Genomic DNA, 57,671 nt, shown 5'->3' with positions numbered 1-57,671 from the left:
ACGGTGCCGTCACTGGCGCTGACCAGTACCACTTCGTAGACGCCGGACAGCGAGGCGCTGACCTGGGACACGCTGGGATCGGCAGCCCGGGCCACCCGGTCGGCCAGCTTGAGCATGGCGACCTTGTCTTCGGCCGACAGCCCGGACAGCGGGTCGATGCCCGCGTAGCGCGGCTCGGCACTGACCTGGATGCGTGGCGCCTGAGTCAGGGTGGCGCCGCTGCGCACGATGCCCGAAGCGGTGCGGCCCGTCTCGGCCAGGGCATCGGCGTTGATCTGGTTGGAGTAGGCGAAGCCGGTCTTCTCGCCGGCCATGGCGCGCACCCCGACGCCACCGTCGATGTTGTAGCTGGCTTCCTTGACCTCGCCGTCCTCCAGCACCCAGCCCTCTTGCCAGGTCCGCTGAAAGTACAGATCGGCGTAGTCGATGCCAGGGCCCAGAGCGTGCCGAAGACCCGTGTCGAGACCGCCGAGATCGAGGCCTCCCGGGGTCAACAGGGTGGCCACGGCCTCATCGAAGGATGCAGCTTGAGATGTCATTGAGCACTTTCCAGAGTGATCCGGGGCGAGGTCCAGGGACCCTGCACCAGATAGTGAATTCGCGTCACCCGGTCGATGACGTCGCCGAACAGCTTGTCGGCCACAAACAGGGCACCGCCCACAACGGGCGCCCCTACGGCCACGGCTGCCAGCGGCAGGTTGTTGCTGACAGGCACGGTCACGCCAAGCATCAGGTCGAGCTGACGTCGCGCCAGGTCGGCGGAGCCGTCCAGGGTAAAGTCGGTGGCGGGGCCATCGATACGAATCGGCCCTTCGGTTTCCAACACTCCACCATACAGGGTCGCGGCACCACTGACACGGTCGAAGGCGGTACCCTCACCGGTGACGTCCGAGAAATCCAGACGCAGGCGCCGCAGCAGGTTGTCGACGTTGAGCAGTCCCACCACCTTGGCCGAGGGCGAGCTGATATTGGCAAAGGTCCCGTCGACCATATCGACGTTCAGGCTACCGCGTGATCGGGCCAGCGCAAACTGCCAGGGGGCCCCCGGCCAGGCCAGCTGACTGTCCACATCGAGTCTTTCGGCGCGTACCGCCACGTCCTGCCCGAGCGCCGCCAGCGCGGTCCCGGGATCGCCCCCGGTGAGCGCCAGTCGCGAGCGCGTCAGGCTGGCCTGACTACCGGAGGCTTCCCATACCAGCGACCCCTCTGCCGTGACCTCGCCCAGGGTGAGGGATACCGGCTCGACCGACAGCCGATCACTGCTGGAACGCCATGCGCCGTTGAAGGGCCCGACCCGATTGCCCTGGTACACGATATCGTCGATGGTGAGACGTCCGTCGGGCAGCTCGCGCACTCGCTGCGGGAAGGCCGCAGGCGCGCTGGCGACCTCAAGCTCACCGAACAGCGAGCCGGACTCGGCACCCTGAACCGCCGTTTGCCCGCTCTCGGGAATCAAGTTGTCCAGCACCAGTCGATCGAGATCGAGCACCAATGGCTGGGTAGTACCCGGGCGGTAGGTCACCTGGCCGTCGACCAGGCTTCCGCCGAGCGCCGCCTGCCACTGCCTGGCGCCTCGGCTGAAGCGGGGACTGGCGTCGATGGTCAGCGTGCCGAGACAACGATCGCCGTCGCTCAGGCAGTCGGTTCGGGCCTCCAGGCGTGACAGTCCCGCCCCGCCGCCGCCACTGGAGCCGCCCTCCGGCATGGCGCCGGCCAGTGGTTTCAGGGCGTCGGCCCAGGCGCCCAGATCGAGTCGCTGCAGATAGGCCAGCACCGACCAGCCCGGCTCACCGGGCCAAGCGCCAGGTGCCGCCCGACCGACCCACAGCTGACCCTGGCTGCCGCCGGGCCCGGCGGCGCGCCAACGGGCGCCGACATCGCGCCCGTACTGGCCGCTCAACACCGGAGAATCGCCGAGGCTCAGGTCCAGCTTGAGCGGTACCGTCTGGGTGGCACGCTTGCCCAGCGGTGCCGGTAGTTCGATCGACAGCCCCTCCAGGGTGCTTTCCAGCGACAGACGCTGGGCATCGAGCTCAAGCCGGCCTTGCCAGGGGAAGGAGCCCGACAGCAGTACCCCAGGCTCGAGCCCCGCCCAGTCCAGCAGCGCCGGCGCATCGGCCCGTCCGGACAGCGCCACGCTATCGTTGCGGCCCTGAAGGTCGGCCGCCACGCTACCACCGAGCACCTGGCCCTCAAGACGACCGGACAATCCACCTTCTTCGCCCTGCTGGGACCAGGTCAGGGGGCCGCTGACGTTCTCGAACTCGAGCTCGGTGCCCTGATGCACGACCCTCGACGCCCGGGCGTCGGCCTCGACCTTCAGGTCCAGGGCATCCGGGTCGGCCATCGGCAGCGACAGCGACAACTGGCCAGTCACACTACCCTCGCCGCGCCAGTTACTGGCGGCCTCGGCGCCCTCCACCGGCATCTCTTCGAGAAATGCCAGCAACTGCGTCAGCGACGCCGACAGCGGCCCTTCGACGCTGAGGACCTCGTCGGCCAGTTTGACGCTGGCGCCTTCGGTCTTCACGCCCTGGCTCTCGGCGTGGTCGACCCGCGCCTCAAGGCTATCATCCTCGACGGACAGGTGGCCGCTGACGTTGGTAAGCGCCGGCCAGCCTTCGGCGTAGGGCACCCGCCCCTCGACGATATCCAGATCCAGGCTGAGACTGCTGTCGAGCTTCTCGCTGTCGAGATCGTCCTGCTCACGCAGCGGCACGTGCAGGCGCAGCTGCCCCTGGGGCACCCGCCCGGCCAGACCACTGGCCAGCCAGTCCGCGAGTTCGGCGTCCACATCGTTGCGCAACAGCGGCATCGGCAACCACTCGCTCAAGGCGATATCCCGGGCGTTGACGTCGCGCATGTCCAGCTCGAGACCGAAGCCCCCGCGACGATCGGTGGCGATGGCCAGACCAAAGCCCCCTTCCACCTGGGCGTCGCGCCAGCCGACCTTGAGGTCGCGTCCACTGACGAAGCTGCGCGGCCCGTCGTAGGACCAGATCACCTCGCCGGTGGCGTAGTCGAGCTGCATGGGGGCGGCAAACAACTCAGGGAAATGCATCGATGCCTGGCCAGCGTCGACGAAGTCCACTCGACCACGGGTGCCGTCGGCTTCCACCCAGACATCCAGCGGGCCGCCGCCGGGCGCACTCTCCCAGGGGTCGACCTCGACCCCCAGCGCGCTGACCCGGGCACGCCACTCGTCATCGAGCCTGCCAAAGCCCAGCCCGGTCACCTGACCGCGGGGCTTCAAGGCGTCCACCGCCCGAGCCAGGCCCTCAGGCAGGCGCAGACGCTCACGCCACTGCGCCAGTGCACCCAGCTCGAAGCCGCTGGCGTTGGCCCACCAGCCGTTTTCGCGGCTTGCCACGTGCCAGTACTGGGGCAAGGCGCCACCTTCCGGCGCGGTTTCGCCGTCGTCTCCGGTCCAGCTCACGTCTTCGGCGTCACCCTCGAACCAGGCCTCCCAGTCATCGACGTCGCGTCTCAGCCACTGACCGCGCAATTCGGCCCCATTGAGCACGATGCCACCAGGCGAGCCCTCGCCCATCTCCTGGGCGACCGCTGTCGCCATCTCGTCGCGCTGATTGAGCGCCAGGCGCGGCGCCAGTACATCGAGGCGCACATCCGCCAGGCGCCCATTGTCCCAGCGCGCCCAGACGGTGGCGTCCCCGCTGGCCTCGTCGAAACGCAGCACGTCCTCGATGCCGATCAGTCGTGACAAGCCGGTCAGGCTGTCGAGCTGCATGGTGCCCTGCAGGGCGGCGCTGAAATTGCTCGCCTCACGACTGCCCGGCGTCAAGGCCATGACGATCTCCATGGCCTCGGCGTCACGATCCTCGATGAATACCTCACCCTCGATATGGGTGCGCATCTCATCGCCGGTCATCAACAGCCGCGGCGCATGCAGGGTGGTGACCTCGCGGCGCCCGTGAAGCACCACGCGCAGGTCATCGACCCAGGCACGTTGGCGCAGCATGACGCCGACCCAGAAGTCCAGACGCTCGAGGTCAAACTGCCCTTCGGGCATCAATTCGGGGGGGATGCGCGCCGGCTGTGGCCACAGCCAGCGACGTTCGCGGTCCTGATAAAGGTGGAGGGTGACGCCCTGGAAGTGGGCCTTGTCGACCACCGGCAGCCCCTCGTCGAGGCTCGCCAGGGTGTCCAGGCGCACTTCACCGCGCTCGACCTGCAACAACGGATAGCTGCCCGTGGCGTCTTCGGCCTCGAGTCGCAGCCCGTCCAGGGTCAAGCCGGGGTCGAGGCCGTGCAGACTGCCTTCGAGACTCACCAGATGGGTCTCCGCCTCGAAACGCGACGCTATCATCTCGACCAGTCGATCCTCGAGGCGATCGACCTGGCCCAACGACACGCGCAGCACCAGCGACAGCAGCGCGGCCATCGCCAGCACTACCGCCACCAGCGTCAACAACCAGCGAGTCAGCAGGCGGATCGGCCTCATCGGATCACATCAGCACGATGTCGTACTGCTCCTGGGAATAGTGGGTCTCGACCTGAAAACGAATGGTCTTGCCGATAAATTCCTCGAGATCGGCGACCGCTGCCGACTCCTCGTCGAGCAGTCGATCCACCACCGCCTGGGAGGCCAGCACCGCGTAGGTTTCGGCGTTGTAGGCGCGCTCTTCACGCAGGATCTCGCGAAAGATCTCGTAGCACACCGATTCCGGCGTCTTGAGGGTGCCCCTGCCCTGGCAGGAAGGACACGGCTCGCACAGGGTCTGCTCGAGGCTTTCACGGGTGCGCTTGCGGGTCAGCTGTACCAGCCCGAGCTCGGTGACGCCGGTGCATTTGGTCTTGGCGTGATCCCGTTCCAGCGACTTCTCGAGCATCCTCAGCACCTGGCGCTGGTGCTCGGTGTCCACCATGTCGATGAAGTCGATGATGATGATGCCGCCGAGATTGCGCAGACGCAGTTGACGGGCGATGGCGGTGGCCGCCTCGAGGTTGGTCTTGAAGATGGTTTCTTCGAGGTTGCGGTGACCGACGTAGGCGCCGGTGTTGACGTCGATGGTGGTCATCGCCTCGGTGGGGTCGATCACCAGATAGCCGCCGGACTTGAGCTGGACCTTGCGCGCCAGCGCCTTCTGGATCTCGTCCTCGACGCTGTACAGATCGAAGATCGGTCGCTCGCCGGCGTAATGTTCGATGCGTCCCACCGCCGAGGGCATGAACTCTTCGGCGAACTCGACCAGCTTGACGTGGTTTTCGCGGGAGTCGATGCGCACCTTCTCGATATCGTCGCGCATGACGTCGCGCAGGGTGCGCATGAACAAGGGCAGATCGTCGTAGATGACGCTGGGTGCCGGCGCGGTCAGCCGACGTTCGCTGACCTTGCGCCACAGCCGCAGCAGGAAGTGCATGTCGGCGACCATCTCCTCGAGCGTCACGCCCTCGGCGGCGGTGCGCACGATAAAGCCACCGGAGACCTCGATCTGCTGCTCGGCCGCGGCTTCCTCGACCAGACCGCGCAGGCGCTCGCGCTCGGTCTCGTCCTCGATGCGTTGGGACACGCCGTTATGAGGCGAGTCCGGCATGTACACCAGGTAGCGCGACGGTACCGACAAGTGGGTGGTCAGGCGAGCGCCCTTGGAGCCGATGGGGTCCTTGGTGACCTGAACCACCAGCGACTGGCCTTCATGCAAGAGCTGCGAGATGGACGGCTGATCATCACCGTTGGCGCTGTGCTCACCGACATCGTGGGCGTGAATGAAGGCTGCACGAGACAGGCCAATATCGACAAAGGCCGCCTGCATGCCGGGCAGTACCCTCACCACCTTGCCTTGGTAGATATTGCCGACGATGCCACGACGCCTGGCCCTCTCGATGAAGGCCTCCTGCAGCACGCCGTTCTCCACCACGGCCACGCGGGTTTCCATGGGCGTCAGGTTGATGAGTACTTCACCACTCATTCGGCAGTCCTTGTCCTTTGATGTCTCGCGCCATTATGACATAGCCGCCGGCGGTTGCGATGGCGCTGGCGCCGGACCTCCCGTCCGGCTCGACCGAAGCAGCACACGCCTGCGGGTGGCCCAGCGGGCGGCTCGCCCTCTCGTCGAGCGGCGGCGCCACTACACCCTCACGACACCGTCACGACAGCCTCACGACACCGTCAAAATAAAGCGCCGTTCCACACAGGCACGCGCTGTCGGCGCAGCAGGCTCGCCGTCTCGTAGAGCGGCAGCCCCACCACCGCGGAATAGCTGCCTTCGACGCGCTCGACGAAGATCGAGGCGAGCCCCTGGATGGCGTAACCGCCTGCCTTGTCGGCAGGCTCACCGGTGCGCCAGTAGGCGCGAATCTCGTCGTCCTGGAGCTCACGCATCAGCACATCGCTGACGACCGTTGCCTCGAGCACCCCGGCGGGTCCGCTGATCGCCACCGAGGTCATCACCTGATGCCAGCGCCCGGACAGCGAGCGCAGCATGACAAAGGCGTCCTCGGCGTCGACAGGCTTGCCGAGAATCTCGCCGTCGCGCACCACCGATGTGTCGGAGCCCAGCACCGGCAAGTCGAGTCCCGTCTCACGCCTGGACCCAGACCCAGTCTCGGCTTCTGCCCCAGTCACGGCCTTGGCCCGGGCCAGGCGGGCGACGTAATCCCGGGCCGCCTCACCAGGATGCGGCGTCTCGTCGATATCCACCGGCGCGATCTCCACCGCCACACCGATGCTCGCCAGCAGCTCACGCCGCCGGGGCGAGGCCGAGGCCAGGCGCAGCACCGGGGAATTCACATCAGCATCGAGGGGCTCACTCATCGCTTGCGTCTCCAACGCTTTCGTGGGGGCTCAGGTCATGAGGGATTCAGGTCTTGGCGGAACGCCGGCCGATGGCCTTGAACAGGGTCGCCAGCCAAGGCCACAGCGCCGCCCCGATCAACGATGGCATCAGAAACGACAGGTGCATGGAAAACGGGCCGAACAGGGTACGCAGCCACTGTTCCACCAATTGCACCAGTCCCAGCAGGACGAAGATCAGTACCGCCTGCTGGAGCAGCGAGTAGGTCCTGAAGCGGGGATATACCAGCGCCGAGAGGAAGGCCAGCAACGACAGCGTCAGCGCGCTCTGCCCGAGCGGCGCCCCTTCGATGAGGTCCAGCAGCAGGCCCAGCACGAAGCCATGGAAGACGCCGACCCGGTCGGGCTGTGCCATGCACCAGTACAACAGTATCAGGCCCAGCCAGTCGGGCCGCCAGACCTGCCAGCCGTCGGCCATGGGCATGACCTGCAGACACAGCGCAAGAGACAGGGTCAACCATACCCATACCAGGCTGACGCGAGGGGTAGCGGCCATCAGTCGTCCTCCTCGTCTTGCTCGGGGGGCGTCAACAGCTCACCCAGGCGGCGAGCTGCCTCGACGGCTTCGGGGTCCAGCTCCGGGTGCCAGCGTCCTCGCGAGACGTCGAGCGCAGGCTCCGGCGGAAACAGCAGAAGGAAGTGACGCGAGCGCTGCAACTGGGCGACGGGAGCGGCGCTGACCGTGGCGAAGGGCTCGCCAGGATCGTGACTGACGTCGCTGACCCTGGCCACCGGATAACCCGCAGGAAAGCGTCCGGCCAGGCCGGAGCTCATCAACAGGTCACCGACGCGAATGTCGGCGGTATCCGGCACGTGCAGCACCTTCAGCGCGTCGTAGCTGCCGGTGCCCTGGATGATGAAGCGAAGCCCGTTGCGATTGACCTGGATCGGCAAGGCGTGACTGGCATCGGTAAGCATCAGCACGCGACTCGAGTAGGCGGAAAGCTCGCTGACCTGACCGGCGATACCGGAGGAGTCCATCACCGGCTGACCGACATAGACGCCATCGCGGCGGCCACGATCGATCACCATCTGGTGGGTGAAGGGGTCGGGATCCAGCGACAGCAGTTCGGCGGTGAGGTAAGGCACCTCGTGATCCCGGGCGGCGTCGAGCAGCTCGCGCAGGCGCACGTTCTCGGCGGTCAGGCTGGCCATGCGCTGTACCCGATGGGACAGGGTCAGCAGCTGCTCGCGCAGTCGCGCGTTCTCTTCCACCAGCGAGCGTTGCTCGGACAGCGCCAGGGCGCCCCAGTTGAGCACGTCACTGGGCAGACTGACGGCCCACTGGATCGGCGCCACCAGCGTCGACAACTGGGCACGCACCGATTCCATTCGGGTGAAGTGGGTATCGACAAACATCAGCCCGCCCGCGAGCACCGCACACAACAGCATGCGGTACCCGGGCACGGAGCCATGCGAGAACAGCGGTTTGATAGGCCGACTCCCTGGAGGTCCTGGGCCAGACGTCGTCAGTCGCTGGAGAGCAGCTCGAAGGTGTGCTGATCGATCATCTCCAGCGCCTTGCCGCCACCACGTGCCACGCAAGTGAGCGGGTCATCGGCGACCACCACCGGCAGGCCGGTCTCCTCGGCGATCAGCTTGTCCAGATCACGCAGCAGCGCGCCACCACCGGTCAGCACCAGTCCGCGCTCGGCGATGTCTGATGCAAGCTCGGGCGGTGACTGTTCCAGGGCGCTCTTGACCGCCGACACGATGGAGCCCAGCGGCTCCTGCAGGGCGTCGAGGATCTCGTGGGAATTGAGGGTGAAGCTGCGCGGAATGCCCTCGGCCAGGTTGCGACCGCGCACGTCGATTTCGCGCAGCTCGCCGCCCGGATAGGCACAGCCGATCTCTTCCTTGATGCGCTCGGCGGTGGCTTCGCCGATCAGGCTGCCATAGTGGCGCCGTACATAGGAACTGATGGCCTCGTCGAAACGATCGCCGCCGATGCGGATGGACTCGGAATAGACCACGCCATTGAGCGAGATGATGGCGATCTCGGAGGTACCACCACCGATGTCGACAACCATCGAACCCTGCGCCTCTTCCACCGGCAGCCCGGCCCCGATGGCCGCGGCCATGGGTTCCTCGATCAGGAAGACTTCACGGGCACCGGCGCCCTCGGCGGATTCCTTGATGGCGCGACGCTCTACCTGCGTGGACATGCAGGGAACGCACACCAGGACCCGGGGGCTCGGCGTCAGGAAGGTGCTCTGATGCACCTTGCGGATAAAGTACTGGAGCATCTGCTCGGTCACGGTGAAGTCGGCGATGACGCCGTCCTTCATCGGACGAATGGCGGTGATGTTTCCGGGGGTGCGGCCCAGCATGCGCTTGGCATCGGCGCCGACCGCAGCAACGCTGCGCATGTTGCCGGACTGCCGAATCGCGACCACGGAGGGTTCATCCAGGACGATCCCGCGATGACGCACATAGATGAGCGTATTGGCCGTCCCCAGGTCGATCGACAGATCGCTGGAAAACACACCTCGTAAACGTTTGAACATGGATAAAGATACCTAGTGCAGACCGGAAACCCTGTGCGGACGCAAACGGTATCACTGACCCCCCCTAGCGGCAAGCGTGATGCGCGTCTCCCTTGACCGGCAAGACCTGCCCGACGACGCGCGAATGTGGTACCTTCTGCGGTCATTTCATGGACCCCTTCCGTCGAGGAATTGATCATGGCGCTTGAACACGCCGAGGTCCTCCGTGCCGCTCACCTGGCCCGGATCGACCTTTCTGAGAATGACGCAGCCCACTATCACGACGATCTCGGCCGGATCCTGGAGATGGTCGATCAGCTCCAGGCGCTCGACACCGAAGGCGTCGCCCCGCTGGCTCACCCCCTCGATGCCACCCAGCGCCTGCGCGCCGACGAGGTCACCGAGAACGACCAGCGCGAGCACTTCCAGCGCTGCGCTCCCCAGGTCGAGAATGGCCTGTACCTGGTGCCGCGGGTCGTCGAGTGACCCCGCGCCCCACCCTTCTCGACATTGGATTCACGCATACAGGGAGCCAGGCCCATGCATGACAGGACACTGACCGAGATCAGCCAGGCGCTCGACGCCGGCGAGATCTCCAGTCGCGAGCTGACCCAGGATCTGCTCGGACGCATCGACCGCCTCGACGGCACACTCAACAGCTTCGTCAGCGTCACCGCCGACCAGGCGCTCGAGGCCGCCGAGGCCGCCGACCAGGCCCGCGCCCGCGGCGAAGCCGGCCGCCTGACCGGCGTGCCGCTGGCACTCAAGGACATCTTCTGCACCCAGGGGGTCAAGACCAGCTGTGGCTCGAAGATGCTCGACAACTTCGTCGCCCCCTACGACGCCACCGTGGTGGAAAAGCTCAAGGCCGCCGGCACGGTCAGCCTGGGCAAGACCAACATGGACGAATTCGCCATGGGCTCCTCCAACGAGTCGAGCTTCTATGGCCCGGTCAAGAACCCCTGGGATCTTGACGCCGTCCCCGGCGGCTCCTCCGGCGGCAGCGCCGCCGCCGTCGCCGCGGGCCTGGTGCCGGCGGCGCTGGGTACCGATACCGGCGGCTCGATCCGCCAGCCGGCAGCCTTCTGCGGCATCACCGGGCTCAAGCCGACCTATGGCCGGGTCTCGCGCTACGGCATGATCGCCTACGCCTCGAGCCTCGATCAGGGCGGCCCCATGGCCCGCAGCGCCGAAGACTGCGCCCACCTGCTCAACGTCATCGCCGGCCATGACGTGCGCGACTCCACCAGCGTGGCCCGCGGTGTTCCCGACTACACCGAGGAGCTCAGCGCGCCGCTGTCCGGCCTCAAGATCGGCCTCCCCAAGGAATACTTCGGCGACGGCCTCGATGCCGGCGTCAACCAGGCCATCGGCGAAGCGATCAAGGTCTACGAATCGCTCGGCGCCAGCGTGCGCGAGGTCAGCCTGCCCCACACCGCCTACGCCATCCCGGCCTACTACGTGATCGCACCGGCGGAGGCCTCCTCCAACCTGTCGCGCTACGACGGCGTGCGCTTCGGCCATCGCTGCGACAACCCCGAAGACCTCATCGATCTGTACAAGCGCTCCCGCGCGGAGGGCTTCGGCGAGGAGGTCAAGCGACGCATCCTGATCGGCACCCACACCCTGTCCGAAGGCTTCTTCGACGCCTACTACAAGAAGGCCCAGCAGGTTCGCCGACTGATTCGACAGGACTTCCTCGACGCCTTCGAAGAGGTCGATGTGCTGATGGGCCCCGCCGCGCCGACCCCGGCCTTCGACCTGGGCGCCCAGAAGGACCCGGTCTCGATGTACCTGCAGGACATCTACACCATCGCCGTCAACCTGGCGGGCATCCCCGGCATCAGCGTTCCGGCGGGCTTCGCCGGCAAGCGTCCGGTGGGCCTGCAGGTCCTCGGCACCCACTTCGCCGAGACCCGTCTGCTCAACGTGGCTCACCAGTTCCAGCAGGCCACCGACTGGCATTTGAAGCGTCCCGAGATGTCCGAGGAGAACTCCTGATGCAGTGGGAAACCGTCATTGGTCTCGAGGTGCACGTCCAGCTCGCGACCCGCTCCAAGATCTTTTCCGGCTCTTCCACCGCCTTCGGTGCCGAGCCCAACACCCAGGCCAATGCCGTTGATCTGGGCCTGCCCGGCGTGCTGCCCGTGCTCAACGAGCAGGCGGTGGCGATGGCGTTGAAATTCGGCCTCGGCATCCATGCCGAGATCCCCGAGGTATCGGTGTTCGATCGCAAGAACTACTTCTACGCCGACCTGCCCAAGGGCTACCAGACCAGCCAGATGCACCATCCCATCGTCGGCGCCGGCGAAGTGGAGATCTGCCTGGAGGACGGCGAGAACAAGATCATCCGGGTGCACCACGCCCACCTCGAGGAAGACGCCGGCAAGTCGCTGCACGAGGACTTCCACGGCATGACTGGCATCGACCTGAACCGGGCCGGCACGCCGCTGCTGGAGATCGTCTCCGAACCGGACATGCGCTCGGCCAAGGAGGCGGCGGCCTACCTCAAGGCGATCCACTCCATCGTCACCTATCTCGGCATCTCCGACGGCAACATGGCCGAAGGCTCGATGCGCTGTGACGTCAACGTCTCGGTCAGACCCAAGGGTCAGCAGGAATTCGGCACCCGCGCCGAGATCAAGAACGTCAACTCCTTCCGCTTCGTCGAGCGCGCCATCGCCTACGAGGTCGAGCGCCAGATCGAGCTGATCGAGGACGGCGGCAAGGTGGTGCAGGAAACCCGCCTTTACGACCCCGAGGCCGACGAGACCCGCAGCATGCGGACCAAGGAAGAAGCCAACGACTATCGCTACTTCCCCTGCCCCGACCTGCTGCCGGTGGTGCTCGACTGCGCCTACGTCGACCACCTGCGCGAGAGCCTGCCCGAGCTGCCCGCCGAGAAGCGCGCGCGCTTCCAGAGCGAGCTGGGACTGTCCGCCTACGACGCTGGCGTGCTGTCAGCCAGCCGCGAGATGGCCGAGTACTTCGAGCAGGTCAAGGACATCTGTGGCGACGCCAAGCAGGCCGCCAACTGGGTCCAGGGCGAGCTGTCCGGCGCGCTCAACCGTGACGGACTGGACATCTCCGACAGCCCGGTCAGCGCCGAGCAGCTCGGCGGCCTGGTCAAGCGAGTGATCGACTCGACCATCAACGGCAAGGCCGCCAAGCAGGTGTTCCAGGCGCTGTGGAACGGTGAAGGCGACAGCGCCGACGCCATCATCGAGGCCAAGGGCCTGAAGCAGGTCACCGACACCGGCGCCATCGAGGCCATGGTCGACCAGGTGATCAGCGACAGCCCCGCCCAGGTGGCCCAGTACCGTGACGCCGAGCCCGACAAGCGCGGCAAGATGATCGGCTACTTCGTCGGCCAGGTGATGAAGGCCTCACGCGGCACCGCCAACCCCCAGCAGGTCAACGCCCTGCTCAAGGAAAAGCTCGACGCCCTGTGCTGATGGGCGCTACGGCGACCACCGGCGATGGCAGCGCCATCGCCGGCTTCCACTGGCTTTACCCAAGGAACCCGCGATGTCGGACGATGTCGGTACCCGCCTGAGGGCCCTGCGAAACCTGCGCAACATCTCCCAGCGCGAGCTGGCCAAGCGCTGCGGGGTGACCCATTCCAGCCTGTCGCTGATCGAACAGGGCAAGGTCAGCCCCTCGGTCAGCTCGCTGAAAAAGATCCTCGACGCCATCCCGATGAGCGTCGGCGACTTCTTCACCATGGATCTGGAGAGCAAGAACCAGGTGTTCTACAGCGCCGACGAACTGACCGACATGGGCAGCGGCGACGTGGTGTTCAAGCTGGTGGGCGCCAACCGCGAGTCACGCGCCCTGTCGTTTCTGATCGAGACCTACCCCCCGGGTACCGATACCGGCCGCGAGATGATCACCCACCAGGGCGAGGAAGCCGGGGTCGTGCTCGAGGGCGAGATCGAGATCACCATCGGTGCCGAGACCCGGGTACTTGGCGCCGGCGAGGCGTACTACTTCGACACCAACGTGCCCCACCGCTTTCGCAACCCCAGCGAGACCCTCTGTCGGCTAGTCAGCTGCACCACCCCAGCGCGAGCCTTCTAGCGAGCGGCGAATACCGTGACGTCGGCCTAGCGGCTCCCGCCCAGCTCCTGCCATCTGGTCAGCTGCACCACCCCAGCGCGAGCCTTCTAGCGGCGCTCGGACACGCCGGCGTCGACTCAAAGGCACTGCCCGCCCTGCAAACCACAAAAAAGGCCACGCAAGGCGTGGCCAATCAGGGAGTCATCTCCCATCAGTGCGCGTTGATGACATCGGACCGGGAGTCTAGTTCAAGGCGATCCAGACGCTCTTGAGTTCGGTGTATTCGGCCAGCGAGTGGTGCGACTTGTCACGGCCATTGCCGGACTGCTTGACCCCGCCGAAGGGCACGCTCTGGTCCCCGCCTGCCCAGTTGTTGACGAACACCTGGCCCGACTGCAGACGACGACTGACCCGCATGATGCGGTCGACGTCCTGACTCCACACCCCGGCAGCCAGCCCATAGACCGAGTCGTTGGCCAGGGCGATGGCCTGCTCTTCGCTGTCGAAGCCGAACACCGACAGCACCGGGCCAAAAATCTCTTCACGCCCGATCGTCATGTCCTCGGTGACACCGTCGAACACCGTCGGCTGGATGAACAGCCCCGGCCCGTCGAGCGCCTCGCCGCCGGCACGCAGCCGTCCGCCTTCTTCCTGCCCCTGGCGAATGAAGTCGAGGATGCGGCGGTGCTGAGTCGCATCGACAATCGCCCCCATGAAGCTCGACGGGTCCAGAGGATCCCCCGGCTGCATCGACTCGGCCGCCGCCAGCAGGTGCTCGATAAAGGCCTCGCGCACACTGTTCTCGACCAGCAGCCGCGAACCGGCGATACACACCTCCCCCTGGTTATGGAAGATCGCCTCGGCGGCGTGGTGCGCCACCTGGGCGAGATTCCTGCAGTCGGCGAACACCAGATTGGGGCTCTTGCCACCGCACTCCAGATAGACCCGCTTGAGGTTGGACTGCCCGGCGTACTGCATCAGCTGCTTGCCGACCGCGGTGGAGCCGGTGAAGGCCAGACAGTCGACGTCCATCGACAGCGCCAGCGCCTTGCCCACGGTGTGACCATAGCCCGGCAACACCTGCAGCACGCCGCGTGGTAGGCCGGCCTCCTGGGCCAGAGCAGCCAGACGCAGCGCCGACAGTGGCGACTTCTCCGATGGCTTGAGGATGACGCTGTTGCCGGCGGCCAGGGCCGGTGCGATCTTCCAGGCGGTCATCATCATCGGGAAGTTCCAGGGCACGATGGACGCCACCACCCCGATCGGCTCGCGCAGCACCAGCGCGAGCGCCTCTTCGCCGGTGGGCGCGACCTCGCCATAGAGCTTGTCGATGGATTCGGCCTGGTGACGCATCGCGCCGATGGCGCCGGCCATGTCACCCAGCGCGCTGGTGATCGGCTTGCCCATGTCCAGAGTGTCGAGCAGTGCCAGTTCGTCGCGGTGGGCCTCCATCAGCTCGGCCAGCCGCAGCAGCACCCGCTTGCGCCGGGTCGGCGCCAGGCGCGACCATTCTCCACCATCAAAGGCGCGCCGGGCGCGGGCAACCGCCAACTCGGCATCGGCCTGGTCACAGCTTGCGACCCGCGCCAGCACTTCCCCCGTGGCGGGGTTGATGGTCTCGAAGGTCTCGCCGCTGGCGGCGTCGACGAAGCGATCATCGATATAGGCGCGGGTTTCCAGCCGCGCCGTCAGGGTGTCGGCCAGGGCCTGCCAGCCAGCCTTGTCGAGGGGACGACTCATGCATCAGCCTCCTCGGCGGCGGTGATCTCGACGCCCTGGGCAGTCAGCCGGCGCAGCGTCTCGTCCAGCGCCTCCCGGGCCAGACGCACCAGTTCGTCGATTTCATCGTGGCTGATCACCAGGGGCGGTGAAATGACCATGGTGTCTCCCACCGAGCGCATCACCAGGCCTGTCTCGAAGCAGATATCGCGACACAGGTTGCCCACCGCCAGCGACTTGTCGAAGCGCTTGCCGCTGTCCTTGTCAGCGACGATCTCCAGGGCGCCGATCAGACCCAGCGAGCGCGCCTCGCCGATCAGCGGGTGGGACTCCAGGGACTTCCAGCGCGTCGCCAGGTAAGGCCCCAGATCATCACGCACCCGCTCGACCACGCCTTCGGCCTGCATCAACTCAAGGTTCTTGAGCGCTACCGCGGCGCACACCGGATGCCCCGAGTAGGTGAAGCCGTGGTAGAACTCGCCGCCCTCGTCGATCAGCGTGTCGGCGACACGATCACCGACCAGTACCCCACCGATCGGCAGGTAGCCGGAGGACAGCCCCTTGGCGATCGGCATCAGGTCGGGCTTGAGGTCGTAGTGGACGCTGCCGAACCACTCGCCCAGACGGCCGAAACCACAGATCACCTCGTCGACCACCAGCAGGATCTGGTGGCGCTCGAGCACCTCCTTGATCGCCGGCCAGTAGCTGTCCGGGGGAATGATGGCGCCGCCGGCACCCTGTACCGGTTCGGCGATAAAGGCCGCGACCTTGTCGGACCCCAGCTCCTGGATACGCGCCTCCAGCGCCTCGGCGCAGGCACGACCGAAGTCCTCCGGGGTCTGATCACGCCCTTCGCCGAACCAGTAAGGCTGACGGATGTGGGTGATACCCGGCACACAGGGACCACCCTGTTCATGCATCGGCGCCATGCCGCCCAGACTCATGCCGGCCACGGTGGAGCCGTGATAGCCGTTTTCGCGACCGATGATCCACTGCTTGTCTGGCTGGCCCTTTAGCGCCCAGTAGCGACGCACCATCCGCAGCACGGTGTCGTTGGCCTCGGAGCCGGAACCGGTGAAGAACACCCGGTTCATGTGCGCCGGTGCCAGTCGACACAGGGTCTCGGCAAGCTCCACCGCCGGTGGGTGGGTGGTCTTGAAGAAATTGTTGTAGTACGGCAGCTGGGTGAGCTGCTCGCTGGCGGCGTCCACCAGCTCCTGACGCCCATAGCCGAGGTTGACGCACCAGAGCCCCGCCATGCCATCGAGGATGCGATGCCCATCCGCGTCCTCGATGTAGACCCCCTCGGCGTCAACGATGATACGACTGCCTTCCTCCCCGAGCGCCTTGAAGTCGGTGAAGGAGTGCAGATGGTGTTCGCGATCGAGCTCTTTGAGCCGTGCGGCGCCTGGCGAGGTCATGGCCAAGTCTCCCGATATTGGTGAGTTGCTTTGTTATGGTTTACTCAACATAACCACCCTTCTCATGAAAGCCAAGCCCAGCGCAGCATTTCCTTAGAAAAAAACCATAAGTCACTGATTAATAGTCTACGACCATCGTACAATGTCGATATTTTTTATTTTTAACCACAAAAAAAATTGACAACCAATGGCCAAACGACCAACTTTCATTGACGCCAAACGGCGCTCTCCACACCTTCCAACAACAACCGGGGCCACCATGAAACCACCATGTCCTTCGCCGACGGGCCGGCGAAAAACCCGATGCGTGCCTTTGCTCTTGCTGTCGCTCTTGCTGCTAGCGTCGAGCCTTTCCACCGTCCAGGCAGCACCCCAGCTGAGCGGCCCGGACATCCTGCTCGAAGGGGTCGCGACCGACGTCCAGGCCAGCGGGCTTGATCCCGACCGCCCCTGGCACATCGACGACGGCACTCGCCGCCATCCGCTCGAGGTCGACGCCGACGGGGTCGCGACGCTCAGCCTGACCGTCACCGACGGCCCACGCACCCTGTCGCTTTACGACGCCGCCAACACCCCCGCCGCCACCCTCGAACTCGACCCTGTTCCCGCCTGGCTCTCGCTGCTGCCTGCCCTGACCGCCATCACCCTGGCGCTGGCCTTCCGCCAGGTCATCCTGGCGCTGTTTGCCGGGCTGTTGCTCGGCGGCTGGGTGCTTCACGGCATGAACGCCGGCGCCCTGCTCGGCGCCTTCGGTGACTCGGTCAACGTCCACGTGCTGTCCGCCGCCAGCGACAGCGACCATATGTCGATCGTGCTGTTTTGCCTGCTGATCGGCGGCATGGTCGGCATCATCTCGCGCAACGGCGGCACCCGCGGCATCGCCGAGCGCATCGCGCGAGTGATCCGTGGACGACGCCAGGCGCAGAATTCCACCGCGCTTTTGGGTCTGGCCATCTTCTTCGACGACTACGCCAATGCCCTGATCGTCGGCAACACCATGCGCCATATCACCGACCGCGTGAGGATCTCGCGAGCCAAGCTGGCCTACCTGGTGGACAGTACCGCCGCACCGGTGTCCGCGATCATGCTGGTGACCACCTGGATCGGCTTTCAGGTCGGGCTGATCAGCGAGGCGATGGATGCCATAGAAGACTGGAACGAGTCCGCCTACTCGGTGTTCGTTAACGCCATTCCCTACAACGCCTATCCGATCCTGGCGCTCGCCTTCGTCTTCCTGGTGGCCTGGAGCGGTCGTGACTTCGGCCCCATGCTCACCGCCGAGCGCAAGGCACTGTCCGAGCCCGGCGCCCGCCAGGCAATGAGCAGCCGGGAAGCCATCGTCGAGGAAGCCGACATCCCCACCAAGGAAGGCATTCCGACCCGGGCGCTGAACGCGGTGATACCAATGATCGTGCTGGTGGCGATCACCCTGGGCGGGATCTACGCCACCGGTCTCGCTGCCCTCGGCGGCGGTGACCATCAGCTGCGCGACATCTTCGGCGAGGGCGACTCCTTCAGCGCCATGATGTGGGGTTCGCTGGCGGCCTGCGTGACGGCGGTGATCATGACCCAGGCGCAGCGACTGATGAGCATGACCGAAACCGCCCACTACTGGTTCGAGGGCGTCAAGTCGATGCTGCTGCCGATCACCATCCTGATGATGGCCTGGGCCCTGGCCAGCGTGAACGAGGACCTGCACACCAGTGACTTTCTGGTCACGGTGCTGGGCGATAGCCTGTCACCGCAGTGGATGCCGGCGGTGATCTTCGGCCTGGCCGGCTTCACCGCCTTCGCCACCGGTTCGTCATGGGGTGTCATGGGCATCATGATGCCGCTGGTGGTACCGCTGGCCTGGGCCGTACTCGAGCACAATGGCATGGCCGGCACCGCCGAAGGCATGCCGCTGCTGTACGCCTCGGTGGCGGGAGTGCTGGCCGGCGCGGTGTGGGGCGATCATTGCTCGCCGCTGGCCGAGACCACCCTGCTTGCGGCCATGGCCAGCGGCTGTGATCTGATCGACCACGTCAGGACGCAGCTTCCCTACGCCATGCTGGTCGGCATCGTGGCGCTGCTGTTCGGCGCACTCGGCACCGGTTTCGGCCTGCCCTGGTGGCTGGGCCTGGCGGGAGGCGTCGCCACCCTGACCGCGGTGCTGTTCACCCTGGGCCAGCGCGCGACCGCGGCAACGAAGGTAGCGACGGCCAGCGACGCCAGCGCCTGAGCGCCTCCGGGCGCTGGCGAGCCAGCGCCCGCTCCGTCCAGCGTGCCGACTTCCGCTACCACCACCATCCCAACGACAGCGCCGCCCTCCTGGGGCGGCGCTTTCGTTGGGACGACTTGAGGTGTTGTGGCGACTTCAGGTGTTGTGACGACGTTGAGAAAGGGTGCCAGCACGACGTGGTGACCCTGTGACTACGGCACCGCTGTCATCTGCTGAGTGATGGGTCGCCAGGAGGCCTGGGTCGATGACCCCGTCGCAGGCTTACTCCTGCTCTTTCATCATCTCCTGACGTTTTTCGGTGGCGGCCGCACTGCCTTCGAGCAGTTCGGCGTTGTAGCCATCCATCTTGCCCTCGGCATTGCCCGGATCCGAGGAGCCCTCGAGCATTTCCTGACGCTTCTCGGTAGCCGCGGCGGACCCTTCCAGCAAGGTCTCGTTGGTCTGATCCATCATGCCTTCACCGGGCTGAGAAGTGGCCGCCTGCTCTTCCATTTCCTGGCGATGCTCATCCTGGGCACTAGACTCCGCCAGGGCCGTCGCCGCGCCCAGAGACAGCAGCGAACCCGCAAGCACCAGCATCAAAGACGAACGCTTGATCACCATGGTCTTCTCCTTCGATTCCTTGAGAGGGGAGATCCAACTGCGAGCATCAGGGGCGATCCTCACCGTTTGAGCATAGAAGGATCTCTATGCCTGTCGAGGCAGCGGACAGCTTTTCCCCACCGACAGTGGTAAGTCGGCACAGTATTCATCGAAGCAGGCAGAACACAGCGTCAAACACACCGCCTGGCTGACGTCATTGACCAACTCGGCACGGCGCCGACGCCCAGGACATTAGGCGCTGTCCGAAAAGTCGACGAGCGAAGGTTAGACAAGGCAAAAATCGGTGAGAAAGCGCAGTTTACGGGGTGTAAATGAGCATTTTGATCCGATTTTTAACGCCGTATTACCGAGTGCAGGCACTTTTCAGACAAGCCCTAGTGCGTCGCACAGGCAGCAGCAAAGCCCTTGAAGATGGCGTCATACAGCGGATGGGACTGGGGCTCCCACTCCGGATGCCACTGTACCGCCAGGGTGAACCCCGGCGCGTCAGCCACCGAGATGGCCTCCACCAGCCCGTCCGGCGCCAGCGCCTCGACGCGCAGCCCCTCACCAAGTCGATCGACACCCTGCTGGTGCAGCGAGTTGACCCGCGCACTGGCCTCGGGGTAAAGCGCGGCCAGACGGCCGCCGGGCTGAATCTCGAGGTCGTGTACCGGCGCATACTGCTCGGCCTTTTCACCCTCCGGCTCGCGGTGATCCAGCCGCCCCGGCACCCGCTGCACTGCCTGGTGCAGGCTGCCGCCGAAGGCCACGTTGAGCTCCTGAAATCCCCGGCAGATGCCCAGGAGCGGCAATTGCTGCTCCAGCGCCAGCGGCACCCAGCTCATGGCGGCGGCGTCGCGATCCACGTCGTCCCGGGTATTCTCCGGTTCGCGTTCAGCACCGTAGCGCTCGGGCAGTACGTTGGTGTAGCTGCCGGTCAGCACCAGTCCATCGAGGCGCGCCAGCAGCGCCCGGGCATCTTCCTGGCCCTGCCCTTGCCACACCGGCAGCATGATCGGTTCAAGACCGTAGTCACGCAGGGCGCGCAGATACTTGTCGGTCACCATGTGGGCCGGGTGACCCTCGACCTCTCGACGGCAGGCGATGACGCCAACCAGCGGACGATTGTTCATCGAACTCCTCGCAGCTCTATCCGTTGTTATGGTTTCCTCAACATACCTTGGTCGGATTTTCTTGCCAAGCCCGGCGCCGAAAATCTTGACAGAAAGACTGCCAACTATCTGTTTTTACTGATTTACATAAAACCAAAGACCACTCGACACCTCGACAGGCTCCTCACCTCTACGCGTAAATAATTTGACACCATGGCCCGGTCAGCGAAACACTAGCCACATCACAACGAACCAACAAAAGGTGACAGCATGGGCACCCCCAGCGTCGACGAAGCTCGCGACTTTCTGGCCCGACATCCCGAGGTCGACAGCGTAGACCTGCTGATCAGCGACATGAACGGCGTGCTGCGCGGCAAGCGCATCCCCCGTGACAACCTCGAAAAGGCCTACGCAAGCGGCATCCAGCTCCCCGGCTCGGTGTTCGCCCTCGACATCACCGGCAATACCGTCGAGGAAACCGGGCTGGGGCTCGACATCGGCGATCGCGATCAGGTCTGCCGTCCCATTCCCGGCACCCTGATGGTCACACCCTGGCAGCGCAAGGGACGCCAGGCGCAACTGCTGATGAACATGCGCGACGACCAGGACGGCCCCTTCTTCGCCGATCCCCGCAACGTGCTGGCGCGCCAGGTCGAGCGACTGGCCGAGCGCGGCCTCAAGGCGGTGGTCGCGCTGGAGCTCGAATTCTATCTGGTCGATCGCCAACGCGACGAGATGGGTATGGCCCAGCCCTGCCGCTCCCCGGCCAGCGGCGAGCGGGCGAGCGATAGCCAGCTATATTCGATCAACGAACTCGACGAGTACGCCGACTTCCTCGAGGAGGTGCACGCCGCCGCCCAGCTACAGCAACTGCCGCTGGACACCGCGCTCAAGGAATGCGCCCCGGGGCAGTTCGAGATCAATCTGATCCACGGCGATGACGTGATGAAGGCCTGCGACAGCGCGGTGCTGCTCAAGCGCCTGATCAAGGGCGTGGCATTGCGCCACGGCTTCGAGGCCACCTTCATGGCCAAGCTGTACGGCGGCGAGGCCGGCAACGGCATGCACGTCCACATGAGCCTGATCGACGAAAGCGGCGACAATGTCTTCGCCGACAGCGATGGCGACCCGCTGGGAACCCCTGCCTTGCGTCATGCCATCGGAGGCCTGATGGAGCTGATGCCTGCTTCTATGGCGCTGTTTGCGCCCAATCTGAACTCCTTTCGACGTTTTCAGCCCGGCCTCTATGTGCCGATGACGCCGACCTGGGGCTACGATAACCGCTCGGTGGCACTGCGGATCCCCTCTGGAGCCAACGCCGCCCGCCGGGTAGAACATCGAGTAGCCGGAGCCGATGCCAACCCCTATCTGCTGCTGGCCACCCTGCTGGCCTCGGTCTGTCACGGTCTGGATACCGCTGTCTCGCCGGGGGAGCCCGTCACTGGTAACGCCTACCGCCAGTACGAGCCCACCCTGACCAACAGCTGGTCAAAAGCCCTCGACCTGCTGGAGCAAAGCGAACCGCTCGGAGAAGCCTTCGGCCAGGCGTTTCTCAAGGTGTTTCTGGCCAACCGTCGCGCCGAGCGCGAACTGGCCATGCAAAGCGTCAGTCGCCTGGAGTACGACTGGTACCTGCGCCACGTCTGAACGCGGGAAATCACGACGCTAACGCCCCGGACTCCCGTACCGGGCGGGGACGCCCTGTGCGCTCGCCCGGCACGAACGCAAGACCTCAACAACCCGATATAACTCACAGCAATCACGGGTACCTCCCTCATGACAACCACAACGCCCCTTGTCATCGATCCAGGCCTCGCACTGGAGGTGACGCCATGACCCAGACCAACGCACCGTCCACCCATCCCTTCGCCCCCGGCAAGCCCAGCCAGAAAGGCAAGGGTCGCACCTTTGCCATGGTCGCAGGACTCATTGCCCTGGTGGCCGGCCTGACCTTCCACCACGAAGCCGGCACCCCCTTCGGCTGGATCAGCCTGGTGCCTTCGCTGATCGTGCTGGTGGTGGCGATTGCCACCCACAGGACCCTGGAGGCCCTGGCCATCGGCGCGCTGTCCGGGCTTATCCTGATCGAGCCGAGCGACTATATCGGTGCCCTGGCCGACGTCTCGCTATCGGTCATGATGAACGAGACCATCGCCTGGCTGATCCTGGTATGCGGCCTGATGGGTGGCTTTATCGCCATGCTCGAGAAGTCCGGCTGTACCCTTAGCTTCAGCCACTTCATGAGCCGCCTGGTCAAGACCCGCCGTCAGTCACTGCTGTGCACTGCGGTACTGGGACTGTTGATCTTCATCGACGACTACCTCAATGCGCTGGCGACCTCGGCGGCGATGAAGCGGTTGACCGACCGTTTCGGCGTATCGCGGGAAAAGCTTGCCTATATCGTCGACTCCACCGCCGCCCCGATCTGCGTCCTGGTGCCGATCTCGACCTGGGCGGTGTACTTTGCCGAGCTGCTGGAAACCAACGGCGCCACCGATGGCCCCGGCATGTGGCTGTACATCCAGTCGATTCCCTACATGCTGTATGGCTGGGTCGCCATGGGCCTGGTCTTTCTGGTGGCCATGAGCATCGTGCCGGACCTTGGCCCGATGAAGGCCGCCGAGGCCCGCGCCCGCGCCGGCCAGACGATTCCCGACGGCGCCCCGGATGAGCCGCTTGGCGACGACACCCCGCGTGGCAACCCCTGGCTTGGCCTGTTCAACTTCGTCGCCCCGATGGCGGTGCTGATCGGCGCCAGCGCCTACTTCGAGATCGACCTGCTCAAGGGCGTCATCGCCGCCACCCTGTTCACCATCGTGCTGTTCCTGGTGCAGCGCCTGTCCACCTTCTCGAGCCTGATGGACTCGATCATGGACGGCTTTCGCACCATGATGCTGCCGCTGGCCATCGTCGCCGTTGGCTTCGTGCTCAAGGAGGTCAACGACCAGCTCGGCATGACCCAGTTCATGATCGACACCCTGGCGCCCTACATCACCCCGGCGCTGCTGCCGGCCATCGTCTTCATCTCCATGGCGGTGGTGGTATTTGCCACCGGATCGTCCTGGGGCGTGTTCGTGATCTCGATCCCCATCGTGATCCCGATGGCCGCCCATATGGAGGTGTCGATGCCACTGGTGGTGGGCGCCCTGCTGTCGGCCTCGAGCTTCGGCAGCCACGCCTGCTTCTTCTCGGACTCCTCGGTACTGTCATCTCAGGGCAGCGGCGTCCTGCCGATGCAGCACGCCCTGACCCAGCTGCCCTACACCCTGATCGGGGCAACCGTCACCAGCCTCGGCTTCGTGGCGCTGGGCTACGCGCTGGTGTAACGAAACCGGGAGCGCAATGCGCTCCCGGTTTTCGTATCGCGACACACGCCTAGATCGAAGAAAGACCGTACTTGTCGAGTAGCTCCACCAGCATCCTGCCGCTATTTACCCGGTGCTCCCGGTGATGGTCCCTGGCGGCGATGACGTCACCATTCTGAATGGCCTGGACAACGGCCCGATGGTCGTTGTTCGATGACGTCGGCCGTGGCCGTAGTCCCAGGGTCAACATGCGCACACGGTGGGACTGATCCCAATAGGTGTTGACGATGGTGGCGATGCGGCGATTGCCGCACAACTCCACCAGCAGCAGATGGAATCGCTCGTCCGCCGCTGCCCAGCGGGTCAGGTCGTCATCGGCCAGGGCATCGTCCATTTCATCCACCGCATCCATCAACTGGCCGAGCTCCTGGTCGGATAATCCACGTCGTGCCAGCAACTCGACCGCCTGGGTCTCGAGCGCCGTCAACACATCGTATATCTCGACCATATCCTCGGCCGATACCGGCAACACGCGCATACCGTGGCGCGGCCTGATTTCCACCAGCCCTTCATTGGCCAGCCGAATCATTGCCTCTCGAACGGGCGTCCGGCTCATGTCGAGCAGTTCCGCCAACTCCTTCTCGAGGCGAAAGGATCCCGAGGAAAACTCGTTGTCGAGTATCCGACGCTTTATCTCGTAGTACGCCTTTTCCGGCAGCGACAGCTTGTCCCCCGGAGGCCCCTCGCCCCTGCTCGCCGGCACGGATCGAGAAGACGTGTCTCTTGAGTTCATCGCTGCAAATCCTCAGCTTCCACAGACGTCACTGGACACACGAAGCCGCCTGCCTTCTCTGGCAGAGGTGTAGACAGCCTCTTCGATGTTCATGTTGGCGAGATAGTCAGACGCGGTATTTGCCAACCTCGACCGCCCCATCAGGCCATCCACCACATGGCGGCTGAACCGATACACGCAGTCCCCGCCAAAACCGTGATCCACCCACTCATAGTCGATATCCTGCCACAGATTTTCCCCGTGCCTTCTGTAACCCAGGCTGCCATCGCCTCTCAGTACCAGCACACCCTCGCTTCCTTCGATGGTCATTTCGCCCATGGTCAGCCGCCGGTTTTCGGCGCAATGATCGGACAGGCGGTTGCCATCCAGAACGGCGCGAACCCCGCCGGCACACTCCATGATGACATGCCCCGCATCCTCACCGGCGATAGCCGGGTTGAGGCGCCTCAGTTCGGCATAGACAGCGGACACCTCGCCGAAGAGATAGCGAAAGGTGTCGATCCAATGTATCCCGGTCTCGTGGATCAGAAACCGCTCCATCTTCTGAAAGTACGGCTGCCTCTCCAGATAGGCCTGCGGCCCCTGTCCATCTCCAGGGCGCAGCCGGAACGTCGCCTGATAGATCTGCCCCAGCCTGCCCGCGGCGATCTGCCGCTGGATCTCCTCGTACCAGGGCTGAAACCGGACGTTTTCATGAACGATCAGTTCGATCCCGCTTTGCTCGGCCAGGGCGGCGGCTTGGCGCGCCTCCTCCAGGCTTTTGCAGAACGGCTTCTGGCAGATCACGTTCACCCCGCGCTCCGCCGCCAGGCGGATCAAGGCCAGGTGTGAAGAGGGCGGCGTGATGATATCCAGCACGTCGGCGCGCGCTTCCTCCAGCATCGCCAGGACATCCGAGTAGACCTCCCAGCCCCCATGACGCTTGGCCACCTCCCGAGCACGAGAGGTGTCCTGATCACACACGCCCACCACCTGAACCTCGGGGATGCGTGACCAGGCGTCATATTGAAACTGGCTGAAGTATCCGGCGCCAACCGCCGCCACCCTTAGCTTTTCCATCAATAACCTACCTCCTGCGACCTGCCATTGTGAGCGGCGCACCACCCAACCATCAAAAGCTACTGGATCGGAAGCTCGACCAGCTGGGCCATGACCGCCTCGAACACAGCGGTCGTACCGGCATCCCCGCCCAGCTCGCAGGTCACCAGGGTGCCAGTGGCAAAGGCAGCGTCCACGGCTTCTCGCAGCAACTTGCCTGCCTTCAGCGCCGGCTCACAGTCGTGCTTCTCTCCCAGCCACTCCAGCATCATCACACCGGACAGCACCATGGCCGTTGGATTGGCGAGGCCCTTGCCAGCGATATCCGGCGCACTGCCATGGCATGGCTGAAAGACCGCGTGATCATCGCCGATGTCCGCGGAAGGCGCGTAACCCATGCCACCGATCAGACCGGCGCCCAGGTCGGACAGTATGTCGCCGAACATGTTCTCGGTGACCATCACGTCGAGATCCCAGGGCCTGGTGACCATGTTGAGCGCCGCCGCGTCCACGTACATGTGGTCGCAGTCGAGCTGCGGATGCGCCTCGGCCCGCTCGTCGAAGATCTTGCGGAAGAAGGCAAAGGACTTGAACACATTGGCCTTGTCGACACAGGTCACCCTGCCCTTCCCCCCCTGGGCCTGGCGGCTTTGTCCCAGCGCCAGGGTGAAGTCGAACAGTCGCTGACTCACATCCCGGGTGATGACCAGGGTATCGCGCGCTTCCTCGTCGCCCTTGATCTCGCCCCTGCCGTGAGACGCAAACAGGCCCTCGGTGGATTCCCGCACGATCACGAAGTCGAGTTCGTGGGCGCTGGGGTTATTGAGCATCGGCTGAAGCCCGGCGATGGTGCGCACCGGCCTGACCCCGGCGTACAGGCCGAAACGGAAGCGGAAGTCGATCTGTGGCGAGATCTCGGTGCCATCCGGATAGCGAACGTCCGGCAGCCCCATGGCACCCAGCAGGATCGCATCGGCTTCATCGGCACGCTTCAACGAGGCCTCGGGAAGCGACTCCCCTGTATCCCTGAAGTGGGCGGCACCGGCAGGCAGCTCCTCGAAGCTCGCCGATACGCCCCCGACCCGCGCCATGGCTGCCTCCAGCAGCGTGACGCACGGCTTCATGATTTCCTGGCCAATGCCGTCACCGGGAAAGACAGCGATGGAAAAGTGGGTCTTGTTGGTCATTTGACAGCCTCTCGCTATTGTTGGTTGTTACTTGAAGAAGTCAGGCATCGGCGCCGGCGAGTGCCGAACGCAATCGGGTCAAGGGAGCACGCCAATGTATCGGCGCCACGCCGCGCACTGGCGCCTGAAACGAGGCAAGGCGGTCCCCCAGCAGGCAGCCAAGGTAAGCCCGATCGAGGTCGCTGCCGCCAAATGCCAGGCTCGATACGTGACCGAGTCGACGACTGACGACGCCATCCAGGTGAGGGCGACCCATCCGACCGGCGTCAAACGCCTCCTCCACTTGCTTGAGATAGGCCTCGTCGCTGTCTTCCAGCACGACACTCTGCTCCCCGGTCGGCGAGACCCGGATGACCCGATTGCTGACGATACTGGTGATCCAGGCCCCGCCTTCGACATCGAAGGTCACCCCATCGGGGAAGGTGCCAGGGCCGAACTCGCAGACAGTCTGGCGCTCGCCGAGTCGTCCCTTTTCCTCCACGGAAAAACGGCTCAGCCGGCGGGCAAAGGTTTCATTGACGTAAAGCCACCGGCCATCGGGGTGCAGGGCACACTCGTTGGTGTAACCCAGGCCATCGGCGACGATTCTGGCGTCACTGCCATCGGCGTTGGCCAGAGCAATAAAACCGTCGGCCACCGCCGCGCTGTACCCCTTGGCGCGGGGCTGCTGACGGGTACTGACGGTAATCCAGAGGCGACCGGCGCCGTCTCGATGAACGAAGTTGGTGGGAGGCAGGGCGACACCGTCGATCTCGGTCACCAATGGCTCCAGGGCGCCGTCGACGTGCAGCCGAAAGACGCCCCCCTGGTCTTCGCCCAGATGGGTCGCGATCACACCGCCGTCGTCTTCCAGAGCAATACCGTTGGGACGAAGCTGGAAGCCCTGCTGGTTCGACAGGATGCGAAGGGCCGGCGCGCGATCTGCATGGCGGAAGATCGCCACGCCACCGCTGTCGGTCCAGTCTGCGGTCATCAGCAGGCCACTCGAATGTGTCAGCACGCATTCGGGCCGCTTCAAGTCGCCACCGCTATAGTCCAGCGCTTCGAGTTCGATCATGTTGTTCCTGGGTCTCGTTGTTCTGTTCTTGCGTTGGTCAGTCTTCTTTTTGTTCCGGGATTTCGATGTTCCGAGGGACCGTTTCTGTGGCCCTTTCACCAGCGTTTGACGACCAACTCGTTAACGTATACATTAACACATGCACAAAGCCGGTCAAGACCAGACCGCGTCAGCCACCCGGGCGACCGGCACAACAACAAGCGACGAGGAAGCCAAATGAAACGTCATGTCACGCCAGCAATCGCCCTGCTCATGGGTCTCTCCTTTCACGCAGCCGCCGCGGACTACCCCGAACGCGACATCACCAATGTGGTCGTGTGGTCGGCCGGCGGCGGCACCGATGTCGCAAACCGGGTCGTCAGTGCAGAAATGAACGCCTTCCTTCCCAGGCGCATCAACGTGGTCAACAAACCGGGCGGTGTCGCCGGCTCCATCGGCATGAGCCATGTCAGCAACCAGCCCGCCGACGGCTACACGTTGGCAGGTCTGTCCGAATCGAATGTCGCCGCGGCGGTCCAGGGCGGCTGGGAAAATACCTTCGACAGCTGGTACCCCTTCATCATCGGGGGATCGCCGGACCTGATCTCCGTGGGCAGCAATTCGTCCTATACCAGCCTGGAAGAACTGGTGGAGGCGGCCTCCAGCGGCGACGTCACCATCAAGGCAGCCGCGGGGGGCTCGGGCTCCGTTCATCACCTCAATCTGCTCGCCTTCGAGAAAGGCACGGGGGCAGACCTCAACTTCATTCCCTACCCGGGTTCCGCGCCGGGCCAGAACGCCGCCATCACGGGTGAAGTCAGCGTGGTCATCACCTCTCTTGCCGAGCAGCAGCAACTGATTGCGGCCAATCGACTTCGGCCCCTGGCGGTGTTGACCGATAGCCCGGTCGACATCGAGGGAACCGGTGAAATCCCCTCTGCCTTCGACAGCTATCCGCAGTTGAAGGAATATCTGCCTATTCGACAGACCATCGGTTTTGCCGTCCGCGACGATGCCCCGGAGGAGGTCAAGGAGACCCTTGAACAGGCGTTCGAGCAGGCACTGGAAACCGACGCGGTAAAACAGTGGGCAGAGGACAACTACTTCCAGTTGTCCGGCAAGACGGGAGAAGAAGCCTCGGAGGAATTCTCTCGGCTCGAGTCCCTCTTCTCATGGACGCTGTATGACCTCGAGTCTGCTTCCATCAATCCGGAGGAATTGAATATTCCAAGGCCCTGATCGCGACTTCTTCGTTCCCGATAACCGAAGGCCCGGAGGCAATCGTTGCCTCCGGGCATTTCCCGGGCCACGTCAATACCTCGTAGAACATCAGGTTCACTGGACACATCATGGTTGACAGCAAACAGCTCCCTGAACCCGAGAATCAGGCAGGCGCCGCTTTCTCGGGGAACGACGAACTCATCCAGCGGCGACGCCGCGATTTCTTCACGAGCCTGGCACTGCTGCTGCTGGCATTCGCCATGCTCGCAAAATCCCTCACCTTCCCCATGACCGACAGCTACGGCGGTGTCACCAACGCCTGGTACGTTTCCCCCGCGCTGTTCCCCCTGTCGATCGCCGTCACCCTGGGGTTGGTGTCGCTGCTGTTGCTGCGACGCGCCATCCTCGATGGCGGCGCCAGACGTAGAGAGAGCGCCTCGAAGGGCCGATCGAAGGCGTTCTTTCCAGCTTCTGCTTCCTGTCGTGTGGCCGTGATCATGGCCTTTATCGGTCTGTACGTTTACTCGTTCGTCCCCAGCGTCGATTTTGCACTGGCCAGCGCCCTCTTCCTCTTTCTCTTCATCACACCTTTCTATATCGAGAAGGTGGCTCTCATTCCCCTGACACTGGTCGGCGCCGTCATCGCTTGCGTGCTCATCACACTACTGAGCCATCGGCCAACATCTCAGCAGTACGCCTTGGATCTGGTAGCTATCGCCACGCTTCTGACAGTCGCCACCATCGCCTGGTGGTTGCTGCGCCATTCGCCTAGCGAATGCAGGAAACTGCGCACCGTCGTGCTGGTCAGCATTGCCGTTCCCCTGGTGCTGGTACCGATCTTCCGTTTCTTCCTGCTGGTACCACTCCCGGTGGAAGGTCTGGTGATAGACACCATGCAAGCCCTCGTCAGCCACCTGACGGCCCAAGGTTAAGGAGACACTCGCATGGACTTTATCGCGCAGCTTTCGGTATTCGCGCATGCCATCTGGCAGATCCTTACCAACCCCGCGATGGTGGCGCTACTGCTGGGGTCGAGCTTCCTGGGTATCATCTTCGGGGCGCTTCCCGGCCTGACCGCGACGCTCGGGGTCGCCCTGCTGACCACGCTGACCTATTCGATGGACCTTCAGACCGCACTGATCTCGCTGATCGCCATGTACGTGGGGGCGGTCTACGGTGGGTCCTACCCGGCCATTCTCATCAATATCCCCGGCACCGCGGCGGGCGCCGCCACCGCCATGGACGGCTACCCCATGGCCCAACGGGGGGAAGGCGGCAAGGCGCTCGGCATGACCACCACCGCGTCCTTTATCGGCACCCTGATCGGCATGATCGCGCTGATCGCCCTGGCACCGCTGATCTCCGAGGCTGCGCTGCAGTTCACCTCCTATGAATTCTTTCTTCTGGCGCTCTTCGGCATCATCATCAGCGGCACCCTTACGAGCAAGGACCTGGTCTACAAGGGATGGATCGCCGGACTGCTGGGCCTTGCGCTATCGACGATCGGTCGCGACCAGCTTCAGTTCTTCCCCAGGTTCACCTTCGGCCTGCCGGAGCTGGACGGTGGCATCGAGGTCGTTCCGGTGTTGATCGGCGCCTTTGCGATCCCGCAGATCATTCGCACCTTGCGCGACAGGGTAGCCCTCGGCAGTCCCCAGCCCGTCAAGCGCGTGCTGCCCGAATTCCGTGCGGTCTTCCGCAATCTGCGCCACGTCATCCGCTCGGCGTTCATCGGCGTGGGTATCGGTGCCGTCCCCGGCGTCGGCGAGGATATCGCCGGCTGGGTGTCCTACGGCACCGCCCAGAACTCCTCTGCCCACCCTGAACGCTTCGGCAAGGGCGAACCTGCCGGCCTGGTCTCGTCGGAAACGGCCAACAATGCCTGTATTGGTGGTGCACTCATTCCTCTGACGACCCTCGGCATTCCAGGTAGCCCGCCGGCGGTGATGCTGCTTGGCGCGTTGATGCTGCACGGCCTGAACCCGGGTCCGATGATCGCCATCACCCAGCCCAACTTCCTGGTCGAGCTCACCGCCATTATCGCCCTCGCCTCCCTGGCCATGTGGATCAACGGCATGTTTCTGGCCAAGCACGTCATCAAGGTGCTGCGGGTACCCTCGTCGATCTTTCTGCCGATTGTCGCGGTGCTGTCGGTCATCGGGTCCTACGCGCTGGGCCTCAGCCTGCTGAATCTCTACCTGATGGTGCCGATCGGCATCGCCGCCTACTTCCTGGGCGAGATGGACTACCCCATTTCGCCTCTGGTCATCGGCGTCATTCTGGGCCCGATGGCGGATGAAAACCTGCGCCGCGCCCTGATGGTGTCCGAGGGCAGCCTGATGGGATTCTTCGAGCGACCGGTGTCGCTACTGCTGATCGCCGTGATCGTGCTGACCATCGCGTCTCAGATCCCGGCCTGGAAGCGCTATCGCAGCCGCCTTTGGAAAAAATTCAGAGGGCGTGCGCTAGCTGGCAAGCCAGCGCATGGCGCCGACGACCCTCAGTAGCGTCACATCGACAAGGAGACGGGTGTCGGCACCGAGCTGCCGACACCAACGCTCATCCACCCCGCTCTCATCAGTCACCGCTCTCATCCACCCCAGACAGGAGACATTCACCGTGCACGCCGTCATCGTCAGTTTTACCCCGCAGCAAGGGTGTGCCGATCGCCTCGAGGCACTACTGCTGCGCCAAGCCTCGGATAGCCTGGAAAAGGAACGTCACTGCCAGCGCTTCGATGTGGTTCGACTACGGAACGAGAACACCTTCGTCCTCTACGAGCTCTACCGGGACCAAGACGCCTTCAGATGGCATCTGGACACCGACCACTTTCATGCCTTCGATCAGAAGAGCGCACCGCTGGTGGCGGAGAAGAAGGTCCTTCAAGGAGACCTGCGCCAGGCTTGACGCAACCTGGATCTGCGAGCACACCAACCCTACAGCCACCCCATGGCCTGCATCGCCTGATTGGCAGGCACCAGCACGTAGCGTACGCACACAAACCCCACCAGGCTGAGTGCGAGGGTATAGGGTGCGGCCATCCACACCATGCGGCCGTAGGAAAGGCGAATCAGCGGTGCCACCGCCGAGGTCAGCAGAAACAGGAAGGCAGCCTGGCCATTGGGCATCGCCACCGACGGCAGGTTGGTGCCGCAGGCCACCGCCACGGCCAGCAGGTCGAACTGCTCGGCGCCGATGCGCGCAGCGCTTAAGGCCGAGTGGATTTCGCTGATGTAGACGGTGCCGACGAAGACGTTGTCCGAGACCATCGACAGCAGACCATTGGTCACGTACACCAGGCCCAGCTGCTCACTGCCTTGGCGTGACAGCACCAGCTCGATCACCGGTGCAAACAGATCCTGCTCGATGATCACCGCCACCACCGCGAAGAACACCACCAGCAGGGCGGTGAAGGGCAAGGCTTCCTCGAAGGCCTTGCCAAGGGCGTGCTCCTCGGTGACACCGAGAAAGGCGCTTGCCAACACAATGACGGCAAGCCCGATCAGCCCCACCGACGCCTCGTGGCGAGCCAGCGCCACCACCAGCCAGACCAGCACCGCCGCTTGCACCCATAACCTGGCCACCTCGATCAGCGACTGGCCTGCCCGCTCCTGGCGGTCGTGCTCGACCAGGATGGCGCGTACCTTGGCCGGTAGACGCTGGCCGTAACCAAAACAGCGCAGGCTTTCCACCAGCAGGCAGGTGGCAAGGCCTGCCACCAGCACCGGCAGAGTGACAGGCGCCATACGCAGCACAAATTCGCCAAAGCCCCAGCCAGCCTGCTCGGCGATGATCAGGTTCTGGGGCTCACCGACCATGGTCGTGACACCGCCGAGGGCGGTCCCCATGGCGGCGTGGAGCAGCAGCGAGCGCAGAAAGCGACGATAGTCGATCAGGTCCTGGTGGCTGACCTCGGGGAGCCCGCTATCATCGCTGTGGTCATGATCGTCGTGCTGCCCCTTCATCGACGCCACCCGATGATAGATGGCGTAGAAACCCACCGTCACGCTGATCACCACCGCGATCACCGTCAAGGCATCCAGAAAGGCGGAGAGCGCTGCCGTCGTCACGCAGAAACACAGCGACAGCAGACGCTTGGACGTGACACCGATCAGCAGGCGTGTGAACGCCTTGAGCAACAGCTGCTTCATGAAAGTGATGCCCGCCACCATGAACACCAGCAACAGCAGGACGTCCAGGTTGAGCGCCACCTCGTGCATCACACTGTCGGGGCCGGTCATGCCGATGGCCACCGCTTCCAGTGCCAGCAGCCCACCAGGCTGCAACGGATAGCACTTCAGCGCCATGGTCAAGGTGAAGATGAATTCGACCAGCAACAGCCATCCCGCGACGAATCCCCCAGACCAGGCGTAGACCAGCGGATTGATCACAAGGCAGACCAGGATGGCGGTCTTGTACCAGTCCGGCGAGGGACCGATAAAGTTGCGAAAGAAGGCCTGGGGCAGCGTCGTCACCATCGACCGGCTCCTTGTCGATACGGCGGCGTTTCAGTATGCCGGTGAAAAGCGGCGCAATCCGCGTGACTGCGTCAACAAACCGCCCTGAACCAACGGAGTATCGGCTTGTCACGCCTACCACGCCGGGCTAGCGTGAAAGACGCCACCACACCGATGAGGAATCGCCTGTGAAATGGGCTCGCACCAGCCGCGACAAGATGCACCATCACGCCGATACCATCGGCAACCTGCTCGTGGAAGGCTTTCACTACCTGGGACTCTTCGTCATCGGCGGGATGATCGCCTGGGCCTCGGTGGTCGCCTTCCTCGACATGCTGACCAGTGGCCACGCCAGCGTCGACGACATCCTGCTGCTGTTCATCTATCTTGAGCTGGGCGCCATGGTGGGCATCTACTTCAAGACCAATCACCTGCCGATTCGCTTCCTGTTGTATGTCGCCATCACCGCCCTGACCCGCTACCTGATCGGTGACATTTCCCACCACCCCAAGCCCGACGCCGGTCTCTTGTACCTGTGCGGCGGCATCTTCCTGCTGGCCCTGTCCGTGCTGGCGGTGCGCTTCGCCTCCTACAAGTACCCCTCCAGCAAGCCCATCGACGCCCTCGGCAAGGTGGTCAACAAGACCAACAGCGATCTGTAGGGCGCCCGGGGCCAGCGCCCCTGCCCTCGCCCACGTTCACGTTCAGGTTCACAACTAGAGCGACGACAACAGCCCCCGCCAGCCAGCATCGAAAGATACCGGTTGGCGGGGGCTGGGTGTTTACGCGAAGGCTGAAGACCGGAACCAGGTTCCCGCCAGGACTCTATAAGGGCTCTATCAGGGCTCTATCAGGACTTGTCGGGGGTACCCCGGACCACGTCCCACTGGGGCTGACCCTGCTCGATCAGCACACGCTCGCCGTCGGGCGCCTGCTCCAGACGCGCCACCTGACGCACGCCGTCATACTCCCAGGCCACGTCGTAGCCCAGGGTCTTTTCACGGGTGTCGTTGACGGTGTGGCACCGCTGTTCGGTGGTGGTATAGGTCTGGCCGGCCTCGACCCGACGCTGCACTTCGCGTCCGGCGAAGCCACCGCCGATGGCACCGGCCACGGTGGCGATCTTGCGGCCGCTGCCACCGCCGATCTGGTTGCCCACCAGGCCACCGACCACCGCACCGGCAGCGCTGCCCAGAATACTGTGCGGATCCCGGGTCGGCGCCTGGCGTGTCACCTGAACGTTCTCGCAGACCTCTCGCGGCGTGGAGACGGTCTCGGTGACCGGCGTGACGGCGGCAATATCGGCGAACTGCGGCCCCTGGGGCGCCTGCTGCACCTGCCAGGCGCCAAATGCCAGGCCACCAAGGCCAAAGACCGCGAGGGTGGAACCGACGATGATCGACTTGCTCATGCTGTTCTCCTTGCTCCGCCAGGGCGCTCGCTTAGCGTGCGAGAGGCGCCACGGCAGATGTCTTGGCGATGTGATAACCCTATCCTAGTCGTTATCGAACAGCGTTCGAAGAACCATGGAGCCACTTGCAAGTTGTTTGTGAGGCTGTCGCAACTCACCGACAAAGGTGCCCCCAATCGGCGACGACGGGCGCTGCTGCCCTCGCCTCTTATGCCATTGGCACACCCCTGCCCACACATCACAACGCCTCGCTGCCGGAGGCAGCGAGGCGTTGGGCGAGACGCAGTAATGGGCCTCACAAGCCGGGAGCGCGGGTCACGGAGCGATCCCGCTGCCATTGGCTTGCCCGCACTATCAGTGGCAACGGCCTGTGGCAGCGGCCTATGGCAAGGCCCCGTGAAACCGACCAGCGGCTAGATGCCCAGCTTGTCCCGGGTCTGGTAGTACCAGGCGCCGATGGCGGACAGCGGCACCCTGAGCATGCGGCCGCCAGGGAACGGCAGGTGCGGCAGGCCGGCAAAGGCATCGAAGCGCTCGTCACGTCCGGTCATCACCTCGCTGATCAGGCGACCGGCCAGGTGGGTGCACGTCACGCCATGACCGGAGTAGCCCTGGGCGTAGTAGACGTTGTCATTGATCACCCCGAACTGGGGCAGTCGGTTGAGAGTCATCAGGAAGGTCCCGCTCCAGGCGTAGTCCACCTTGACCGTCTTGAGCATCGGGAAGGTCTTTTCCATCTTGGGACGAATGACCGCCTCGATGTCCTGGGGGTCCTCGCCGCCGTAGTTGACTCCCCCGCCGTAGATCAGGCGGTTGTCGTGGGTCAGGCGGAAATAGTCGAGCAGATAGTTGCAGTCTTCCACCGCCATGTTGTTGGGCAGAAGCTCCCGGGCCAGGTCCTCGCCGAGCGGCTCGGTGGTGATGATCTGGGTGCCGCAGGGCATCGACTTGGCCTCGAGCTCCGGCATCACGCCGCTCATGTAGGCGTTACCCGCCATCACCACACGCTCGGCGCGAACGCTGCCGTTGCGGCTCTTCAGTACCACCGGCTGGCCGTGTACCAGCGACTCCACCGGGCTCTGCTCGAAGATCACACCGCCCAGGGACTCCAGCGCCGCCGCCTGGCCCAGCACCAGGTTCAGCGGATGCAGGTGACCGCCGGAGTGGTCCACCAGGGCGCCGGTATAGCGATCGCTGCCCACCTCGCGGCGACAGGCGTCGCCTTCCAACAGCTCCAGCCCGTCGTGGCCGTAGCGCTGCCACAGCGCCTGATGCTCGCGCAGCCCCTTGAGCTGGCGCTCGTTGCAGGCGGCGAACAGGTTGCCTTCACGCAGGTCGCACTGGATGTCGTAGCGGGCGATGCGCTCACGGATGATGCGATTGCCCTCGAAGGCCATGTCGCCGAGGGCACGCGCGGTGTCGGCGCCGTACTTGTCCTCGATCACGTCCATGTCGCGGCTGTAGCTGTTGACGATCTGACCGCCGTTGCGGCCCGAGGCGCCGTAACCGACCCTGGCCGCCTCCAGTACCACCACCTTGAGCCCCTGCTCCGCCAGATGGAGCGCGGCGGAGATGCCGGTGAAGCCGGCCCCGACCACGCAGACATCACAGCTCACCTCTCCCTCGAGGGCCGGGCGCTGGGGTGAGGCATTGGCCGAGGCGGCATACCAGGACGCGGCATGCTGGACCTCGGCGGCCCCTCCACGGGGATCGGTAGCGGTGGAACGGCTGGACATGACGGACTCCCAAAGTGGTTATTTTATTCAACACTAGATCGCATTCTACGCGGCGAAAGGAGACATCTTCAAGATAAAGACATGGAATAATCACCACCACGCACCGACGCCATAGCCCCACAACGCAGCGAGCCAGGCACCTGGCCTGGCTCGCTGATGGTGCCTCATGCCACCTTCTCGGGATCGCGTCACCTTCTCAGGCCTACGCCACTCTCTGAGCTTCGCGCCACCTTCTCAGGCTTGCGCCACCCCGGGACGTCCTCCAAAGCGGCGGCTCACACCCGCAACAGCAGGTGCTCACGCTCCCAGGACGAAATCACCTGAAAGTACTCACGGTGCTCGGCCCGCTTTACCGCCAGGTAGCTGTTGGTAAAGCGCTCGCCAAGGATACCTGCCAGGGCGTCACACTCGTGCAGCAGGTCCAGCGCCGGTCCGATATCGTCGGGCAGCTTGTTGCCGCCGGACCAGGCCGAGCCGACCATGGGCGGGCGGGGCTCCACCTGGCCGAGCATGCCGAGGTAACCACAGGCGAGTGACGCCGCCATGACCAGGTAGGGATTGGCGTCGGCACCGGCCAGTCGGTTCTCGACCCGGGTGGCCTCGGGCCCGGAGACCGGCACGCGCAGGCCCACGGTACGGTTGTCCATGCCCCACTCGACGTTGATCGGCGCCGAGCCCGAGGTCTCGGTACGCAGCAGCCGCCGGTAGGAGTTGACGTTGGGGGCCAGCAGCGGCATCGCCGAGGGCAGGTAGCGCTGCAGGCCGCCGATGAAGTGGTGGAACAGACGGCTGGGCTGGCCATCCTCGCCGGCAAACAGATTTCGTCCGCTGGCCGGGTCGATCAGGCTCTGGTGAATGTGCATCGAGCTGCCCGGCTCGTTGGCCATGGGCTTGGCCATGAAGGTGCCGTACATGCCGTGGCGCAATGCGGTCTCGCGCAGCACCCGCTTGAACAGCACAACCTGGTCGGCCAGCGCCAGCGGATCACCGTGCTGGAAGTTGACCTCCATCTGCCCGGCGCCCTCTTCGTGGATCAGGGTATCCAGATCCAGATTCATCGCCTCGCAGTAGTCGTACATCTCCTCGAACAGCGGATCGAACTCGTTGACCGCATCGATGGAGAAACTCTGGCGGCTGCTTTCCTGGCGACCGGTGCGCCCCACCGGCGGCTCCAGCGGGTAGTCGGAGTCGGTATTGGTCTTGACCAGGAAGAACTCCACCTCCGGTGCCACCACCGGGACCCAGCCACGTGCCTGGTACAGCTCCAGCACCCGCTTGAGCACATAGCGCGGCGCCAGCTCCACCGGCTCGCCGCTCAGATAGTGGCAGTCGTGGATGATCTGGGCGGTAGGATCGTCGGCCCAGGGCACCAGGAAGACGGCGTTGGGGTCAGGCACCAGCTCCATGTCCCGCTCGGCAGGATTCCAGAAGCGGATGTCGTCATCGTCGGGATAGCCCCCGGTGACGGTCTGGATAAAGATGGAGTCCGGCAGGCGCGGTCGTCCGCCATTGAGGTACTTGCCCGCGGGCATGATCTTGCCCTTGAGGATGCCGGTAAGGTCGGTGACCAGGCACTCGACCTCGGTGATGCCGTACTGCTTGAACCAGTCGCTGAGCGCTGGGCTTTCCTGGCGGTTACTCATGAGAGTGTTCCGTTACGTGAGTGTCTCACTCGGTGGCCGAGCCCCGACGTCGCCGGGGCTCTTTCCTTGTAGGGCGGCCCGGGGCGCATCAACGCCCCTGGGCCAATCCCTTCACCGAGCCTTTACCTCTGACCACAGTTGCTGAAAGGTCTGCAGTTGCTGACCGGACAGGCTGGGAGTGAAGACAAGCCGCGCCATGTCCTCTTCGCTGGGCTGGGTCGGCGGCTGGGTCAGCACCTCGTCGAGATGCGGGCGCGCCGCCTCGTTGGGGCTGGCGTAGTAGTTGTAGTTCGACAGCTGGGCACCGATCTCGGCGTCCAGGATGAAGTCGATGAACTTGTGCGCGAGCTCCGGGTTGGGTGCCTCGGAGGGGATGACCATGGAGTCGACCCACATCTCGGCGCCTTCGTCGGGAATCACGAAGTCCAGATGTTCGAAGGTCTCCGGGTCCTCATCCTTGAAGTACAGGTAGTCGCCGTTGAAGGACATGCCCACGTGGGTGACGCCCCGGGCCAGCTGCTGCAGGGTCGGTGTGCCGTCGGTGAAGCCCGAGAAGTTGTCGCGATTCTTGGTCTCGATCAGCAGTCTGGCGGCATTCTTCAGGTCATCCAGACCACTGCAGTCGAAGCTCGCGCCCAGATAGGCGCAGGCGCTGCCGGTGGCGACCTGGCCGTCCTGGATCATCGAGAACGGATAGTCGCCGTTGACCTCGGGGTCGAACAGCAACGACCAGCTCTTGGGCGCATCGGGGAAGGTCTCGGTGTTGTAGACAAGGCCCGTGGTGCCCCACTGGTAGGCAGCGGAGTACTCGGCACCGGGATCAAAGCTCGGATCCTTGAACTGCGCCATCAGGTTGTCGAAGTTCGGAATCTGCGAGCGGTCGAGCTTCTGGATCAGGCCGGTCTCGATCATCCGCGGAATGTAGTAGTTCGACGGCACCACGATGTCGTACTGGGAGGTGCCACCGGCATTGAGCTTGGCGATCATCTCCGGGTTCGAGTTGAAGTAGTTGGTCACCACCTCGACGTCATACTTTTCCTCGAAGGCCTCGATGATCTCGGGGTCCATGTACTCGGTCCAGTTGAACAGGTACAGCTTGCCCTCTTCAGCCTGGGCGACGCCTGCGAGCATGGCGGCGGCCACGGCGAGGCCCAGGGCGCTGCGAGTCTTGTTGAGCATCGTTGCTTTCTCCTTGTATTGCTTGGTCTTGTCTGGGTACGTCAGGTGTTGAACGATCTGTTCCGAGATTGCCGCTGTGTCCGCCAATGGCACAGGCGTCATGCCTTGCGCCGATTGACGACGAGGCTTGCCAGGGCGGCCAGCGCCACCGCCGCGATCATCAGTGTGGCGATGGCGTTGATCTCCGGTGACACCCCCTTCTTGATCGCGCCCCAGATATAGATCGGCAGGGTCGCGCTCTCCGGGCCGGAGGTGAAGAAGCTGATGACGAAGTCATCCACCGACAGGGTAAAGGAGAGGAAGAAGGCCGATATCAACGCCGGCTTGATGGTCGGCAGCATGAAGTGCACCACTCGCTTAAAGGGCGATGCATACAGGTCCTTGGCCGCCTCGAACAAAGACGGATCCAGGCCGACGAAGCGCGAGTAGACGATCAGCGCGACGAACGGAATCTGGAAGGTGACGTGGGCGATGATCATGGTGCCCAGCCCCGGCCCCAGGAGCCCGGTCAGCTCGTGTACCTTGACGAAAAAGGCCATCTCCGAGATACCGAAGACGATATCCGGCAGCACGATCGGCAGATAGATCAGCACGATCAGCCAGCCCAGCTTGCGGTGACGGTGGCGATACATGCCATAACCGATCAAGCAGCCGATCACCAGGGCGATCAGCGAGGACGTCAGCGCCAGCACCAGGGTGTTGCCGAAGGCGCTCATGATCTGGTCATTGGCGAACAGCTGGTGGTACCAGCGCAGTGACAGTCCGGTCATGCTGGCCGCGCTGTTGGCGGCGTTGAAGGAGAACAGCACCACCACCGCCAGCGGCAGGTAAAGAAACACCAGGGTCAGCCACCAGAAGGCACTCAGACCTCGCTTGAGTGTGCGCTTTCTCATATCACCACCTCCTCACCGCCGCCGAGTCGCTTGCCGATCCGGCGCATGGCATAGAGTCCGGCGAAGGTCGCCAGCAGCATCAGGATGGCGCCGGCGGCGCCCAGCGGCCAGTTCGACCCACCGGAGAACTGGTTGGCCACCAGATTGCCGAGCATCAACGCCTTGCCGCCGCCCAGCAGTTCCGGAATCACGTACATGCCGAAGGCCGGAATCGCCACCAGCACGATCCCGGCGAGCAGCCCCGGCAGGGTCTGGGGAAAGACCGCGTGCCAGAACGCCTTCACCGGGGTGGCGTAGAGGTCCTGGGCGGCCTCCACCTGGGCGGTGTCGAGCTTCTCGAAGGCGGCGTACAGCGGCAGCACCATGAACGGCAGGAAGTTGTAGACCAGCCCCAGGGTCACCGCGAAGTTGGACGGGTAGAGCCCCATGTTGGGGGCGATCAGCCCCAGCGACTCGGCGACGCTGGAAAGCGGCGTACCCGGCGCCAGCAGATTCATCCAGCCGAAGGTACGGATGACCTGATTGGTCCAGGACGGCACCACCACCAGCAGCAGCATGATCGGCCGCCATTTCGCCCGGCAGGTGGTGATGTAGTAGGCGATCGGATAGGCCACGATAACCACCAGGCCAGTCGCCACCAGGGTCTGCCACAGCGACCTCAACAGGGTGTAGAGGTTGCCCGGGCTCCAGCCCAGAAAACCGAAGCCGGCAAGCTGCTTGAACGAATCGAGCGACAGCGGCATCTGCGGCAGGCCGTAGGGCCCGTTGGTCATGAAGGCCACGCCCATCAGGTAGGCGCTGGGCAGCACCAGAAAGACGATGATCCAGGCCGCGCCGGGTGTCACGGTAAAGAGAAGATGGCGCGCTTCTCTGACCATGCCCTGGCTGCGTCCGAGGACAGCGGTATCGGTCATGACATGCCCCCTCAGTTGGCCACGGTGACGAGGTCTTCCGGGGCGACCACCAGGGTCACCTCGTCGCCGACCTCGGGCAGTCGGCGCCCGCGATTGTTGATGGTGGCCTGCAGGGTGGTGTCACCGACCGCGAGACGGAACTCGGCGTGGCTACCACGATAGAGCCGTTCGGTGATCCGCCCGACCAGGTGGTTCACCCCTTGATGACGCCCCAGACGCACGTCCAGCGTCTCGGGGCGAATCAGCAACAGCTCACCGCCTCCCTGCTGTGGCGTGTCGAGATCGGGCTCGAGCTCCAGCTCGCCAAGCTCGGTGGTCACGCGCTGGCCCTGGCGGGCGCTGATCGGATAGAGGTTGGCATGGCCCATGAAACGGGCGACGAAGGCATTGACCGGGCGCTCGTAGACCTCTCGAGGAGGCCCCACCTGCTGGATGGTCCCGCCATTGAGCACTGCGATACGGTCGGACATCACCATGGCCTCGTCCTGATCATGGGTCACGAAGACGAAGGTCATGCCCAGGCGCTTCTGTACCCTCAGCAATTCGACCTGTAGCTGGCTGCGAAGGCCGGCGTCGAGCGCCGACAGCGGCTCGTCCAGCAGCAGTACGTCGGGCTCGCAGACCAGCGCCCGGGCCAGGGCGATGCGCTGACGCTGTCCGCCGGAGAGCTGATCGATGCGCCGATCGATCAGATCGCCCAACTGGATGAACTGGGCGATGCGCTCGACCCGTGCCTCGCGCTCGGCACGATCGACACCGCGCATCTTGAGGCCGAAGGCCAGGTTGTCGCGCACCGACAGGTGGGGAAACAGCGCGTAGGACTGAAACACGGTATTGACGCTGCGATGGTGCGGCGCCACCTCGGTGACGTCGCGCTCACCGATGGTCAGGCGTCCCTGATCGGCGTCTTCCAGACCCGCCAGGATGCGCAGCAGCGTGGTCTTGCCACAGCCCGATGGGCCCAGCAGGGTAAAGAACTCGCCGGCCTCGATGGTCAGATCGACGCCATCGAGCGCCACCGTACTGGCACCGAAGCGCTTGTGCAGGCCCTGCATGTGGATCGCGGAGGCGGTCCGCTCGGAGCCGGCGGCATCGACGCCCGGGCGTGCGCCATCATGGGGCTCATCCCGGCGCTGTGAGTGGCGCTCGGCGGTGGAGGTCTCGGTCATAGGGGCATTCCTCGTCGTTGTCGGCAGCTCACAGCCGATCGCGAAGCTTGTAGAAGTGGGTGGCCAGCAGCAACAGCGGTGTTCTCAACAGGCGACCGCCGGGGAAGCGACGATGGGGCATGGCGGCAAAGACGTCGAAGCGCTCGCTCTGCCCGGCAATGGTCTCGGCCAGCAACTTGCCGGCCAGTCCCGCCATGGCCATGCCATGACCGGAGTAGCCTTGCGCATAGTAGAGGTTGGCGGCCAGTCTGCCGAAGTCAGGGGCGCGATTGAGCGTGATGGCCACGTCACCGCCCCAACGGTAGGCGATCTCGACATCATCGAGCACCTTGAACAGGCGCCGGATCTTGCCGTCGATGCGCGCCTCGAGCCCCTTGGGCGGGCGCCCGTCGTAGCTGACTTCACCGCCATAGATCAGGCGTCGATCCGCCGACAGCCGATAGTAGTCGAGCACAAAATTGGCATCGGCCAGGGCGTCATTCTTCGGCAGCACCTGGGCCGCCTGCTGCTCGCTCATCGGCTCGGTGGCGATCATGTAGTTGGCACAGCGCATGATGCGCCCGCGCATCTCCGGCAGCAGGTCGATGCCGTAGGCGTTGGTCGCCACCACCACACTATCGGCGGTGACCTCTCCGCCGGCGGTCTTCACCCGGGCAGGCTCGCCTTTGGTCACCGCGGTGACCGGGCTGTGCGAGTGGAAGATCGCCCCCGCCTGCTGGGCGGCCCTGGCCAAGCCGAGGGTATAGTTGAGCGGATGCAGGTGCCCGCCCTCGGCCTCCCACAGGGCCGCCGGGTAGGCGTCGGTGACCACATGTTCGCGCAGCGACTCGCCCTCGCGCCATTCAAGCGCCTGGTAGTCGTACTTGTGCGCCATGGTCTCCTGGAAGGCGCGCAACTCGCGCACATGGCGCGGCTTGACCGCCGCGTGCAGGTAGCCCCAGGCAAGGTCGCAGGGAATGGCGTGACGCTCGACCAGCTGTGCGGTCAGGCGCACCGCTTCGCGGCTCATTTCCCAGATATCGCGGGCCGCCGACAGGCCAAGCGCCTGTTCCACGGTGTCCATGTCGGTACCTAGCCCGGGCAGGATCTGGCCGCCGCTGCGACCGGAGGCGCCATGGCCGACGTCATGGGCTTCCAGCACCACCACCTTGTAGCCTTGCTCGGCCAGATGCAGCGCCGCCGAACAGCCCGTCACCCCGGCCCCGATCACGCAGACGTCAGCGCGAACGTCGCCCTCTAGCCTGGGTGTCGGCAACAGCTCGACCCGGACGGAATCGCGGTACCAGGAGGCGGCCTCGGACGTGGAGGAATCTGTCATAGAGAGTCCGTATTGGTTGCGCAATGCGCTTGTTGTTATTGAATCTCGCACCTTCGCATGAAGGTGACACCGACAGTGTGCCACTTTCTCGCCACCAGGCGTCAAGTATCCAATAACACTAAATTCCTGACTTCAACGTCAGCGATTCGATACGCATCGCCTTTAACAGCAAGGCAAGCTGAACGTGCCCCTCTTGCGCTCGACGCACAGGCGCGCCAAGCCGCCGCCTGGCACCGACCAGATCAGATCGGGTCAGAGGTGGGCCGGACAGGCTCCGGCAGGGACTGTCGAGTATATGCGAGACCGCTGGGGCAAGAAATGTCGGGCAGGAGCGGCGGACGCCCGTTCAAGGGCGTCCTCTCCTGCCACAAGGAAGGGATTTCAGGACAGTTGCCAGGCTCGGTCTAAGATACCGTCGAGCGCAGACATCTTTCAGGCAAGCCTAGGCGCTGTCCGAAAAGTCGACGAGCGAAGGTTAGACAAGGCAAAAATCGGTGAGAAAGCGCAGTTTACGGGGTGTAAATGAGTATTTTGACCGGGCTGGCGTACCAGACGATTTTTAACGCCGTATTACCGAGCGCAGGCACTTTTCAGACAAGCCCTAGAGTGAAGATCGCTCACTCCGGAGCCCGCCCGTCATCTGACGCATCCGCGCCAGAACATCAACGCCAAGCTGCCGGTAGACATCCAGCAGGTCGACCAGCACCCAGTTCTCACGAATCAGGGCATCCTCGCAACGCCAGAAATCCAGACTCCGCAGACGCACCTGCTGACCGCCCGGAGCGATACCCAGCCAGCCATCGCCGCTGATGGTCGCCTCCAGCGCTGGCCAACCGCACAGCGCTACATAGTCCCCTTCACTGAACACCACATGATGGCCATCGTTGCGACGATCCGGCATTCCCGCCAGGAAGGGCCGCTGATGCCACTGGCGAAAGCCGGAGACGCGCCGACCTGAACCGATGCCAGCCGGGCCATACCACATCAACCGCGGATGCCAGTAGCGCTCGAGTTCCATGGCCGCCACGCCCCCTTCGGCGTAGCGACCAAGCCCCTCGAGCATGCGGTTGACCAGATCGAGACTGGCCGCCGCCCGGCGTGCCCGGCCTTCGGGTTCGATGCCGAGCCCGGGATGAATACCATCCTGGGTCGCAGGCCCCGGCACCAGCATCTCGCATCCCAGGCTCGGCACCATGGGCCAGGCGTCAGCGCCAAGCATCACCTCAGGGATATCCCACAGCGCCCGCATCTCGACGATGCGACCGGACTCGATGCGAAAGAACTCGGCGTAGCGCAGGGTCATGATATGGCCGGTGGCGGGAATATCCAGCCAGGGTGTCTCGAACACCCCGGTATAGAAGCCGGCGCAACCGACCCAGTGCGCTGTGCTCGGCGGGCCGCCGATGCCCTCGTACGCCGCGCCTGAAACCACGATATAGTCACGACGCTCGAGGTCCGGTACCGCCGCCAGCAGCGGGCGATAGATGCTCTCCAGCAGTTCCTCCGGCCCGACGCACTCGCCAAGGGGGTACGCCAGATGGCAGTGACATTCGTCGTGCATCAGCTCGGCAAGCGCGCACTCAAGCTCCCCGTCGTCAAAGCCATGCACCTTGTCGTACCACAGCGCGCGCCAGCGATCGATCACCTCTCGGCAACACATCATCGATCTCCCTCCTTGGCCAGTGGCTGCTCTCCCTCATCACGCTCACCGTTCCGCAGCGCTCGCCGGTGGCTGTCGTATCGTTCCCAGCCATGTCCATCGAACGGGTCCACACCCAGTTGCTGCATCACGTAGGGAAAGTCGACCATCACCCAGTTGTCGACGATCTTGCCGTCCACCACCTTCCAGAAGTCCATGTAACGGATCTCCACCCGTTTACCGGTGGCGGGAATGCCCATGAACTCCCCGCTATGAACCGCCTCCTGGCGACCGAAGGCTGCACACCACTGTCCTTGCACGACGCGAGCCTCATCGATGCAGACCTTATCGGAAAAGGCATGCTGAAACGGCATCTGCCAATGCCGCTGAAACTGGTCGAGGCCCATCTTGACGCCGCATCCCGCATTGCCAAGCCAGCGAAATTCCTCGTCGAAAAAGCGCCCCATACCCTCGATATCGTGATCATTGAGACCATCGACCATGGCATCGATCGCAGCCTCGGTCTCGGCGGTTCTCGACAGATCGTTGTCCCGCGTCAACTGGCCCTGCTCGGGTCTCGCTCCGGCCATGTCTGTCTCCTCGCTACGGTGTAGTCGGCTGTGCCCAGTCTCGGCAGCGAGCCAGCACGTCGACGCCCTGCTGGTCGAGCCAGTGGGGCAGATCGATCAGAACCCAGTTCTCGGCCAATCGCTCACCCTCACGCCGGTAGACATCGACCACCCGCATGTCGACCCTGCGTTCGCAGGCGGGCAAACCGAGAAAGCCGCCCACAGGCTGATGGGTAAGGTTGGGCCAGCCAAAGAAGGCGGCGTAGTCGCCTTCCGCGAAACGTGCCATATGGCCATTAAAGACCTTGTTCGTGAGGCCACGACGAAACGGCATCTGGTGCTGGGCTTGATAGCGCTCAATGGTCAGCGTGGAACCAATGCCTGCGGGACCGTACCAGGCCATGTCGTGATGCCAGAAACGCGCCAGTCGCTGTGGCGGGCAGTCATCCGAGCCACTGGCGTTGAGACGCGAAAGATCGTCGACCATGGCCTCGACCAGCGCCAGGGTCTGCGCGCCCTGTTGTGGCGGGCGGTCATCGAACAGCAGGCCATCGTGGTAGCGAGGCCCGGGGACTAGCCCTGCCGCTCCCCGTTGATGGGGCAAGGGGTCGAAGCCCGCCTGTCGCATCACGTCGATCAGATCGAAGAACAGTGACATGGCGGTAATTCGGCCAGCCTCCACACGGTAGAACTCGGCGTAACGCAGCGCACTCAACTTGCCGGTTGCCGGGATGCCGAGCCAGGGTGCGTCACGTAGCCCGACCAGATGCCCCATGCTGACCACCCATTCTTGACCATCGGCACCATGGCGCCCGCCAAAGAAGACGTCCTGGCGGCGCTGGACATGTCGCCAGGCGGTCTTGAAGGGTTGCCAGAATCGCCCAGCGACGTCCTCGATACCGGACAACTCACCGAAGGGGTGGACCCCGTACCAGCGCAGATTCGATGAACAGTACCGGGACAACACCTGGCCGACCGTGCTGGCATCGGCCGCATCCAGCGCTGCCTGGAAGGCCCGTACCGACTGTTTTGGGGAAGGATCGTTGACCATGCTGCCTCCTTGCGTGACAAGGGAATCAAATAGCAAAGAAGGCCAAGAGGGCTGCCGCCATGCCCGTGGCTCATCCTCGCAGCGAGGATTTCCACTGGCGCGGACGGCGGCCCCCTGGCCTGTCATCCTCCTGTTTATCGATCAGGCAGAAGCCTCCTGCAGTCTTTTCTTCGCACTACGTGAACGCGTACGGTCGCCGAAGTAGACCTCCAGTACTTCGGTGCTCTGCCTGGGCGCCAGGCGACTGCCGAGAATGCAGGCCAGCGCCGACAACACGAACGACCAGACGAAGGGATGAATACCGAACAGGCTGGTACTTCCCACGGTCACGTACTGCAGCACGAAGGACAGGAATCCCACCAGCATGCCGAGCAGACAGCCCATGCGGTTCATGCGTGGCCAGAAGATGGCGAAGATCGTCGGCCAGGCAAAGGTGGCGCCGAGGCCGGCCCCGGCGAAGACCACGATCAACTGCAGCAGCTTGGGGGGATTGAAGGCCAGGATCACCCCCACGATGGTGACGCTGAAGGTCATCAGATGGGTCAGCTTCCTGGCCTTCTCGCCGCTCATGTTGGGCTCGAAACTATGCTGATAGATGTCGCGCACCAGGGCACCGGCGGTCACCAGCAGGAAGGAGCTCAGCGACGACATGATGGCCGACACTGGCGCTGCGATGATGAAGCCGGCGATCGCGGCCGGAAGTGCCATCATGACGGTCGCGGTCAGGGCATGGTCCGGCGACTCCAGTTCGGGAATCAGCACCCGCCCTGTTACCCCTACCAGCATGATCAACGGGTACATGATGGCGACGTAGAGTCCAGTCATCAGCGCCGCGCGCTTGAGGACGGCAGAGTCGTTGAAGGTCAGAAAACGGCTGACCAGTGCTGGCTGGCCCAACTGCGACAGCGGCATCAGCACGAAGAACGACACGGCGGCCACCAGCGGCAGGAAGTCCTTGGGTCCCGGCCCGGACACCAGCTCAGGCGACTGTTCGACCAGTCCCGCCTGAATCGCCTCGAGTCCCCCCGCCATCTTGACCGCGAAGTACGCCGTCAGCATGACCCCGAACAGCATGACAATGGCCTGGAAGCTGTCGGTCCACGCCACCGCCCGAAAGCCACCGTAGGCGGTATAGAGCGCGACGGATACCGCAAAACCGATCACACCCCACTGATAGGGAATGCCGACCACCGCTTCCAGCACTCGGGCGCCTGCAGCGTACTGGGCCACCATGAAGGCCAGGTACAGAATCACGATCATGACTGCAGACAGCACGCCGATCATCGGGCTTTCAAACCTATCACGCAGCAGATCCGGGAAGGTCAGCGCGCCGGTCTTGCGCCCAATCTGACCAATTCGCTTGCCAAGAATGCCGAACCCTGTGGTGATGACTACCATGAAACCGGCGATCCACAGAAAGACGATCCAGCCATAGGTATGCAAGAGGCCAGGCACTCCGATAAAGGTGCCTCCACTGGCCATGGTGGCGATCCAAGTCAGGCCCAGAACCCAGGGGCCGGTCTGGCGGCCACCGACAAAATACTCCTCCATGAATTCGCCCTTGCTGGTCTTGCGACCGCTGACGAAGGCAAAGATAAAGGTGACTGCCAGATACAAGGCAATCACCAGCGCAACACTCGTTGAATTTTCTGAATACATGGATCAGCGCCTCGAAGCCATCTTGTTGATTGTCATGTTCGGCTCTTGCTACTCGGGATCATCCTGAAGATAGAAGAAGGCATAGATACTGTTCGTCAGCGCGGCGACGTAGAACGGCACAAGCACTCCCCAGAAGATCCAGGTGGGGATTCCCATGGTTGTCGAAAGGTCGTTGTTGCGGTATCCGAGGATGTAGGACACCCCCACGGTCCAGACCAGAAACACGATCCAGATAATGCCGGCGACCATGGCTTCCCGGCGCGTACGCATGTAGTAGGCACGGCCCATCTTGCTGTCGGATGACTCACTCATTGCACTCTCCTAGATTGTTTTTCTCAGATACAAGTGCCGTGAATTGAACGTAGGGAGAGCCATCTTTTGTCATTCTCTCCCGTCGATGAACTTCGCAAGGCTTTACCGGCGCTTCCCGAACCCTGAACCGCGATAGGTCTCCCTCCTCTCAAGATTTCTACTCAGAATCATTGCGCAAGCGTCGCGCTCACGATCTGCTTCCACACCGCGACTTCATCGACCATGACCCATTCCATGGTGATCCGGCCGCCTGTCAGATAGGCGTGAGTGATCCCCATCACGTACACCGGAGCCCCGGTCGGCTCACCGAAGGCGCCCCATCCCGAATGACTGCCGCGCAAGGACCAGCGCATGGCGATGCGAACGGGCTGTTCCGGCTCGCGATTGATCATCAGGTGTTCGACGCAAAATTCCGCGTCCGGGAAAGAGGCCAGGTAGCCGAGCAGGAAGCGATCGATATCGGCATGGCCATTGCGCGATTCCCCACCGGAAACGTGCAGGCAGGCGCCGGGGTGATAGAGACTCTGGAGTGCCGAGATCTCCTTGCCTCCCCAGATCCGAGTCCAGCCGTCTGCGTAGGCGCGTGCGGTGGAATCCTCGGCGATAAAGGGACGATAGGTGCCGGCAACGTCCTGCGCCGGGGTGAAGAAGCGAGGCTCGCCGAACTGGCGCATATCACTGTCGACCTGGCGCCGGGCAAGTTCCCGCGGCGAAAGGCCAAGACATCGGGCGAAGGCGGCCTGGTCACGTACCAGCCACTCCTCCTTGACCTGGTTTTCCCGCACTACGCAGTCGGCAATGATGCGCGAGCGAACCAAGCGACCACTGGCCTCGCCGTAGGCGCCGCCTCCGGTATGACGCATCACCGAGATCAATCGATGGGACGAGACATGTTCACTGTCGTCATCGCTACGCCAGATCACGTCCTCGCCCACCAATTGACGGTCCGGAAACTCGTTGAGGGTCGCCAGGGTGGCGGCGGTGACACCGGTATTGTCGGTAAGGATGCCGCTGGGCGCCCTGACCAGCACGTCATCGGCGTAGTAGCGCTTGAGCGCCGCACCTACGCCACGCTCCTCCCAGATTTCATGGGTGATTCCATGAATGAAATCCGGAAACGTCTCGTAGTCGTCATTGAAACCTTTCATCAGGGGTCCTTGTTGCTTTATCTGCTTTTTTATCAACGGGTATCGCTATCTGGCGCCTTGATGGCATAGCGCCTGCGTGCGCCACATCGCCAAACCTTTTGCTGCCATCGAGCCAGAGCGGTCGACTACCGCCCGACAGAGCTATCGGAGCCGCTAGACGCGGCGCTTCTCGAATGCTGCCCAGGCATCCATCAGTCCCTGAAGGTCGAAACCGGGACGACGTATGCGCTCCAGAAGTTCCTGCTCGGCGCCGACGATGCGATCGATGGCCTCGGGCAGTGCCCTGGCCTCATCCGGTGTCAGCCGTACCGCGCCATGGCGGTCGGCGTGGATCAGGTCCCCCGGTGCCACGTCCAGACCGAATACCCTCACCGGCGTGTCCACCGCGGTGACGCGTACATAGGCGTGGGACGGGCCGACGCGGCCGCCCAGTACCGTAAATCCCGGCTCAAGGTCATCGAGGTCACGAATCACCCCGTTGGTCAGCACACCGAGCAGACCGAAACGGTGGTGCAGGCAAGTGTTGACCTCACCCCAGAAGGCGCTGACGGCTTCATCTCCATCTTCATCCTCGATCACCATCAGGCTGTCGGCGGGACTTTCGGCGATGTAGCGGTAGTAGGCCATGCGCCGCTCGCGGATGGTCTCGGCAGGCTCATCGGGCGGCGTCAGCCCCCTGATTCGCGCGCACCGTGCGTATCCCACCAGTGGAGGGCGTGACGGATCGGCCGCCACCACCGGGGTGCGGGTAAACCCTTCGGCACTGCGGGTACCTCGCACCAGATCCAGCGCATTGGCGATGGTCGGCGTATCGAATCGACGAAGCTGTTCGAGCAGGTCAGGGGTCATGATCATGGGTCTCGTTGTTGTGGTCAGGAAGACGCCTTGGCCAGAGCGGCGTCCTCGCCTGCCGGACGTCTGAGCCACTGCATCAGGGCGTGGTTGACGGCTAGGGGAGCCTGCAGGGTACTGAGGTGCCCTACCCCCTCGAGCACAACCAGCTGGGCATCCGGAATGTGGTCCGCCAGCCAGGTATGCCGGGATACCGGGCATAGCCTGTCGCCATCACCACACAGCACCAGCGTCGGTTGACGAATCGCACCAAGCCACTGGCTGGCGTCGGCACGATCACGCAGCGCCAGGGACTGGCGGCGAAAGGTCTCGAGGCCTTGCCCCCTCGCCATCTTCACTACCAACTCGGTGTGTTCCGGCGATGGTTCTTGCCCCTGCGCCGGATACAGCGGTGCCAGGACTTCCCGAGCGTAGCGCTCGAGCCCCATCTCCTCGGCCTGGTGGATATCCGCTGCACGCTGAATGCGGCGCTCCTCCACCTCGGCGAAAGGGTTGGTATTAAAAAGCGCCAGGCGCTCGATACGCTCACTGGCCTGGCGCACCATCGACATGGCCAGAATGCCACCCATGGACAGGCCCGCCAGGTTGAAGCGAGGCCAGGGGGCCTGATCCAGCAGGTCCCGGGCCAGGGCGTCCATGTCATCGCTGGCGCCGAGGCGAGGCACGTAGGTGTCCACCTCGTGCCCCAGCGCCTCGATCTGAGGACTCCACAGACGTGCATCGCACAGGGTCCCGGGCACCAGCATCAGCGGCAGACGGTTACCGTCGCTGCCTTCTGCTGCCATCGAGCCATTCATGCCGCCACCACCGGTCCGCGCGGCGCCTCGGTGCCTCGGGCCACCACCACTTCGGCGTCCTGATCGGCCATCAGCCGATGGGTCCAGCCCTGGGGCGAGGTAAAGGTATCGCCGGGCCCAAGATCAATGGTTCCCTGGTCACTCTTCACCTTGACGCTGCCCCGCTGAACGAACAGCACCTCCGGCTCGTGGCAGTGATAGCCGGGCGTCGCTGCGCCTTTTTGCATACGTAGTACTCGCAGCTGGAAGCCGTGGGGCCACCAGCCCACGATAGGCCCGGGAGAGAAGCCGTCTCCACTGGCCTGAGGGACAATCACCGGGCACTCCTCCACCCCCGGCCCCGCCAGCGCCGCCTGAGGATTGGCGCGCAGTTCATTGCGGCGAACCACGCACTCGGCCAGGCGCTGCGGCGTCGGGGTAATCAAGCGTGCGAGTTCCTCGGCATCTGGCGCGGCTTCAAGCTCGGCGCCTTCCGGCACGGATTCTCCGGCGGCCACATCGACCAGACGCCCGCCCTTGAGCAGCACCAGGCCGTGCTCCTTGGCCAGATCGAACACGCTGGGTGCCCACTTGACGCGGCCAGGGTCGTCGCCACCCAGCAGGACGAACAGGAAGCCGATACCTTCGTCGATCTTCTCGAACCCCCGGAACATATGAATCGGTACACTGGCGACATCGCCCGGGCCGACCTCGAGATCACCGTCCTGACCTTCAGGCCCGAAGATCAGGCGCCAGCGGCCACTGTGCACGACAAATACCTCGGCGCTTTCGTGGGAATGCTGTGAGTTCAGGCAGCCCCCCGGCTGTCGCGCCCCGCCCACGTTGAAACCGTGGGGTTCGCTGATGTGCACATGCTGATGGGGGTTCTCTGCGACCCCAGGGCCAATGATGGTGAAGTTTTCCTTGCGATCCGAGCCCGGCGAGCGGGTATCGACGAAGGCGTTGCGGCACGGAATCAGCTCGTCGTAGCGCACACGGCGTGCCTCGAGGGCGTCCAGGGTCCAGCTCATGATGTTTCCTCAGCGTTGTTGATGGGCGATCTGGGCATGAATGGCGATCTCGTCGAGCAAGTGCCATTCACGCAGGACCTGTCCTCGGACGATTTCGGCGTGGGTGATACCCAGCAGCACCACGTCGGCGCCGCTCGGCTGGCCGAAACGACCTGCTCCCAGATGGCGAGTTTGCAACGACCAGCGCAGCGCCACCCGCCGGGGCATCCCCGGTTCTTCTCGATCCAGATAGTGATGTATGCGATAGCACCCCGCGGGGAAGGCAGCCTTCATCTCGAACCAGAATGACTCGAGCTGGGTCAATCCACGCAGATGTCGCCCGCCCGGCACCTTGGCGTCGATCGCACGGGAATAGCCTTGCCTGAGCCGGTCGAGACAGGCGTCCTGCCACAGATCGCGGTAGCGCTGCGCCACTTCACCCAGGCTGTCAATATCAAGGTCGCCCTGGGCTCCCCGCCAGCGCTCCACCAGAGCCTCGGCATCGGGCCAATCGGCCGTTGTCGCCAGCGCCTGCCCCAGTGTCATCGGGGACGCCCCTAGCTGAAGCGCCAGGCCGGACTGGTCCCGGACCAGCCACTCATCCACGATACGGTTGTTCTGGCACAGACAGTCAGCGATAGTCATCACCTCGGCGCTGCGCCAGGTGGGCGAGCCGAACTGCCCTTCTCCCATATGTGTCATCTGAGACAGGATGCGATGGGAGGAGTAGTAGCAACCGGACACCGGCCCGCCCTCGATCACGTCTTCACCGAGCAGGGTCCGATCGGGAAACTCCTGAAGCGTGGCCAGGGTGCCCTGAACGACCTTTTCCACCCCGCGAAAGGCTCCGGCTGGCGTTTTCACCGGACAGTCCTCGCTGTAGTAGTGACGAATGAGATCGATACCCCGCCCTTCCCAGATTTCCTCGGTGATCGTCAGGATATAGTCGCGAAGGTCGCAGAAACGCTTGTCGAATCCCTGCAGTCCCATCGATGCGTCTCCTTGTTCCAGGCATTTCATTGATACCATCGCTGCGCGCGGGAAAGACCGTGCGCTCAATGGGCGGTCCAGCCGCCATCCACCATCAGCGCGCTGCCGGAGACCAGCGCCGAGGCCGCAGAGGCAAGAAAGACCAGCGGGCCCATGATGTCTTCCACCTGCCCCAGACGGCCCAGCGGGATCTTGGCCAGCACCTCATCACGAAATCCCGGACGCTCGAAGAAGGGACGCGTCATGGGGGTCTCGACAAAGGTGGGACAGAGGGTATTGGCACGAATCCCCACCGGCCCGAGCTCCACCGCCATGGCTTTGGTCATGCCCTCCATCGCCGCCTTGGAGGCGCAATAGAGGGTCCGGTTGGCCGCGCCCACATGCCCCATCTGCGACGACATATTGATGATCGAGCCGCCGGCCGGCATCCGCCGGGCCACCGTCTGAGCCAGAAAGTAGGCAGCGCGGACGTTGAGGTTCATGACGCTGTCGTAGTCGTCGACGCTGATCTCGTCGAGCGGCTTGGGACGATTGGTTCCGGCATTGTTGACCAGGATGTCGAACGCCTGGGTCGCCAGGGCACGCTGCACGGCGTCGAGGTCGGTAACGTCCAGCGCCAGGCAGTCGACCCGATAACCGGCGTCGGACAGTGCCGCGCGCACCCGCTCGAGCTCATCGGCCTGGCGGGCCACCAGGGTCACCGCGGCCCCCGCCTGGGCCAAGGCACAGGCGCAGGCCAGCCCAAGCCCCTTGCTGGCCCCGGTGACCAGGGCCCGCTTGCCTTCCAGACGAAAACTCGGCGTCGATGGCAGAGAAAGCTCGCTCACGGTGCCACCTGTCCGGCGTAGGGAACCTCTTGATGACCGTAGCGCCGAACTCGCTCGTTGGCCTGCTCGCCGTGTCCGGCAAAGCCCTCCAGGGCACACAACCGTGAACAGTAGCTACCGATGCGTGCCGATGCCTCATCGCTGACCACGCGCTGGTAGGTGCAGGTCTTCAAGAACTTGCCCACCCACAGGCCGCCGGTATAGCGCGCCGCCTTCTTGGTCGGCAGGGTGTGATTGGTGCCGATGACCTTGTCGCCATAGGCCACGTTGGTCCGCGGCCCCAGGAACAGCGCCCCGTAGTTGGTCATGTTGTCGAGGTACCAGTCGGCGTTCTCGGTCATCACCTGGACGTGCTCGTAGGCCATGTCATTGGCCACCTCGAGCATCTCCTCATGGCTGTCGCAGACGATGATCTCGCCGTAGCTGTCCCAGGCCTGACGGGCGATATCGGCGGTCGGCAGTTTCTCGAGCAGCGTCGCGATGGCCGCTTCGGTGTCGCGAGCCAGGGTCTCTGAGTTGGTCAGCAGCGCCGCCGGCGAGGTCGGGCCATGCTCCGCCTGACCCAGCAGATCGGTGGCGCACAACAGTCCGTCGACGCTGTCGTCGGCGATGACCAGGGTTTCGGTGGGACCGGCGAACAGATCGATGCCGACCCGGCCGAACAGTTGGCGCTTGGCCTCGGCCACGAAGGCGTTGCCCGGCCCGACCAGCATGTCGACGGGGTCGATGGTCTCGGTACCGATCGCCATCGCCCCCACCGCCTGGACCCCGCCCAGCACAAGAATCTCGTCGGCGCCGGCCAGGTGCATGGCGGCAACGATGGCGGGATGCGGCTTGCCCTTGTGAGGCGGCGCCGCCGCTACCACTCGCTTGACCCCGGCGACCTTGGCGGTCAGCACACTCATGTGGGCAGACGCCACCATCGGATAGGCGCCGCCCGGCACATAGCAGCCGACGGCGTTGAGCGGCAGATGCTTGTGACCCAGTATCACGCCGGGACTGTTCTCGACCTCGACCGGCTGCATCGAGGCCAGCTGGGCCTCGGCGAAGTTCCTCACCTGGGCCTGGGCGAACCGGATGTCCTCGAGCGCCTGGGCCGAGACCTCGGCCATGGCAGCCTGGATATCGTCATAGCTCAGGCGAAAGCTTGTCGGCGACCAGTTGTCGAAGCGCTCGGACAACTCGCGCACGGCCGCGTCGCCATTGGCTTCGATCGATGCCAGGGTGGTTTCCACCACCTCCCTCACCTTGCGATCGGCTTCGGCGCGGGCTTCCTGGCTGGTGGCGTTCTTCAGATGTCGAATCATGGGGGCTCCGGTCAAGGCGTGTTGTGGATTGTTGTGGGTTGCTGTCGGGTGTGACGCGATACGCGGATCGGGATCGCCGATAAAGGGCGGCCAGGGGCAGAGTTGCTCGACCAGCGCGATCACTTGCATATCATTTGATGTTTCTTAGACTGACCCTTGTTGCATACGAATGCAAACAAGACATCCCCCGACTTTGGTGGAATGTGACGGCGTGGCATACAGCAGCCAAACCCATAGCCGAACACACTCCGCCGAGGGCGTGATCCTTACGCTGACAGCACCGCCAGACATCCCATGGTGATGAAGAAGAAGACAATCAACAGCCACGCCGGCGAGTCCACCTTCCCGGGCAGCAGCGACCAGCCGCCCTCCGTGATCGGCCACCCTTCCCGGGCAAACAGCGCCCGCTGGCCTTTCACGGTGTAGGGGGAATATTCTGACTGGCGACCGTCGAGCAGGCGGCTGGCCCCCAGCGACACCACCACATTGAAAAAGGCGCCGATGGCGCAATACCAGGGCCAGCTGATGTCGGTCCAGACGGCGACCGCCCACACCGCGACGAAGCCGGCAGCAACGCCAACCAGTAGCCCGCGCTCGGTGGTGTCCCGCGAGAAGAAGCCAAGCGCGTACATGCTGAGCTTGGCGCCGACGAAGAAGGACCCCGCCTTGGTCAGAAGCTCCAGCACCGAACCCTGATTGCCGGCGAAGGCGATGGCCGGACCGACGATCAGCACCGCCCACAGCACCGTGAACCAGCGCGATGCCTTGAGATAGTGCTCGCCGCTGGCACCAGGACGCAGATACTTCTCGTAGAAGTCCACCGTGGTGACCGTGGCCAGTGAGTTGAGGGCGGAATCGAGACTCGACATCGACGCCGCCACCACCGCCGCAGCGACGATGCCAAGCAGCCCCGGCATGCCGTACTCGGCGGCGAACTCAAGCACGATGGTATTGCTGTTGTCGAACTCGCGACCGCCGTAGTAGCTGAAGAACAGCACCCCCATCATCAGGAACATGAAGTAGATAAAGAAGGCCCCGAACCCCATCAGCATGAACGACTTCTTGGCATCGCCAATATTTCTGGCCGCCAGCGCCCGCTGCACGACCATCTGGTTCGCGCCGTAGACAGTGGTGTGATAGAGCGTCATGGCGATCACCCCGGACCACACGGTGGCGGTGACCTTGGTGTCCAGCGACCAGTCGAGGATATTGAGCTTGTCCTGGTCGCGCAGCGCATCAAGCGTCAGCGACAGCGATTCGGGCATCCTGTCGATCAAGGCAAACAGGATGATGATGGCGCCGACCAGCAGGATCAGCGCCTGCAGCACGTCGGTCCAGATGACCGCGGTGATCCCCCCCATCATGGTGTAGACCAGAGCGATGAGGGAGATGGCGATGATGGCGTGCACCACGTCAAAGCCGGTCATGTAGCTCAGCACCAGTGCGGTGGCGTAGAGCACCGCGGCCGAGGACAGCGTCTGGGTCATCATGAAGATGATCGACATGACCGCCCTGGCCTTCTTGCCGAAGCGACGCTCCTGGTACTCGTAGATGGAGACCACGCCACTGTTGTAGAAGAACGGCAGGAAGAAGGTGATGACCAGAAACACCACGAGGGGATAGTTGATCTGGATCATCATCACCCCCAAACCGCTCTGGTACGACCAGGCCGGCCCGCCCAGAAAGGACATGGCGCTGACATAGGTGGCCATCACCGAGAGCCCGATGGCCCACCAGGGAGTGGTCTTCTGGCCGACATAGTAGTCTTCGGCGGTGTGGATCTTCTTGCTCAGCATGGACCCCATCACCAGGTT

49 protein-coding genes (2 of these 49 running past the window's edge) are annotated in these 57,671 nt (G+C 64.0%); 12 read left to right on the top strand and 37 right to left on the bottom strand.

What is annotated here, in order from left to right; translation table 11 throughout:
- The 7 genes from tldD to C9F12_RS11630 all read right to left on the bottom strand — a co-directional run.
- A protein-coding gene (tldD, locus tag C9F12_RS11660) for a metalloprotease TldD (RefSeq protein WP_108448984.1) crosses the window boundary here: on the bottom strand, positions 1 to 539 show its 5' end (the start). Its footprint begins 913 nt before the window's first position; the window shows 539 of its 1,452 coding nt (coding positions 1-539); the start codon lies at positions 537 to 539; the stop codon falls past the left edge of the window.
- Positions 536 to 4,462 carry an AsmA-like C-terminal region-containing protein gene (locus tag C9F12_RS11655; RefSeq protein WP_108448983.1) on the bottom strand — a complete coding sequence of 1,309 codons (3,927 nt, stop codon included), beginning with the start codon at positions 4,460 to 4,462 and terminating at the stop codon, positions 536 to 538. Before C9F12_RS11655 ends, tldD begins: the two co-directional genes overlap by 4 nt.
- 4 nt (positions 4,463 to 4,466) lie before the next feature.
- On the bottom strand, positions 4,467 to 5,930 hold the full coding sequence (gene rng / locus C9F12_RS11650) for a ribonuclease G (protein WP_045993056.1): 1,464 nt from the start codon (positions 5,928 to 5,930) through the stop codon (positions 4,467 to 4,469).
- Between the two features lie 200 nt (positions 5,931 to 6,130).
- Positions 6,131 to 6,775, bottom strand: a complete 645-nt coding sequence (locus C9F12_RS11645) for a Maf family protein (protein ID WP_108448982.1) — start codon at positions 6,773 to 6,775, stop codon at positions 6,131 to 6,133.
- A 46-nt stretch (positions 6,776 to 6,821) separates the two neighbouring features.
- Positions 6,822 to 7,310, bottom strand: coding sequence for a rod shape-determining protein MreD (gene mreD, locus C9F12_RS11640; RefSeq protein WP_108448981.1), 489 nt, complete (start codon positions 7,308 to 7,310; stop codon positions 6,822 to 6,824).
- Complete coding sequence (mreC, locus tag C9F12_RS11635) at positions 7,310 to 8,206, bottom strand: rod shape-determining protein MreC (protein WP_045993053.1); 897 nt, start codon at positions 8,204 to 8,206, stop codon at positions 7,310 to 7,312. The genes mreD and mreC overlap by 1 nt, the downstream gene beginning before the upstream one ends.
- A gap of 77 nt (positions 8,207 to 8,283) precedes the next feature.
- The gene (locus C9F12_RS11630) at positions 8,284 to 9,321 is read right to left on the bottom strand and encodes a rod shape-determining protein (RefSeq protein ID WP_045993052.1); all 1,038 of its coding nucleotides are present in this window, start codon (positions 9,319 to 9,321) and stop codon (positions 8,284 to 8,286) included.
- 177 nt (positions 9,322 to 9,498) lie between these two features.
- On the opposite strand from C9F12_RS11630, the gene gatC reads away from it, so the two are divergent.
- The 4 genes from gatC to C9F12_RS11610 all read left to right on the top strand — a co-directional run bounded on the left by gatC (position 9,499) and on the right by C9F12_RS11610 (position 13,380).
- Positions 9,499 to 9,786, top strand: coding sequence for an Asp-tRNA(Asn)/Glu-tRNA(Gln) amidotransferase subunit GatC (gatC, locus tag C9F12_RS11625; RefSeq protein ID WP_045993051.1), 288 nt, complete (start codon positions 9,499 to 9,501; stop codon positions 9,784 to 9,786).
- 54 nt (positions 9,787 to 9,840) lie between these two features.
- Positions 9,841 to 11,301: an Asp-tRNA(Asn)/Glu-tRNA(Gln) amidotransferase subunit GatA gene (gene gatA / locus C9F12_RS11620; RefSeq protein WP_108448980.1), complete on the top strand. Its 1,461-nt coding sequence runs from the start codon at positions 9,841 to 9,843 to the stop codon at positions 11,299 to 11,301.
- Complete coding sequence (gene gatB / locus C9F12_RS11615; protein WP_108448979.1) at positions 11,301 to 12,755, top strand: Asp-tRNA(Asn)/Glu-tRNA(Gln) amidotransferase subunit GatB; 1,455 nt, start codon at positions 11,301 to 11,303, stop codon at positions 12,753 to 12,755. Before gatA ends, gatB begins: the two co-directional genes overlap by 1 nt.
- Positions 12,756 to 12,828: 73 nt before the next feature.
- Positions 12,829 to 13,380, top strand: a complete 552-nt coding sequence (locus C9F12_RS11610; RefSeq protein ID WP_045993048.1) for a cupin domain-containing protein — start codon at positions 12,829 to 12,831, stop codon at positions 13,378 to 13,380.
- Between the two features lie 222 nt (positions 13,381 to 13,602).
- On the opposite strand, the gene C9F12_RS11605 is transcribed toward C9F12_RS11610, so the two are convergent.
- Together C9F12_RS11605 and C9F12_RS11600 are read right to left on the bottom strand one after the other, a co-directional pair.
- The gene (locus C9F12_RS11605) at positions 13,603 to 15,099 is read right to left on the bottom strand and encodes an aldehyde dehydrogenase (RefSeq protein ID WP_108448978.1); all 1,497 of its coding nucleotides are present in this window, start codon (positions 15,097 to 15,099) and stop codon (positions 13,603 to 13,605) included.
- Positions 15,096 to 16,499 (bottom strand): aspartate aminotransferase family protein, encoded by a 1,404-nt coding sequence (locus C9F12_RS11600; protein WP_108448977.1) that lies wholly within the window; start codon positions 16,497 to 16,499, stop codon positions 15,096 to 15,098. Before C9F12_RS11600 ends, C9F12_RS11605 begins: the two co-directional genes overlap by 4 nt.
- 307 nt (positions 16,500 to 16,806) lie before the next feature.
- Here C9F12_RS11600 and C9F12_RS11595 point away from each other — a divergent pair, with 307 nt between their 5' ends.
- Positions 16,807 to 18,720 (top strand): Na+/H+ antiporter NhaC family protein, encoded by a 1,914-nt coding sequence (locus tag C9F12_RS11595; protein ID WP_205254674.1) that lies wholly within the window; start codon positions 16,807 to 16,809, stop codon positions 18,718 to 18,720.
- 261 nt (positions 18,721 to 18,981) lie between these two features.
- Here the strand turns inward: C9F12_RS11595 and C9F12_RS11590 are convergent, their stop codons facing one another.
- Together C9F12_RS11590 and C9F12_RS11585 are read right to left on the bottom strand one after the other, a co-directional pair.
- Entirely contained in the window at positions 18,982 to 19,323 is a 342-nt protein-coding gene (locus tag C9F12_RS11590) for a hypothetical protein (RefSeq protein ID WP_108448975.1), read from the bottom strand.
- 374 nt (positions 19,324 to 19,697) lie between these two features.
- Complete coding sequence (locus tag C9F12_RS11585; protein ID WP_045995226.1) at positions 19,698 to 20,438, bottom strand: gamma-glutamyl-gamma-aminobutyrate hydrolase family protein; 741 nt, start codon at positions 20,436 to 20,438, stop codon at positions 19,698 to 19,700.
- A 249-nt stretch (positions 20,439 to 20,687) separates the two neighbouring features.
- Here C9F12_RS11585 and C9F12_RS11580 point away from each other — a divergent pair, with 249 nt between their 5' ends.
- Together C9F12_RS11580 and C9F12_RS11575 are read left to right on the top strand one after the other, a co-directional pair.
- Complete coding sequence (locus tag C9F12_RS11580; protein WP_108448974.1) at positions 20,688 to 22,064, top strand: glutamine synthetase family protein; 1,377 nt, start codon at positions 20,688 to 20,690, stop codon at positions 22,062 to 22,064.
- Between the two features lie 185 nt (positions 22,065 to 22,249).
- A complete protein-coding gene (locus tag C9F12_RS11575; RefSeq protein ID WP_108448973.1) occupies positions 22,250 to 23,743 on the top strand; it encodes a Na+/H+ antiporter NhaC family protein in 1,494 nt (497 codons plus the stop codon).
- Positions 23,744 to 23,792: 49 nt separating this feature from the next.
- On the opposite strand, the gene C9F12_RS11570 is transcribed toward C9F12_RS11575, so the two are convergent.
- Genes C9F12_RS11570 through C9F12_RS11555 form a run of 4 tightly spaced genes read right to left on the bottom strand, consistent with a single transcriptional unit; the run spans position 23,793 to position 27,797 of the window.
- Complete coding sequence (locus C9F12_RS11570; protein ID WP_108448972.1) at positions 23,793 to 24,515, bottom strand: GntR family transcriptional regulator; 723 nt, start codon at positions 24,513 to 24,515, stop codon at positions 23,793 to 23,795.
- 12 nt (positions 24,516 to 24,527) lie between these two features.
- Positions 24,528 to 25,574: a Gfo/Idh/MocA family oxidoreductase gene (locus C9F12_RS11565; protein WP_108448971.1), complete on the bottom strand. Its 1,047-nt coding sequence runs from the start codon at positions 25,572 to 25,574 to the stop codon at positions 24,528 to 24,530.
- A 59-nt stretch (positions 25,575 to 25,633) separates the two neighbouring features.
- Positions 25,634 to 26,740 carry an isocitrate/isopropylmalate dehydrogenase family protein gene (locus C9F12_RS11560; RefSeq protein ID WP_108448970.1) on the bottom strand — a complete coding sequence of 369 codons (1,107 nt, stop codon included), beginning with the start codon at positions 26,738 to 26,740 and terminating at the stop codon, positions 25,634 to 25,636.
- Positions 26,741 to 26,780: 40 nt separating this feature from the next.
- On the bottom strand, positions 26,781 to 27,797 hold the full coding sequence (locus C9F12_RS11555; RefSeq protein ID WP_108448969.1) for an SMP-30/gluconolactonase/LRE family protein: 1,017 nt from the start codon (positions 27,795 to 27,797) through the stop codon (positions 26,781 to 26,783).
- Between the two features lie 216 nt (positions 27,798 to 28,013).
- Between C9F12_RS11555 and C9F12_RS11550 the strand changes: the two genes are divergently transcribed.
- The 4 genes from C9F12_RS11550 (at position 28,014) to C9F12_RS11535 (ending at position 31,904) form a co-directional block, all read left to right on the top strand.
- Entirely contained in the window at positions 28,014 to 29,015 is a 1,002-nt protein-coding gene (locus C9F12_RS11550; protein WP_108448968.1) for a tripartite tricarboxylate transporter substrate binding protein, read from the top strand.
- Between the two features lie 110 nt (positions 29,016 to 29,125).
- The gene (locus C9F12_RS11545; protein ID WP_108448967.1) at positions 29,126 to 29,929 is read left to right on the top strand and encodes a tripartite tricarboxylate transporter TctB family protein; all 804 of its coding nucleotides are present in this window, start codon (positions 29,126 to 29,128) and stop codon (positions 29,927 to 29,929) included.
- 12 nt (positions 29,930 to 29,941) lie between these two features.
- On the top strand, positions 29,942 to 31,504 hold the full coding sequence (locus C9F12_RS11540; protein WP_108448966.1) for a tripartite tricarboxylate transporter permease: 1,563 nt from the start codon (positions 29,942 to 29,944) through the stop codon (positions 31,502 to 31,504).
- Between the two features lie 112 nt (positions 31,505 to 31,616).
- On the top strand, positions 31,617 to 31,904 hold the full coding sequence (locus C9F12_RS11535; RefSeq protein ID WP_162816462.1) for a putative quinol monooxygenase: 288 nt from the start codon (positions 31,617 to 31,619) through the stop codon (positions 31,902 to 31,904).
- Between the two features lie 29 nt (positions 31,905 to 31,933).
- Here C9F12_RS11535 and nhaB read toward each other — a convergent pair whose 3' ends face one another.
- Positions 31,934 to 33,475 carry a sodium/proton antiporter NhaB gene (gene nhaB, locus C9F12_RS11530; protein WP_108448964.1) on the bottom strand — a complete coding sequence of 514 codons (1,542 nt, stop codon included), beginning with the start codon at positions 33,473 to 33,475 and terminating at the stop codon, positions 31,934 to 31,936.
- Positions 33,476 to 33,642: 167 nt separating this feature from the next.
- Here nhaB and C9F12_RS11525 point away from each other — a divergent pair, with 167 nt between their 5' ends.
- Entirely contained in the window at positions 33,643 to 34,116 is a 474-nt protein-coding gene (locus C9F12_RS11525) for a phosphate-starvation-inducible PsiE family protein (protein ID WP_197037120.1), read from the top strand.
- Positions 34,117 to 34,304: 188 nt separating this feature from the next.
- On the opposite strand, the gene C9F12_RS11520 is transcribed toward C9F12_RS11525, so the two are convergent.
- From C9F12_RS11520 to C9F12_RS11420, 21 genes are all read right to left on the bottom strand, one after another.
- Entirely contained in the window at positions 34,305 to 34,865 is a 561-nt protein-coding gene (locus tag C9F12_RS11520) for a glycine zipper 2TM domain-containing protein (RefSeq protein ID WP_108448963.1), read from the bottom strand.
- 413 nt (positions 34,866 to 35,278) lie between these two features.
- On the bottom strand, positions 35,279 to 36,601 hold the full coding sequence (locus C9F12_RS11515; protein WP_108448962.1) for an FAD-binding oxidoreductase: 1,323 nt from the start codon (positions 36,599 to 36,601) through the stop codon (positions 35,279 to 35,281).
- Between the two features lie 275 nt (positions 36,602 to 36,876).
- Positions 36,877 to 38,244, bottom strand: coding sequence for a glutamine synthetase family protein (locus C9F12_RS11510; protein ID WP_045995153.1), 1,368 nt, complete (start codon positions 38,242 to 38,244; stop codon positions 36,877 to 36,879).
- A 111-nt stretch (positions 38,245 to 38,355) separates the two neighbouring features.
- Positions 38,356 to 39,423 (bottom strand): spermidine/putrescine ABC transporter substrate-binding protein, encoded by a 1,068-nt coding sequence (locus C9F12_RS11505; RefSeq protein ID WP_052704559.1) that lies wholly within the window; start codon positions 39,421 to 39,423, stop codon positions 38,356 to 38,358.
- A gap of 98 nt (positions 39,424 to 39,521) precedes the next feature.
- Positions 39,522 to 40,316 carry an ABC transporter permease gene (locus C9F12_RS11500; protein WP_108448961.1) on the bottom strand — a complete coding sequence of 265 codons (795 nt, stop codon included), beginning with the start codon at positions 40,314 to 40,316 and terminating at the stop codon, positions 39,522 to 39,524.
- The gene (locus C9F12_RS11495) at positions 40,313 to 41,230 is read right to left on the bottom strand and encodes an ABC transporter permease (RefSeq protein ID WP_052704560.1); all 918 of its coding nucleotides are present in this window, start codon (positions 41,228 to 41,230) and stop codon (positions 40,313 to 40,315) included. Before C9F12_RS11495 ends, C9F12_RS11500 begins: the two co-directional genes overlap by 4 nt.
- 11 nt (positions 41,231 to 41,241) lie before the next feature.
- Positions 41,242 to 42,399: an ABC transporter ATP-binding protein gene (locus C9F12_RS11490; protein WP_108448960.1), complete on the bottom strand. Its 1,158-nt coding sequence runs from the start codon at positions 42,397 to 42,399 to the stop codon at positions 41,242 to 41,244.
- A gap of 28 nt (positions 42,400 to 42,427) precedes the next feature.
- On the bottom strand, positions 42,428 to 43,717 hold the full coding sequence (locus C9F12_RS11485; protein WP_108448959.1) for an FAD-binding oxidoreductase: 1,290 nt from the start codon (positions 43,715 to 43,717) through the stop codon (positions 42,428 to 42,430).
- 601 nt (positions 43,718 to 44,318) lie between these two features.
- Positions 44,319 to 45,380 carry an ester cyclase gene (locus C9F12_RS11480; RefSeq protein WP_108448958.1) on the bottom strand — a complete coding sequence of 354 codons (1,062 nt, stop codon included), beginning with the start codon at positions 45,378 to 45,380 and terminating at the stop codon, positions 44,319 to 44,321.
- A complete protein-coding gene (locus C9F12_RS11475) occupies positions 45,377 to 45,946 on the bottom strand; it encodes an ester cyclase (RefSeq protein ID WP_108448957.1) in 570 nt (189 codons plus the stop codon). Before C9F12_RS11475 ends, C9F12_RS11480 begins: the two co-directional genes overlap by 4 nt.
- 13 nt (positions 45,947 to 45,959) lie before the next feature.
- Positions 45,960 to 46,976, bottom strand: a complete 1,017-nt coding sequence (locus C9F12_RS11470; RefSeq protein WP_108448956.1) for a nuclear transport factor 2 family protein — start codon at positions 46,974 to 46,976, stop codon at positions 45,960 to 45,962.
- Positions 46,977 to 47,117: 141 nt separating this feature from the next.
- On the bottom strand, positions 47,118 to 48,635 hold the full coding sequence (locus tag C9F12_RS11465) for a sodium/solute symporter (RefSeq protein ID WP_108448955.1): 1,518 nt from the start codon (positions 48,633 to 48,635) through the stop codon (positions 47,118 to 47,120).
- Positions 48,636 to 48,683: 48 nt separating this feature from the next.
- On the bottom strand, positions 48,684 to 48,947 hold the full coding sequence (locus tag C9F12_RS11460; protein ID WP_108448954.1) for a DUF997 family protein: 264 nt from the start codon (positions 48,945 to 48,947) through the stop codon (positions 48,684 to 48,686).
- Positions 48,948 to 49,114: 167 nt separating this feature from the next.
- Complete coding sequence (locus C9F12_RS11455) at positions 49,115 to 50,095, bottom strand: ester cyclase (RefSeq protein WP_108448953.1); 981 nt, start codon at positions 50,093 to 50,095, stop codon at positions 49,115 to 49,117.
- 153 nt (positions 50,096 to 50,248) lie between these two features.
- A complete protein-coding gene (locus C9F12_RS11450) occupies positions 50,249 to 50,950 on the bottom strand; it encodes an RraA family protein (protein ID WP_108448952.1) in 702 nt (233 codons plus the stop codon).
- Between the two features lie 17 nt (positions 50,951 to 50,967).
- The gene (locus C9F12_RS11445) at positions 50,968 to 51,732 is read right to left on the bottom strand and encodes an alpha/beta hydrolase (RefSeq protein ID WP_108449023.1); all 765 of its coding nucleotides are present in this window, start codon (positions 51,730 to 51,732) and stop codon (positions 50,968 to 50,970) included.
- A gap of 8 nt (positions 51,733 to 51,740) precedes the next feature.
- A complete protein-coding gene (locus C9F12_RS11440) occupies positions 51,741 to 52,754 on the bottom strand; it encodes a cupin domain-containing protein (protein ID WP_108448951.1) in 1,014 nt (337 codons plus the stop codon).
- Positions 52,755 to 52,763: 9 nt separating this feature from the next.
- The gene (locus C9F12_RS11435; protein WP_162816461.1) at positions 52,764 to 53,723 is read right to left on the bottom strand and encodes an ester cyclase; all 960 of its coding nucleotides are present in this window, start codon (positions 53,721 to 53,723) and stop codon (positions 52,764 to 52,766) included.
- 65 nt (positions 53,724 to 53,788) lie between these two features.
- Positions 53,789 to 54,550, bottom strand: coding sequence for a glucose 1-dehydrogenase (locus C9F12_RS11430; protein WP_108448949.1), 762 nt, complete (start codon positions 54,548 to 54,550; stop codon positions 53,789 to 53,791).
- Positions 54,547 to 55,857 carry a histidinol dehydrogenase gene (hisD, locus tag C9F12_RS11425; protein ID WP_108448948.1) on the bottom strand — a complete coding sequence of 437 codons (1,311 nt, stop codon included), beginning with the start codon at positions 55,855 to 55,857 and terminating at the stop codon, positions 54,547 to 54,549. The genes C9F12_RS11430 and hisD overlap by 4 nt, the downstream gene beginning before the upstream one ends.
- A 266-nt stretch (positions 55,858 to 56,123) precedes the next feature.
- Positions 56,124 to 57,671 carry the 3' portion of a sodium/solute symporter gene (locus C9F12_RS11420; protein ID WP_108448947.1) on the bottom strand. It continues 54 nt past the right edge of the window, so 1,548 of the gene's 1,602 nt are visible here — the last part of the coding sequence; its start codon lies off the right edge, out of view — the gene reads right to left on this strand; its stop codon occupies positions 56,124 to 56,126.

The sequence above is a fragment of the Halomonas sp. BN3-1 genome, assembly GCF_003056325.1.
In the GTDB taxonomy this organism is placed as follows: domain Bacteria; phylum Pseudomonadota; class Gammaproteobacteria; order Pseudomonadales; family Halomonadaceae; genus Halomonas; species Halomonas litopenaei.
Note: the sequence above shows the minus strand (reverse complement) of the source record. Positions and strands in the feature narration are given on the sequence as shown.

Bases quoted from the DNA above. Each gene is read 5' to 3' on its own strand.
- C9F12_RS11655 (WP_108448983.1), bottom strand. From the start codon at position 4,462: ATGAGGCCGATCCGCCTGCTGACTCGCTGGTTGTTGACGCTGGTGGCG.
- rng (WP_045993056.1), bottom strand. From the start codon at position 5,930: ATGAGTGGTGAAGTACTCATCAACCTGACGCCCATGGAAACCCGCGTG.
- C9F12_RS11645 (WP_108448982.1), bottom strand. From the start codon at position 6,775: ATGAGTGAGCCCCTCGATGCTGATGTGAATTCCCCGGTGCTGCGCCTG.
- mreD (WP_108448981.1), bottom strand. From the start codon at position 7,310: ATGGCCGCTACCCCTCGCGTCAGCCTGGTATGGGTATGGTTGACCCTG.
- mreC (WP_045993053.1), bottom strand. From the start codon at position 8,206: ATGCTGTTGTGTGCGGTGCTCGCGGGCGGGCTGATGTTTGTCGATACC.
- C9F12_RS11630 (WP_045993052.1), bottom strand. From the start codon at position 9,321: ATGTTCAAACGTTTACGAGGTGTGTTTTCCAGCGATCTGTCGATCGAC.
- gatC (WP_045993051.1), top strand. From the start codon at position 9,499: ATGGCGCTTGAACACGCCGAGGTCCTCCGTGCCGCTCACCTGGCCCGG.
- gatA (WP_108448980.1), top strand. From the start codon at position 9,841: ATGCATGACAGGACACTGACCGAGATCAGCCAGGCGCTCGACGCCGGC.
- gatB (WP_108448979.1), top strand. From the start codon at position 11,301: ATGCAGTGGGAAACCGTCATTGGTCTCGAGGTGCACGTCCAGCTCGCG.
- C9F12_RS11610 (WP_045993048.1), top strand. From the start codon at position 12,829: ATGTCGGACGATGTCGGTACCCGCCTGAGGGCCCTGCGAAACCTGCGC.
- C9F12_RS11605 (WP_108448978.1), bottom strand. From the start codon at position 15,099: ATGAGTCGTCCCCTCGACAAGGCTGGCTGGCAGGCCCTGGCCGACACC.
- C9F12_RS11600 (WP_108448977.1), bottom strand. From the start codon at position 16,499: ATGACCTCGCCAGGCGCCGCACGGCTCAAAGAGCTCGATCGCGAACAC.
- C9F12_RS11590 (WP_108448975.1), bottom strand. From the start codon at position 19,323: ATGGTGATCAAGCGTTCGTCTTTGATGCTGGTGCTTGCGGGTTCGCTG.
- C9F12_RS11585 (WP_045995226.1), bottom strand. From the start codon at position 20,438: ATGAACAATCGTCCGCTGGTTGGCGTCATCGCCTGCCGTCGAGAGGTC.
- C9F12_RS11580 (WP_108448974.1), top strand. From the start codon at position 20,688: ATGGGCACCCCCAGCGTCGACGAAGCTCGCGACTTTCTGGCCCGACAT.
- C9F12_RS11575 (WP_108448973.1), top strand. From the start codon at position 22,250: ATGACCCAGACCAACGCACCGTCCACCCATCCCTTCGCCCCCGGCAAG.
- C9F12_RS11570 (WP_108448972.1), bottom strand. From the start codon at position 24,515: ATGAACTCAAGAGACACGTCTTCTCGATCCGTGCCGGCGAGCAGGGGC.
- C9F12_RS11565 (WP_108448971.1), bottom strand. From the start codon at position 25,574: ATGGAAAAGCTAAGGGTGGCGGCGGTTGGCGCCGGATACTTCAGCCAG.
- C9F12_RS11560 (WP_108448970.1), bottom strand. From the start codon at position 26,740: ATGACCAACAAGACCCACTTTTCCATCGCTGTCTTTCCCGGTGACGGC.
- C9F12_RS11555 (WP_108448969.1), bottom strand. From the start codon at position 27,797: ATGATCGAACTCGAAGCGCTGGACTATAGCGGTGGCGACTTGAAGCGG.
- C9F12_RS11550 (WP_108448968.1), top strand. From the start codon at position 28,014: ATGAAACGTCATGTCACGCCAGCAATCGCCCTGCTCATGGGTCTCTCC.
- C9F12_RS11545 (WP_108448967.1), top strand. From the start codon at position 29,126: ATGGTTGACAGCAAACAGCTCCCTGAACCCGAGAATCAGGCAGGCGCC.
- C9F12_RS11540 (WP_108448966.1), top strand. From the start codon at position 29,942: ATGGACTTTATCGCGCAGCTTTCGGTATTCGCGCATGCCATCTGGCAG.
- nhaB (WP_108448964.1), bottom strand. From the start codon at position 33,475: ATGGTGACGACGCTGCCCCAGGCCTTCTTTCGCAACTTTATCGGTCCC.
- C9F12_RS11520 (WP_108448963.1), bottom strand. From the start codon at position 34,865: ATGAGCAAGTCGATCATCGTCGGTTCCACCCTCGCGGTCTTTGGCCTT.
- C9F12_RS11515 (WP_108448962.1), bottom strand. From the start codon at position 36,601: ATGTCCAGCCGTTCCACCGCTACCGATCCCCGTGGAGGGGCCGCCGAG.
- C9F12_RS11510 (WP_045995153.1), bottom strand. From the start codon at position 38,244: ATGAGTAACCGCCAGGAAAGCCCAGCGCTCAGCGACTGGTTCAAGCAG.
- C9F12_RS11505 (WP_052704559.1), bottom strand. From the start codon at position 39,423: ATGCTCAACAAGACTCGCAGCGCCCTGGGCCTCGCCGTGGCCGCCGCC.
- C9F12_RS11500 (WP_108448961.1), bottom strand. From the start codon at position 40,316: ATGAGAAAGCGCACACTCAAGCGAGGTCTGAGTGCCTTCTGGTGGCTG.
- C9F12_RS11495 (WP_052704560.1), bottom strand. From the start codon at position 41,230: ATGACCGATACCGCTGTCCTCGGACGCAGCCAGGGCATGGTCAGAGAA.
- C9F12_RS11490 (WP_108448960.1), bottom strand. From the start codon at position 42,399: ATGACCGAGACCTCCACCGCCGAGCGCCACTCACAGCGCCGGGATGAG.
- C9F12_RS11485 (WP_108448959.1), bottom strand. From the start codon at position 43,717: ATGACAGATTCCTCCACGTCCGAGGCCGCCTCCTGGTACCGCGATTCC.
- C9F12_RS11480 (WP_108448958.1), bottom strand. From the start codon at position 45,380: ATGATGTGTTGCCGAGAGGTGATCGATCGCTGGCGCGCGCTGTGGTAC.
- C9F12_RS11475 (WP_108448957.1), bottom strand. From the start codon at position 45,946: ATGGCCGGAGCGAGACCCGAGCAGGGCCAGTTGACGCGGGACAACGAT.
- C9F12_RS11470 (WP_108448956.1), bottom strand. From the start codon at position 46,976: ATGGTCAACGATCCTTCCCCAAAACAGTCGGTACGGGCCTTCCAGGCA.
- C9F12_RS11465 (WP_108448955.1), bottom strand. From the start codon at position 48,635: ATGTATTCAGAAAATTCAACGAGTGTTGCGCTGGTGATTGCCTTGTAT.
- C9F12_RS11460 (WP_108448954.1), bottom strand. From the start codon at position 48,947: ATGAGTGAGTCATCCGACAGCAAGATGGGCCGTGCCTACTACATGCGT.
- C9F12_RS11455 (WP_108448953.1), bottom strand. From the start codon at position 50,095: ATGAAAGGTTTCAATGACGACTACGAGACGTTTCCGGATTTCATTCAT.
- C9F12_RS11450 (WP_108448952.1), bottom strand. From the start codon at position 50,950: ATGATCATGACCCCTGACCTGCTCGAACAGCTTCGTCGATTCGATACG.
- C9F12_RS11445 (WP_108449023.1), bottom strand. From the start codon at position 51,732: ATGGCAGCAGAAGGCAGCGACGGTAACCGTCTGCCGCTGATGCTGGTG.
- C9F12_RS11440 (WP_108448951.1), bottom strand. From the start codon at position 52,754: ATGAGCTGGACCCTGGACGCCCTCGAGGCACGCCGTGTGCGCTACGAC.
- C9F12_RS11435 (WP_162816461.1), bottom strand. From the start codon at position 53,723: ATGGGACTGCAGGGATTCGACAAGCGTTTCTGCGACCTTCGCGACTAT.
- hisD (WP_108448948.1), bottom strand. From the start codon at position 55,857: ATGATTCGACATCTGAAGAACGCCACCAGCCAGGAAGCCCGCGCCGAA.